Annotated in this window: 55 protein-coding genes and 1 riboswitch (1 of these 56 only partly in view); of the genes, 18 read left to right on the top strand and 37 right to left on the bottom strand. The window is 54.9% G+C overall.

The annotated features are described in order from the left end of the window. Positions 1-114 precede the first annotated feature (114 nt). Entirely contained in the window at positions 115-984 is an 870-nt protein-coding gene (locus QMZ30_RS02410) for an ATP-grasp fold amidoligase family protein (protein WP_283226236.1), read from the bottom strand. Positions 985-989: 5 nt separating this feature from the next. Next, complete coding sequence (locus tag QMZ30_RS02405) at positions 990-2,324, bottom strand: oligosaccharide flippase family protein (protein WP_283226235.1); 1,335 nt, start codon at positions 2,322-2,324, stop codon at positions 990-992. 440 nt (positions 2,325-2,764) lie between these two features. On the opposite strand from QMZ30_RS02405, the gene QMZ30_RS02400 reads away from it, so the two are divergent. Next, positions 2,765-3,379 carry a class I SAM-dependent DNA methyltransferase gene (locus QMZ30_RS02400; RefSeq protein WP_283226234.1) on the top strand — a complete coding sequence of 205 codons (615 nt, stop codon included), beginning with the start codon at positions 2,765-2,767 and terminating at the stop codon, positions 3,377-3,379. Between the two features lie 53 nt (positions 3,380-3,432). Here the strand turns inward: QMZ30_RS02400 and QMZ30_RS02395 are convergent, their stop codons facing one another. From QMZ30_RS02395 to QMZ30_RS02385, 3 genes are all read right to left on the bottom strand, one after another. Next, positions 3,433-3,732 (bottom strand): XRE family transcriptional regulator, encoded by a 300-nt coding sequence (locus QMZ30_RS02395; protein ID WP_283226233.1) that lies wholly within the window; start codon positions 3,730-3,732, stop codon positions 3,433-3,435. After that, entirely contained in the window at positions 3,716-4,087 is a 372-nt protein-coding gene (locus QMZ30_RS02390) for a type II toxin-antitoxin system RelE/ParE family toxin (protein ID WP_283226232.1), read from the bottom strand. The genes QMZ30_RS02395 and QMZ30_RS02390 overlap by 17 nt, the downstream gene beginning before the upstream one ends. Positions 4,088-4,280: 193 nt before the next feature. Next, positions 4,281-5,183: a lipid kinase gene (locus tag QMZ30_RS02385; RefSeq protein ID WP_283226231.1), complete on the bottom strand. Its 903-nt coding sequence runs from the start codon at positions 5,181-5,183 to the stop codon at positions 4,281-4,283. Positions 5,184-5,404: 221 nt separating this feature from the next. On the opposite strand from QMZ30_RS02385, the gene QMZ30_RS02380 reads away from it, so the two are divergent. Both QMZ30_RS02380 and QMZ30_RS02375 read left to right on the top strand, forming a co-directional pair. Further along, positions 5,405-6,154: a YoaK family protein gene (locus QMZ30_RS02380; protein ID WP_283226230.1), complete on the top strand. Its 750-nt coding sequence runs from the start codon at positions 5,405-5,407 to the stop codon at positions 6,152-6,154. A 78-nt stretch (positions 6,155-6,232) separates the two neighbouring features. After that, a complete protein-coding gene (locus tag QMZ30_RS02375) occupies positions 6,233-6,862 on the top strand; it encodes a LysE family translocator (protein WP_283226229.1) in 630 nt (209 codons plus the stop codon). A gap of 39 nt (positions 6,863-6,901) precedes the next feature. On the opposite strand, the gene QMZ30_RS02370 is transcribed toward QMZ30_RS02375, so the two are convergent. Further along, a complete protein-coding gene (locus tag QMZ30_RS02370) occupies positions 6,902-7,360 on the bottom strand; it encodes a hypothetical protein (protein WP_283226228.1) in 459 nt (152 codons plus the stop codon). A gap of 194 nt (positions 7,361-7,554) precedes the next feature. Next, entirely contained in the window at positions 7,555-9,744 is a 2,190-nt protein-coding gene (locus QMZ30_RS02365; RefSeq protein WP_502921462.1) for a TonB-dependent siderophore receptor, read from the bottom strand. Between the two features lie 277 nt (positions 9,745-10,021). Between QMZ30_RS02365 and fes the strand changes: the two genes are divergently transcribed. From fes to entS, 4 genes are all read left to right on the top strand, one after another. Next, positions 10,022-11,380: an enterochelin esterase gene (gene fes / locus QMZ30_RS02360; RefSeq protein WP_283226226.1), complete on the top strand. Its 1,359-nt coding sequence runs from the start codon at positions 10,022-10,024 to the stop codon at positions 11,378-11,380. Continuing rightward, on the top strand, positions 11,373-11,594 hold the full coding sequence (locus tag QMZ30_RS02355; RefSeq protein ID WP_283226225.1) for an MbtH family protein: 222 nt from the start codon (positions 11,373-11,375) through the stop codon (positions 11,592-11,594). Before fes ends, QMZ30_RS02355 begins: the two co-directional genes overlap by 8 nt. A 47-nt stretch (positions 11,595-11,641) precedes the next feature. After that, positions 11,642-20,023: a non-ribosomal peptide synthetase gene (locus tag QMZ30_RS02350; RefSeq protein ID WP_283226224.1), complete on the top strand. Its 8,382-nt coding sequence runs from the start codon at positions 11,642-11,644 to the stop codon at positions 20,021-20,023. A 119-nt stretch (positions 20,024-20,142) separates the two neighbouring features. Next, entirely contained in the window at positions 20,143-21,399 is a 1,257-nt protein-coding gene (entS, locus tag QMZ30_RS02345; RefSeq protein WP_283226223.1) for an enterobactin transporter EntS, read from the top strand. Here the strand turns inward: entS and fepB are convergent. The 8 genes from fepB to QMZ30_RS02305 all read right to left on the bottom strand — a co-directional run bounded on the left by fepB (position 21,396) and on the right by QMZ30_RS02305 (position 28,059). Continuing rightward, the gene (gene fepB / locus QMZ30_RS02340; protein ID WP_283226222.1) at positions 21,396-22,352 is read right to left on the bottom strand and encodes a Fe2+-enterobactin ABC transporter substrate-binding protein; all 957 of its coding nucleotides are present in this window, start codon (positions 22,350-22,352) and stop codon (positions 21,396-21,398) included. The genes entS and fepB overlap by 4 nt on opposite strands. Positions 22,353-22,826: 474 nt before the next feature. Further along, positions 22,827-23,759 carry an ABC transporter substrate-binding protein gene (locus QMZ30_RS02335; protein WP_283226221.1) on the bottom strand — a complete coding sequence of 311 codons (933 nt, stop codon included), beginning with the start codon at positions 23,757-23,759 and terminating at the stop codon, positions 22,827-22,829. A gap of 9 nt (positions 23,760-23,768) precedes the next feature. Further along, positions 23,769-24,503, bottom strand: coding sequence for an ABC transporter permease (locus tag QMZ30_RS02330; RefSeq protein WP_283226220.1), 735 nt, complete (start codon positions 24,501-24,503; stop codon positions 23,769-23,771). Next, positions 24,487-25,200 (bottom strand): ABC transporter ATP-binding protein, encoded by a 714-nt coding sequence (locus QMZ30_RS02325; protein ID WP_283226219.1) that lies wholly within the window; start codon positions 25,198-25,200, stop codon positions 24,487-24,489. The genes QMZ30_RS02330 and QMZ30_RS02325 overlap by 17 nt, the downstream gene beginning before the upstream one ends. Continuing rightward, positions 25,197-26,162 carry a HesA/MoeB/ThiF family protein gene (locus tag QMZ30_RS02320; protein WP_283226218.1) on the bottom strand — a complete coding sequence of 322 codons (966 nt, stop codon included), beginning with the start codon at positions 26,160-26,162 and terminating at the stop codon, positions 25,197-25,199. The genes QMZ30_RS02325 and QMZ30_RS02320 overlap by 4 nt, the downstream gene beginning before the upstream one ends. A 9-nt stretch (positions 26,163-26,171) precedes the next feature. Beyond that, complete coding sequence (locus QMZ30_RS02315) at positions 26,172-26,930, bottom strand: thiazole synthase (protein ID WP_283226217.1); 759 nt, start codon at positions 26,928-26,930, stop codon at positions 26,172-26,174. 3 nt (positions 26,931-26,933) lie between these two features. Beyond that, entirely contained in the window at positions 26,934-27,131 is a 198-nt protein-coding gene (gene thiS / locus QMZ30_RS02310; protein WP_283226216.1) for a sulfur carrier protein ThiS, read from the bottom strand. Beyond that, positions 27,115-28,059, bottom strand: a complete 945-nt coding sequence (locus tag QMZ30_RS02305; protein WP_283226215.1) for an FAD-dependent oxidoreductase — start codon at positions 28,057-28,059, stop codon at positions 27,115-27,117. Before QMZ30_RS02305 ends, thiS begins: the two co-directional genes overlap by 17 nt. A gap of 115 nt (positions 28,060-28,174) precedes the next feature. Beyond that, positions 28,175-28,294: riboswitch (TPP riboswitch) on the bottom strand. A gap of 163 nt (positions 28,295-28,457) precedes the next feature. On the opposite strand from QMZ30_RS02305, the gene QMZ30_RS02300 reads away from it, so the two are divergent. The 6 genes from QMZ30_RS02300 to QMZ30_RS02275 all read left to right on the top strand — a co-directional run bounded on the left by QMZ30_RS02300 (position 28,458) and on the right by QMZ30_RS02275 (position 33,695). Continuing rightward, complete coding sequence (locus QMZ30_RS02300; RefSeq protein ID WP_283226214.1) at positions 28,458-28,895, top strand: 6,7-dimethyl-8-ribityllumazine synthase; 438 nt, start codon at positions 28,458-28,460, stop codon at positions 28,893-28,895. A 363-nt stretch (positions 28,896-29,258) separates the two neighbouring features. Further along, entirely contained in the window at positions 29,259-30,158 is a 900-nt protein-coding gene (locus QMZ30_RS02295; protein WP_283226213.1) for a metal ABC transporter substrate-binding protein, read from the top strand. After that, the gene (locus tag QMZ30_RS02290) at positions 30,155-30,928 is read left to right on the top strand and encodes a manganese/iron ABC transporter ATP-binding protein (protein WP_283226212.1); all 774 of its coding nucleotides are present in this window, start codon (positions 30,155-30,157) and stop codon (positions 30,926-30,928) included. The genes QMZ30_RS02295 and QMZ30_RS02290 overlap by 4 nt, the downstream gene beginning before the upstream one ends. Beyond that, positions 30,912-31,775 carry an iron/manganese ABC transporter permease subunit SitC gene (gene sitC, locus QMZ30_RS02285; protein WP_283226211.1) on the top strand — a complete coding sequence of 288 codons (864 nt, stop codon included), beginning with the start codon at positions 30,912-30,914 and terminating at the stop codon, positions 31,773-31,775. The genes QMZ30_RS02290 and sitC overlap by 17 nt, the downstream gene beginning before the upstream one ends. Continuing rightward, the gene (locus QMZ30_RS02280) at positions 31,768-32,604 is read left to right on the top strand and encodes a metal ABC transporter permease (RefSeq protein WP_283226210.1); all 837 of its coding nucleotides are present in this window, start codon (positions 31,768-31,770) and stop codon (positions 32,602-32,604) included. The genes sitC and QMZ30_RS02280 overlap by 8 nt, the downstream gene beginning before the upstream one ends. Before the next feature lie 137 nt (positions 32,605-32,741). Next, entirely contained in the window at positions 32,742-33,695 is a 954-nt protein-coding gene (locus QMZ30_RS02275) for a LysR family transcriptional regulator (protein WP_283226209.1), read from the top strand. Here QMZ30_RS02275 and mdcH read toward each other — a convergent pair. The 8 genes from mdcH to mdcA all read right to left on the bottom strand — a co-directional run bounded on the left by mdcH (position 33,671) and on the right by mdcA (position 40,730). Next, positions 33,671-34,576, bottom strand: a complete 906-nt coding sequence (gene mdcH / locus QMZ30_RS02270) for a malonate decarboxylase subunit epsilon (RefSeq protein WP_283226208.1) — start codon at positions 34,574-34,576, stop codon at positions 33,671-33,673. The genes QMZ30_RS02275 and mdcH overlap by 25 nt on opposite strands. After that, positions 34,573-35,181: a malonate decarboxylase holo-ACP synthase gene (locus QMZ30_RS02265; RefSeq protein WP_283226207.1), complete on the bottom strand. Its 609-nt coding sequence runs from the start codon at positions 35,179-35,181 to the stop codon at positions 34,573-34,575. The genes mdcH and QMZ30_RS02265 overlap by 4 nt, the downstream gene beginning before the upstream one ends. Before the next feature lie 2 nt (positions 35,182-35,183). Further along, complete coding sequence (locus QMZ30_RS02260) at positions 35,184-36,143, bottom strand: AEC family transporter (protein WP_283226206.1); 960 nt, start codon at positions 36,141-36,143, stop codon at positions 35,184-35,186. A gap of 139 nt (positions 36,144-36,282) precedes the next feature. Next, complete coding sequence (gene mdcE / locus QMZ30_RS02255; RefSeq protein WP_283226205.1) at positions 36,283-37,083, bottom strand: biotin-independent malonate decarboxylase subunit gamma; 801 nt, start codon at positions 37,081-37,083, stop codon at positions 36,283-36,285. Further along, positions 37,080-37,916, bottom strand: coding sequence for a biotin-independent malonate decarboxylase subunit beta (locus QMZ30_RS02250; protein WP_283226204.1), 837 nt, complete (start codon positions 37,914-37,916; stop codon positions 37,080-37,082). The genes mdcE and QMZ30_RS02250 overlap by 4 nt, the downstream gene beginning before the upstream one ends. After that, positions 37,909-38,208 carry a malonate decarboxylase acyl carrier protein gene (gene mdcC, locus QMZ30_RS02245; RefSeq protein WP_058972598.1) on the bottom strand — a complete coding sequence of 100 codons (300 nt, stop codon included), beginning with the start codon at positions 38,206-38,208 and terminating at the stop codon, positions 37,909-37,911. Before mdcC ends, QMZ30_RS02250 begins: the two co-directional genes overlap by 8 nt. Positions 38,209-38,217: 9 nt before the next feature. Then, complete coding sequence (locus QMZ30_RS02240; RefSeq protein WP_283226203.1) at positions 38,218-39,075, bottom strand: triphosphoribosyl-dephospho-CoA synthase; 858 nt, start codon at positions 39,073-39,075, stop codon at positions 38,218-38,220. Further along, a complete protein-coding gene (gene mdcA / locus QMZ30_RS02235; protein ID WP_283226202.1) occupies positions 39,075-40,730 on the bottom strand; it encodes a malonate decarboxylase subunit alpha in 1,656 nt (551 codons plus the stop codon). Before mdcA ends, QMZ30_RS02240 begins: the two co-directional genes overlap by 1 nt. A 289-nt stretch (positions 40,731-41,019) precedes the next feature. Here mdcA and QMZ30_RS02230 point away from each other — a divergent pair, with 289 nt between their 5' ends. Further along, entirely contained in the window at positions 41,020-41,637 is a 618-nt protein-coding gene (locus tag QMZ30_RS02230; RefSeq protein WP_283226201.1) for a Fic/DOC family protein, read from the top strand. Here the strand turns inward: QMZ30_RS02230 and QMZ30_RS02225 are convergent. The 5 genes from QMZ30_RS02225 to QMZ30_RS02205 all read right to left on the bottom strand — a co-directional run bounded on the left by QMZ30_RS02225 (position 41,634) and on the right by QMZ30_RS02205 (position 45,957). Beyond that, entirely contained in the window at positions 41,634-41,801 is a 168-nt protein-coding gene (locus QMZ30_RS02225; protein ID WP_283226200.1) for a hypothetical protein, read from the bottom strand. The genes QMZ30_RS02230 and QMZ30_RS02225 overlap by 4 nt on opposite strands. Before the next feature lie 179 nt (positions 41,802-41,980). Beyond that, positions 41,981-43,294 (bottom strand): MFS transporter, encoded by a 1,314-nt coding sequence (locus QMZ30_RS02220; protein WP_283226199.1) that lies wholly within the window; start codon positions 43,292-43,294, stop codon positions 41,981-41,983. Then, positions 43,287-43,919 (bottom strand): DUF4286 family protein, encoded by a 633-nt coding sequence (locus tag QMZ30_RS02215; protein ID WP_039332560.1) that lies wholly within the window; start codon positions 43,917-43,919, stop codon positions 43,287-43,289. The genes QMZ30_RS02220 and QMZ30_RS02215 overlap by 8 nt, the downstream gene beginning before the upstream one ends. A gap of 2 nt (positions 43,920-43,921) precedes the next feature. Then, a complete protein-coding gene (locus QMZ30_RS02210; protein WP_283226198.1) occupies positions 43,922-45,265 on the bottom strand; it encodes an amidase in 1,344 nt (447 codons plus the stop codon). Positions 45,266-45,276: 11 nt separating this feature from the next. Beyond that, positions 45,277-45,957, bottom strand: coding sequence for a DUF2848 domain-containing protein (locus QMZ30_RS02205; RefSeq protein WP_283226197.1), 681 nt, complete (start codon positions 45,955-45,957; stop codon positions 45,277-45,279). A 114-nt stretch (positions 45,958-46,071) separates the two neighbouring features. Between QMZ30_RS02205 and QMZ30_RS02200 the strand changes: the two genes are divergently transcribed. The 3 genes from QMZ30_RS02200 (at position 46,072) to QMZ30_RS02190 (ending at position 47,913) form a co-directional block, all read left to right on the top strand. Beyond that, complete coding sequence (locus QMZ30_RS02200) at positions 46,072-46,746, top strand: GntR family transcriptional regulator (RefSeq protein ID WP_283226196.1); 675 nt, start codon at positions 46,072-46,074, stop codon at positions 46,744-46,746. 247 nt (positions 46,747-46,993) lie between these two features. Next, a complete protein-coding gene (locus QMZ30_RS02195) occupies positions 46,994-47,470 on the top strand; it encodes a cucumopine synthase-related protein (protein WP_283226195.1) in 477 nt (158 codons plus the stop codon). Positions 47,471-47,487: 17 nt separating this feature from the next. After that, complete coding sequence (locus QMZ30_RS02190) at positions 47,488-47,913, top strand: DUF3830 family protein (RefSeq protein ID WP_283226194.1); 426 nt, start codon at positions 47,488-47,490, stop codon at positions 47,911-47,913. On the opposite strand, the gene QMZ30_RS02185 is transcribed toward QMZ30_RS02190, so the two are convergent. Then, on the bottom strand, positions 47,910-48,911 hold the full coding sequence (locus tag QMZ30_RS02185) for an alpha/beta fold hydrolase (protein WP_283226193.1): 1,002 nt from the start codon (positions 48,909-48,911) through the stop codon (positions 47,910-47,912). The genes QMZ30_RS02190 and QMZ30_RS02185 overlap by 4 nt on opposite strands. 75 nt (positions 48,912-48,986) lie before the next feature. Here QMZ30_RS02185 and QMZ30_RS02180 point away from each other — a divergent pair, with 75 nt between their 5' ends. Then, positions 48,987-49,628, top strand: coding sequence for a TetR/AcrR family transcriptional regulator (locus tag QMZ30_RS02180; protein ID WP_283226192.1), 642 nt, complete (start codon positions 48,987-48,989; stop codon positions 49,626-49,628). A gap of 32 nt (positions 49,629-49,660) precedes the next feature. On the opposite strand, the gene glnT is transcribed toward QMZ30_RS02180, so the two are convergent. From glnT to QMZ30_RS02140, 8 genes are all read right to left on the bottom strand, one after another. Further along, positions 49,661-51,028, bottom strand: coding sequence for a type III glutamate--ammonia ligase (gene glnT, locus QMZ30_RS02175; RefSeq protein WP_283226191.1), 1,368 nt, complete (start codon positions 51,026-51,028; stop codon positions 49,661-49,663). A gap of 12 nt (positions 51,029-51,040) precedes the next feature. Further along, positions 51,041-52,027 (bottom strand): aldo/keto reductase, encoded by a 987-nt coding sequence (locus QMZ30_RS02170; RefSeq protein WP_283226190.1) that lies wholly within the window; start codon positions 52,025-52,027, stop codon positions 51,041-51,043. Positions 52,028-52,037: 10 nt separating this feature from the next. Continuing rightward, positions 52,038-53,201 (bottom strand): aromatic ring-hydroxylating oxygenase subunit alpha, encoded by a 1,164-nt coding sequence (locus QMZ30_RS02165; RefSeq protein WP_283226189.1) that lies wholly within the window; start codon positions 53,199-53,201, stop codon positions 52,038-52,040. A 36-nt stretch (positions 53,202-53,237) separates the two neighbouring features. Next, positions 53,238-54,101, bottom strand: a complete 864-nt coding sequence (locus QMZ30_RS02160) for an amino acid ABC transporter permease (protein WP_283226188.1) — start codon at positions 54,099-54,101, stop codon at positions 53,238-53,240. A gap of 81 nt (positions 54,102-54,182) precedes the next feature. Beyond that, positions 54,183-54,965: an amino acid ABC transporter ATP-binding protein gene (locus tag QMZ30_RS02155; RefSeq protein ID WP_283226187.1), complete on the bottom strand. Its 783-nt coding sequence runs from the start codon at positions 54,963-54,965 to the stop codon at positions 54,183-54,185. Further along, the gene (locus tag QMZ30_RS02150) at positions 54,962-55,729 is read right to left on the bottom strand and encodes an SDR family NAD(P)-dependent oxidoreductase (RefSeq protein ID WP_283226186.1); all 768 of its coding nucleotides are present in this window, start codon (positions 55,727-55,729) and stop codon (positions 54,962-54,964) included. Before QMZ30_RS02150 ends, QMZ30_RS02155 begins: the two co-directional genes overlap by 4 nt. Next, positions 55,717-57,351 (bottom strand): FAD-dependent oxidoreductase, encoded by a 1,635-nt coding sequence (locus QMZ30_RS02145; protein ID WP_283226185.1) that lies wholly within the window; start codon positions 57,349-57,351, stop codon positions 55,717-55,719. Before QMZ30_RS02145 ends, QMZ30_RS02150 begins: the two co-directional genes overlap by 13 nt. A 5-nt stretch (positions 57,352-57,356) precedes the next feature. After that, positions 57,357-57,671, bottom strand: the final stretch of a protein-coding gene (locus QMZ30_RS02140; protein WP_283226184.1) for an ABC transporter substrate-binding protein. The gene runs 573 nt beyond the window's last position; the window shows 315 of its 888 coding nt (coding positions 574-888); its start codon lies beyond the right edge, outside the window; it ends in the stop codon at positions 57,357-57,359.

The raw sequence follows: 57,671 nt of genomic DNA, 5'->3' as shown, positions 1-57,671 counted from the left end.
CGAAATGCTCGTCTTGGTCGTCAATGAATACTGCATTGTGCCAGTAGTCAGCACTTGATACTTATTATATTTAAGACCCCTGTTCCTAGATTGTTCTGGCAGTGATATTTTACATTATAATTTTAATTGACCACCCAAAATCACGTCAGCCTCTTGTAAAGTGACATCCAGACCTGCTGACGGAGTAAACGTCAACTCACCAAAAATAACTTCACCATTTAACAGGTAGAAGTCAGCCCTGACAAATTTGAAGTCGGTAGCCAACTTGAATGCATACTCTTTCATTTTATGAAAACCCTCAGGCATCTCAGGCAGTTGATTGTCATTGATTAATTCAATCGTGTCCTCGAAAGGCAGTGGGTTCCAGTCCATGTCAAAATAATAAAACTTGGGTGTTCCCTTCTCACGGCCGATGCAGACCATCACCGCGTAGGGCTTGCCATTGAAGCAGTAAAATTTATAGTCATCCGGAAAACCACCGGACTCATTCTCGATAAACTTTTCACATAAAATCTTCCTTTCTATCTTCTTGTACTGCGGCTCAACAAAATGTGAGGAGAAATCTTGCTTCAACCATTCATTCAGCTTCTTATTCGTTTTTTCAATATCCAGCGACGACTTGTTATCACAGATGATGTTATAGCCTGCACCATGATTGCATTTCAGGGCAAACTTTTCTGGCAATGCATCATAGTCGATCGCTTGCGGGTTATCGTACACACCGTACAGTTCATTAAGAATTTCACCACAACCTTTAGAGATAATGTACTCTCTGACCTTATACTTATCCGCACACAGGGTGTAGATATCCCCCTTATACTCATTGAACTTAAGCCACTGTATCTTTTCATTGAAATTGGTCGGATTCCTAAGGTTTAACTTCTTCTTAAACTTTATATAATAGTGCGCCTTTGCAGAAAACTCAGGGGAGATATTTGCGCTAAATTTCAGCGCGGACTTTACTGTGTGTTTTATCATTTTCATATAAATTATCTCAGTTTGAAAACATTAAGATGCATGTTGATGATGGTTCTGTTTTTGAAAAAATAATTAAGCAGCGTGCAAGACATTATTTCGACGATCAAAAAGCAATACGCAGCACCATTGATGCCGAATGACTGAATCATCATCCAGGACAAGGGGATGGTTAACACACAACACAAACACATTTTCTTCGCGAGGTAGCTGTAACCCGACTCTTTGATCATGTAGCGATAGCAAATTGTTCCTAAAGAGGAGAACATTGTCCCGACAATGATGATCGGAATAATATCAACGGCCTTCATGAAACGATCGCCATAGAGGAAATGGATAAAATACCCGCCAAACAGATAAAATCCTCCCAGCGCAACCAGCGAGCACAGGATGACAATTCTGTTTATCTTAACCAGCAGTTCCCGCACGGTGATGGGGTTTTTCTCACTGTAAATTTTCGAAAAAAAGCTGGTGATGAGCGCTAATACTATAAATGACCAGGCACCACCTATGGTTAACGCAACGCTATAAACGCCCAAATTAGAATACGAAATTATTTTCGCTAAAAAGATGCTGGATATTTGGGTGTATATGTCTGCAGATATACTCGATAAAATTAATGCTCCTCCTGTATAGAGCATGTGACGATTATACATCCCGGCCCCTCTCGTGCTTTCTTTTATGGGCGTTGTATACTTAAAGTAAACCTGCCGCATGATATAAGGCATTAAAGGGATGATAATGATAGGTATCGTGAAGTAGTAAACGGGCAACTCAAAGTGAGCAATACAGAATCTCACCAGTAACGCAACCGACAGGCCGATAACATTTGTTATGGTGTTTATTTTTGATTTGAGCTGTGTGTTGTTATAGATAGAAAAAAAATCCATCACAATATAGTAAGTGGCAATACAGTTCGCCACACCAAACAAAAATACAATGGGGTCAGTAAAAAAATAGAGATAAATGAGCACTGCACTTGATGACAGCAGAAAGAAAATACGTCGTTGGTTCTGAGTATGCATCGCTAATGCGATGCCAGATTTGGTATTTTCGCTCATGCGTTTGAACAGAATGTTCTGACCGCCAAACCATGACAGTGTTTGTACAAAGATAAAGAGTGAAGTCGAGATGGCGATCTTACCGAAGTTGTCAGGCCCAATATATTTAGCCATGACTGAGTTGATATAAATCAGCCCGATAATGTTCACTGACTTTTCCAGCATGATCCATATTGCGTTTGAGTACATTTCATATCTCGCAGATGCATATACTATGTTAATGTGATGTGCCTTTTTACTTTCCTCATCGCCCCCTTCTCTAAAGAAATGTAAAGTTAACCTATCCATGTTCAAATCACGCGCTTGCTTACACTTCGTTTATAATTTCTTAGCATGCTTATTTTATTTGGTTGACAGTGTGGCGGCATATAAAAAAATAGTGAAGGCTTTTTTTGACTTATCAGAATTATGACGGCGACCATCTTAAATTGAGACCATCTATAACTTTACAATTATCATCACGCCAGCCAATTGAGACTTATTAACAACCTGGATAACGCTAATAAATAAAAGGTTTGAAGTCATACCCTTGGTGAAATTGATAGCTACGCTTTATCCATGGGTGGCACTTCTGCTATCGCGAAGTTTTTATTGCAGAAATATCACTAAACTAATACAACTCCGTGAAAAAATGCGTATATTTCGTGACAAGGATCATATTTCATAATTTTATTCTCGCGCTGTATTTTGTTCTAAGATATTGCCAACTGGAATACGAGAGATTAAGCATGAACCACGAAAAAGAAGCCGACCACATTATCGATCTCTACCGTGCAGGTGCGGACATCTGGGATAACCTGCGCCAGACGCGTTTTATTGAGCAACACTGGCTGGATCGTTTTCTGGCGCTGATTCCGGCCCAGGGTGAGATTCTCGATATCGGCTGCGGCGCAGGCATACCGATTGCGCAGTATTTTCTAAGCCATCAATTTCATGTAACCGGAGTGGATGCAGCAGAACCGATGATTGCCCATTGCCATAAACGATTTCCTCATTCTGCCTGGCATGTAGCCGATATGCGGAGTCTGGCTTTATCGCGCTCATTTAACGGTCTTATCGCCTGGGACAGTTTTTTCCATTTAACGCGCGATCATCAACGCGCGATGTTTCCGCGTTTCGCCCAGCATGCAAAACCGGGCGCGGCGTTGATGTTTACCAGTGGGCACGGCGATGGTGAAGCGATGGGGACCTTCCTGGACCGGCCCCTCTATCATGCCAGTCTCGATCATGCCGAGTTTCGCCAGTTGCTGACGGATAACGGCTTTAGGGTCGTTCAACAGGTGACAGAAGATGCCAGTTGCGGTGGACGGACGGTGTGGCTGGCGCAGTATAGGAGTGGCTGAATTTCGGGCGGCCTGACGGCCGCACCCTACGAACACACTCAGGCTAAGTCATCTTACAGGGTAAATTCTACATGATCGCCGCCGGGCATATTGACCCCAATGGTAAGCTGGCCCCCTAACGCTTCGACGTAACGTTTGAGTGTCGCTATTTTCAGATCTTCACCCCGCCCTTCAATCGCGGCGACTGAAGGCTGGGCAATACCCATTGCTTCTGCCTGCTGTTTTTGCGTTTTATCCAGCGCTTCACGAAGTTTGTACAACTGAGAATCGAGTCGCATAGCGGTAACTTTAGCATTTACCTGTACGAGCTCTTCAGGCGTCAAATCAGCCATCAGATCATCTAACGTTTTCATTTTTAGCCCTTACCAGTTGTGACAAGTGTTTTTGATATTCCTTTTCAGCGGTGCTTATCATGGTCTTATAGAATCTTTTTTCATCTTTACCCTCTTTGTTGCCCGCACAAAGCACAATTGCTCTTCGCCGTGGGTCAAAGATGAAGAATCCTCTAATGGGTCTGCCATTGCTTTGTATCCTAAGCTCTTTCATGTTGGAAATATTTGAGCCATAAACCGTATCAACATGAGGACGACCCAGATGAGGCCCATCCTGCTTCAATAAATTTAGCGCAGCAAGAATATCAAGTTGCATTGCTCTGTCTTGATCTTCAAACCATATAGAAAAGTAATCCGTTGCCTTAACAGTCCACACAATACATCCTTATAGATTATAGTCTATAAATAAAGGATATACATTACAGTCTATATCGAAGATTTCATCTATTCAGGCCCATACCTTATCGTTACTGGAATCCAGTTCAAATCAGGAAGGTTGAAATGATGCAAAGCTTTGGTGGAATGTGACTCGAATTGCATATTTATCGGTGATTTTGAATTCTCCGCCTCTAAACCTTACCCGGCGCAAACACCTCCAGTGCCCGTGCTATCAAGCGGTAGTGTGCAGGCGTGCGGCCAATGATCTCACCATCGGCATTGATATCATGCGGACGGCGGGTGTTGAGGATAAATTCGGTGCCGCTTAAGGTACGCACATTGCCCCACCGGCCATGGGTGCCGCGTCTTAACGAAGGGAACAGTGCCAGCATCTGCCACCAGTGGCGCACTTCAAGGCTGTAGGCATCCAGCCGACCATCATCCGGTGCCGCATCCTTCTCAATCGTCATACCACCGCCGTAGAAGCGACCATTGCCCACCGAAAACTGCACGGTTTTGATCGCCTGTTGCTGGCCGTCAAACTGCAGCGTGGCACTGAACGGGCGACTCTGACGCAGTAAGCGTAAGGCGGCCAGTGCATAGCCGACGGTGCCCCACTTCTTCTTGGCTGCGGATGTCAGATTACGTGCCAGGCTGGCGGAAAAGCCCACGCTGGAGACGTTTAAAAACAGGTGGCCGTTGACTTCACCAAGATCGATGCGACGCGTCTGCGCCGCCACGATAATATCAATCGCGGCGTCCAACTGTGGGGGAATCCCCAGCGTGCGGGCAAAGTCATTGGCGGTGCCCAAGGGAAGGATGCCAAGCGGCAAATCACACTGCAACAAACCCTGCGCAGCGGCATTCAGGGTGCCATCACCGCCGCCGACGATGACCATATCCACCTCATGCTGATGCGCGATGATCAACTCACTGTAACTGCGTTGATCATCGTCATGCGGCGTAATTAAACTGAAATCCGCCGATTGCAATTTTAACTGCGCGTGTTGCGCCCACTGTTCACCACGACGCGCACGGCGATTGACCAGCAGCAGCGCACGCCGTTGCCCAGGTTGAGCACCCTGCATTGTCATTTTCTTCGCTTCCTTATTTATCCAGTCATATCCAGCGAAAGTAAACACAGCGCGCCAGACTGACAATCTTCCTTAGATATCTTTACATCCAAATTCAGATTCATCTATATCACTAAGTTATTAAGAACGTCTTAAGATATTTGTGCTTCACTTATTAATTGGCGAACACCAGATTTGACGCATTGCGTTATCACAATACTCTCGATGAGGAAGGGTGAATTATGCTGATAAAACTGAAGCGAACCAGAACCCATATTGAAGATCGGAACCTTGCGCTCTGCCTGGCGACCTCAGCAGGCTTGCTGAACGCAATGGCCCTGGCGGCATTTGGTTTCTTTCCTTCACATATGTCTGGGAATATCTCGCAAATATCCAGTGATTTGAACGATATGGATATCCGAAACCTGAAAATATTTATCGCGATGATTGGGGCATTTGTTAGCGGTGCGGTGGTCGCACGCATCTCGGTGGTACTGGGTGTGATTAATGGCCTGCGCACCATATTCAGCTGTATTCTGCTGGCCGAAGGATTGCTGTTAATCCTGACGTCGTTATTTGAGATCTATTATTTCTCATCGAATAATAACGTTGAAATATTGTTGTTGCTCGCCTTCTTAATGGGTGTCCACAACTCCACCTCGACACAGCTCTCCAATGGACGTGTGCGCTCCACGCATATTACCGGCACCCTCACCGATGCCGGTATCTCAATGGGTTCGGTGTTTATTGCGTTATTACGCCGCGATCCATCAAAAAATGTTCGAGCCTTTAAGCAGCAACTCAATACCCATCTGGTGACGATTTTCTCCTTCCTCACCGGCGGGATTGTCGGGCTGTTGATCTTCAACGCATTGGGTTTCGGCTCGCTGATGGGCCCTGGGCTGATTTTGGTGGTGATCGCCTCACTGTCGATTATTTTTACCCTGTTTAAAGTTAAAAACCGTCGACACGTGAAAGCCGTTGCCAGCTAGATGAAAAATGTTCCATAGCCAATCTCATTCTCAAGCGATATAACGGGGAAAAGGACAACCCCCATCGCAGAGGACAATATGGCGCTTTCACACGAACTGATATTGATTTACACCACTTATTTTGTGGCCACGGCCAGCCCAGGCCCAAGCAATATGGCGATTATGGGTACGGCAATGAAAAAAGGGCGCGGTGCCGCTCTGGCGCTGGCCAGCGGGGTGATTGGCGGTTCGATGATGTGGGCGCTGTTAGCTGCCTGTGGCGTATTAACGGTGCTGGCGACCTTTGCACAGCTGTTGATCGTACTGAAAATCGGTGGGGGGTTGTATCTGTTATGGCTGGCGTTTAAAGCCGGCAAATCTGCCCTGCGCCGTCCTGATGCCACGGAGATTATGGCCAGCGGCGAAAAAACCGCGTTTGGTAAATTATTCCGCCAGGGCATCCTGATGCATGTGGGCAATCCTAAAGCCATTCTCACCTGGGTGGCGATCATGTCTGTGGCATTAAAACCCGATGCCGCGGCATCAACCTTGCCGATGATCATCGCGGGATGTGCAGGCATTTGCGTGCTGGTGTTCTGCGGCTATGCCGTATTGTTTTCAACCAGCGTGATGGCGGCATTTTATCGCCGTATTCGTCGCGGCCTGGATGCTTTGCTGGCGTGCTGCTTTGCGGTGGCGGGTTTAAAGCTGGTGTTGAGTCGCAGTTAACGCGAAAGGGTGTGAGCACCGCCCACACCCTTTACAGCATCACGAATTGTTAGGCGTGGAGGCCGGAGCTTCACTGAAGGCCGGTTTCTGGCGCGTCACAGAATACACCACGTTCTTCGGTCCCTTGTCGTCAGTAGTGATGTCCACTGACGCAATGGTCACTTTGCCAAAACCAAACAGCGTCTGCACGTAGCCACCCACCTGGTGTTTACCTGCAGCGACGTGAATTTCTTTATTTTCGCCCTTCTGCAACAAACCTGCATCCTGGCCATCTACCGTGACATACACAGAAGAGCCGTCGTCAGTGCGTGTCACCAGATGCGATACGTTGATCACGGTAGGTCCGCTATCAAACTGGGAAGGAATGTTGTCATTCTCGATAGGTGCGGCAGCGGGCGCTTCAGCCTGTGCCGTAGCGCTGCTGTCTGAGGTGTGACGAGCACAACCGGTAAGCAGTATTGCAGCCGCCAATGCGGCTAATGTGAAACGAGAAACCATCGCGACAAAAAATCCTCTACTGAATGAGAAGCGTTTATTTTAGCGTGCCTCATGCAGTGATGACAGTCACATAAATCCAGTATTTTCCGAAATCCTGTTAGTAACAGGGGTAACCGGCATCAACCCGCACGGAAAGCGAAAGCGTGGACGCGCTTGAATAACATGGGGCGCACCAACATGCGCCCCAACTTTCTTTACCAGCTGTAGCTGACAGAAGCCACTATCGAACGACCACTGCCATAGAAACAGGCACTAGTGTTGCTGCACGATGCCACGTAATGCTTATCCGCCACATTATTGACGTTGAGCTGCAGGGTGGTGCCTCGCAGTGAATTCGCCGCTTCACCCAACTCATACTTCGCCATCACGTCATACAAAGTGTAATGAGGCACTTTGTCCTGACCCACTGAATCAGCCCATGCGGTGCCGGTGTAACGTACACCGCTGCCCAGCGTCAGGCCGTTAAGCGCGCCGTCGAGGAAGCTATAGCTTCCCCACGCCGAAGCGGCATGGCGGGGAATACTGGCTGGCGTTTTACCCACCTGCGCAGCGGTATTGCTCTCTTTGGTTTCGGCATCCGTAAAGGTATAGGCGGCCATCACCTTGATTTCTGGCGTGATCTGCGCGTGCGCCTCGGTTTCGATACCCTGCGACTTCACCTTACCGATCTGCTCGTTATAGCCCAACTCGCTGTTGTAAGAGGTGATGTTTTTCTGGGTGATATCGAACGCAGAGACGGTAAACACCGCATCCCAGCCCACAGGCTGATACTTAACACCAATCTCCGTCTGTTCACCGGTGGTCGGTGCAAAAGGATCGCTGCCCGGCGCACCAGTGCTCAGGTTGGGTTCGAACGAAGTGCTGTAGCTGATGTACGGCGACAGGCCATTATCGAAGGCGTAGAGCAAGCCCGCGCGGCCGGTAAACTTGCTGTCGTTCTGTTGCGTGTTGGTGTTCTCAATACGGTCCTGAGTTCGCACTTCCGCCCAGTCCTGGCGCCCTGACAGCAGCAGGTTCCAGTTATCCCATTCCAACTGATCCTGTAAATAAACGCCGACTTGATCGAGCTTCTTGCGCGTGCTGGTATTCAACGCCAGATCGCTCTCGTTAATCGTCACGCTGGTGGGATTGGCCCAGTCGAGGATGTATTGATCGCCGCTGTCACGCCACAGTTTGTTATCCACATCGCTCCATTTGTAATCCAGCCCGCCTAACACCGTGTGCGCAATGCTGCCGGTATCAAAGGTGGCTTTGACCTGGTTATCGATGCCCAATTCCTTGGACTTGATCTTGTCATGCTGCGGACGACGGTTGATCTGGTGATCGCTGCCATCCACGTCCCAGGTGTAGACCAGATATTTGTACGACTCGTCCATGTTGCTGTAACGCAGGTTCTGCGTGAAGCTGATGTTATCGTTGAAGTTATGTTCGAAAATATAGCCGACTGACGTCTGCTCACGCTTCGCTTCATTAAAGCTCGGATCGCTCACGTTAAAGTCGTAAGGGATGTATCCCGCGCTGGTGTTGAACAGCGTACCGTTGGCTGGCAGGAAGTTACGATAGCCCGCTTTTGGCTCATTCTGGTACATGGTTAACAACGTGAAGCTGGTGTCAGCGTTCGGCAACCACGTCAACGCTGGCGCAATCGCCATACGCTGCTGCTTGTTGTCTTTCACGAATTCATGTTTGGTGCTGGCGATACCATTGAGTCGATAAAACAGCGTGTTGTCATCATTCAGCTTGCCACCAAAATCAAACGCCGCCTCACCCAAATGCTGATTCCCGGTGCTGAGTTGCACTTTGTGGATGCTCTGCGCGGTAGGACGTTTGCTGGTCATGGCGATTACACCGCCGGGGTTGACCTGGCCATACAGCACGGAAGCCGGGCCATGGATCATCTCCACACGTTCCAGTAACCAGGGATCGATCTGCCCTGCGGCACCCTGTTGCCCAGACAGCCCGTAGCTTAAGCCATCGAGGAATTTGGGTGCATAGCGGAAACCGCGCGCGATGATCTCATCGTTACGGTTGGAATTACCGCGATAGTTGGTCAGCACACCGCTGGTGTAGCTCAATGCATCCGCCACTGAAGCAGCGGCCTGGTCGTCCATTTGCTCACGGGTAATCACCGAGATCGATTGCGGCGTTTTACGCAGTGGCGTGGAGGTTTTCGTCCCTGCACTGCTCTCCTTCGCCACATAACCCTGCATGGGAGAGGTGACGCTCTCACGTGCTTCTGCATTAACGGTCATCGTCTCTTCTGCCGCCAGACTGTTAAAAGCAGGCGCCACTAACAGAATTGAGGCCAGTGATAAGTGAAGCCGCGAAAGTCTAAACGGAAGTGCCACAGGAGGTATTGCTGATTTTCTTGCTTTTACGGACATAGTTGCCATCTCTATTTCAAACTACCTTGTCGATGAAATAATTCGTCCAGCCAGGCTTGTGCACGCGAACATGCTGTAACGAATTGAAATATTACTGTCATAAGAAAATATCGGCCCTAAATCCCCCCGTGACGCACTTCACAAAATAACTTACTGAAATCCAGGAGGTTTATTGACCGCGAAAAATCATATTGCAAATGTAAATCGTTATCAATAGCATTTGCATTACGTTTGTTAATGTAAAGTCTTTGAAGAAAATGTGGAGATAGATTTCAGGATGTTTCGATCTGACGCGGAATTAAGGGCGGAAAAGTGGTTCCCGACGGGGACAGTTGCCACCTGGTTAGAGCAGCCCCATTTGGGCCACGAAAGCTGGTGGGACAGGGTGCGGACGGCGGGAACACCGGTTATCGAGCGTGATGGAACCGGCACAACCACCATGCACTTTTTCTGGCGCGACCCGCAGGGGCATTCCGCATTATCGTCTACCCGGCGTGTTTATATCGATATAAATGGCGTCACCGATCACCACAGCCAGATGCCCGAATCCCTGGCGCGCATCGGCGATAGCAATGTCTGGCACTGGTCTACCGCCATCGAATCCGACTGGCGCGGCAGCTACAGTTTGATCCCCGCGGGTGATGGCCATCTGCCACCGCTGTTTTGCGGCGATGATGAAACCTGTCGCGTGTTGCAGCGTAAGTGGTGGATTTCGCTGATGCCGCTGGCGATCCCTGACATCCTTAATGCTTCACCGCCCTTTCTCAGCAGCCGCCGTTTTGCCCTCAGCAACGCGCAGATGCCAGATGCGCCAGACCAGTCCGCCTGGCAGTTACTGGATGCCGGCTTAGCCGACACCTGGCCGGATTCTCTGCAAACGCTGCAGTGGCACAGTGCCCTGCTCAACGTCACGCGCAATGTCTGGCTTTACACCACTGGGCACACTGACGAGGCAGAGCAACGCCCGTTGGTGATCCTGCTGGATGGTCAAAACTGGGTCTATGGCCAACCTATTTTCAGTGCCCTCGACCAGGTCACGGCGGCGGGTGAACTGCCGCCTGCCTGCTGGTTATTCATTGATGTGATTGATAGCCAGCACCGCGAAGTGGAACTGCCGTGCAATGAAACCTTCTGGCAAGCCATGCAACAGGAATTACTGCCACTGGCGCGCCAGCATGCCACCTTCAGCAATGAGGGCAACCGCACCGTTGTCGCGGGGCAGAGTTATGGCGGTTTAGCGGCGCTGTACGCTGGCCTGCACTGGCCACAGCGTTTTGGTCGCGTGCTGACGCAATCAGGATCGTTTTGGTGGCCGCATCTGCAATACATCCGCGATTACGCCAACCGGGAGCAGCACGCGCCTGGACTCCTGCTGCAACGCCTGCAAAACAACCAACTTCCCGGCGGTAAGCTGACAATTTTTCAGGAAGTGGGTGACCGTGAGGCAGACATGCTTTACGTCAATCAACAAATTCGTCCGGCGCTGGAAGCGGCTGGACATACCCTCTCTTTCCGCCGCTATGCCGGTGGACACGATGCGCTGTGCTGGCGCGGTGGCCTGATCGATGGCTGCCGTTGGTTACTGGCCGATTTTCTTTCCTCTGATGCAACCTCTGAAGGTGAACACCATGTCTGAACAACAAAATCCGTTTGATAACGATGCCCTGGATTTCCTCGTGCTGTTGAATGACCGCCAGCAATACAGCCTGTGGCCCGCCTTTGCGCCCGTTCCAGCAGGCTGGCGCTGTGTCACCGGGCCATTGGCACGAACCGCCGCCATCGAATACGTAGAAACACACTGGCTGGATATGCGGCCCACGACGCAGCAGACGTCATCCACCGCGCACTAATTTTTCTTATTTTCTTTTTTTTGATTTTTTAAGACAGGAACTGTCCTTTGGCATCGTTAATCACGCATTCAACAGCGTACCCATTGGTGGCGGCGCAGCCCGGCATCTGGATCGCTGACACTATTGCGCAGCAGCGCAATCAATTCACCGTGGCGCACTACAGTGTGTTGCACGGCGCCATCAACCGCGCGGCCCTCGATAGCGCGATCCGCCAAACCATGATGGAAGCCGATACCGTGCAGGCCCGCTTTGGTCTGGATGAAAATGGCGACCCGGCACAGTGGTTTGCCGCTTCAACTGAGATCATCCCCGAATGGCACGACTTCAGCCAACGTGCGGATGCCAGCAGCCAGGCACATAAACTGATGCAGGCCGATATGAATGCGGATTTACCCGCCGACGGCGACAAACCGCTCTACCGTCATGTCTTGATGCGTATCGGTGATGGCAGTTGGTGGTGGTATCAGCGCTACCACCATCTACAGGTTGACGGCTTCAGTTTTGAAGCCCTGGCACAGCGTGTCGCGGCAATCTATGCCGCCCTGTGTCGTGGAGAATCGCCTGCACCCTCACCCTTTACGCCCTTCACCGGCGTGATTGAGGAGTACCAGCAGTGGCAGGACTCAGCGGCGTTTCAACGTTCAGCCAGCCACTGGCAGAGCTATACCGCCGATCTGCCCGCCAGCATCACACTCTCAAATGAGAGCAGCGACAATCCTGGCGAGCGTCCCATTAGTTGCCAGGTGACGCTGCCGCATTTAGCCACGTTACGCCAACAGCCCGCCCTGCACGAATGCAGTGAAGGCGATGTGGTGAGCGCCGTGTTAGTGGCTTATCTGGCCCGGATCAGTGACAGCCCACGCCTGTCTATTGGTTTCCCGTTTATGCGCCGCATGGGGTCAGCAGCGATCACCGCGCTTGGCCCGGTAGTGAACGTGCTGCCGCTGATCTTTGACCTGTCCGCCAGCACCGACCTCACCGCACTGGTGCAGCAGGTACAGGGCGAAATCCGCAAAGCGCGTCGCCATCAGCGCTATGAAGCGGAGCAACTGCGCCGTGATTTGGGGTTAGTGGGCAGCGGTCAGCACCTGTACGGACCGGTGATTAACGTCAAGGTCTATCATGATGACCTGCAGTTTGATGGTATTACGGCGGCAACTCACACGCTGGCAATGGGACCAGTGGATGATATCGAATTTGAGGTGGGTTTCCGCGATAGCGCGCTGCAACTGACGCTGGTAGCCAATCCATCACGCTATGACGCGATTGCGTTACAGCGTCACGCCGATCGTATCCGTCATCTGATTGCGCAATTCGCTGCGCAGCCTGGCATCACGCTGGCCGAACTTTCCCTGATTGCGCCAGATGAACAGGCCGATTTACAACGCTGGTCCACCGGTCCCGTGATAGCACCGCCCGACGGCGTCACCACAATTGTCGATATACTGCTGGCGCGTGCCGCGCAAAGTGGCGACCTGAGTGCTGTGGTGTGTGGTGAGCACAGCCTGAGCTATCGCCAGTTGCGCGATCGGGCCATGCAACTGGCACACCTGCTGATTGCGCGTGGCTTGGGTGCCGATGACGTGGTGGCGATCGGCATCCCTCGCTCGGTCGATTCGCTGGTCGCCATCTTCGGGGTGCTGGCAAGCGGTGCGGCTTATATGCCGCTGGATCTCGACTATCCGCGTGAACGCCTGGCACTGATGTGTGACGATGCCCAACCCGCGCTGCTGCTCACGCACTCCGTGACATTGTCACAGATACCAACGCTGCCACATCTCTGTATTGATGCGCTAGATGCGGAACTCGCCAACCAATCGGTTGAGCGCCCTGCAACGCAACTGTGTGGCGAGGACCTCGCCTACATGATCTACACCTCAGGCTCCACCGGCCGTCCAAAAGGGGTGATGAGCACCCATCAGGGTCTGCTCAATCTGTTCTTATCCCATCGCGAGCATCTGTTTGGCCCGGCGATTGATCGCTTCCATGCCAACAGCCCGCGCCGCATGCGGGCAGGCCACACCGCGTCGTTCTCCTTTGACTCCTCCTGGGAGCCGCTGTTCTGCATGTTGATGGGGTGCGAACTGAATATCTTTGACGAGGAGCTACGCCGCGATGCCTGGGGACTGATTCAACAGATGAACGTCGTGCCGGTCGATCTGTTGGATATCACCCCATCGTTCTTCTCACAGATGATCGACAGCGGCCTGATGGATGTTGAAAACCATCGTCCCTCATTTGTGATGATTGGGGGTGAAGCGGCAACGCCAACGCTGTGGAAGCTGATGCAGAACCAGCAACAGATGGAGATTCACAACTATTACGGCCCCTCTGAGTACACCATTGATACCTTGGGTGCCAGCGTACTGGCCGCACCACAACCGGTGATTGGCCGTCCGGTGGGCAACACCCAGGTCTATCTGCTCGACAGCCAACTGCGCCAGGTGCCGGTGGGCTGCGTGGGTGAGCTCTACATTGCCGGAACCGGTATCGCACGCGGCTATTTGCGTCGTCCCGATCTCACCAGCGGACGCTTTGTGGCTAACCCCTTCCTCAACGGCGCAGTGATGTATCGCAGCGGTGATCTGATGCGCTGGCGCCAGGACGGACAGCTGGCGTTTATTGGCCGTGTCGACCACCAAATCAAAGTGCGCGGTTTCCGCGTGGAGTTGGGTGAAGTTGAAAACGCTCTGGTCGCTTTGCCTGAAGTCAGCACAGCGGTGGTGATCGCCGAGAGCATCGGCGCTACACATCGCCTGATCGGCTACTGCTCGGTGCAGGATGAGGCACTGCGAGCTGACGCTCAACTGAGCGCCCGCTTGCTGGCACAACTCGCCTCGCAACTGCCCGATTACATGGTGCCAGCCGTGCTGATGGTACTGGAAGATCTGCCACTTAACGTCAATGGTAAGATCGATCGTCAGGCGCTGCCTAAACCGCAACAGGCACAAACCGCCATCAGCCGCGCCGCCAGCACGCCGCAGGAAACTCTGATTTGTCAGGCGATTGCCGGGTTATTAGGGCTGGAGAGCGTCGGCGCAGAGGATGACTTCTTTGCACTCGGTGGTGACAGTATCTCCGCGATGGGATTGAGCACAGCCGCGCGCCGCGCCGGTTTCTTGCTGCGTCCACGAGAAATCTTCGCAGAACGCACGGCCGCGCGCATGGCAGCAGGATTACAGCCACTGGCGCAGCACCATCAGCAGGCGCGCGTTGCGCAGCAAGGTGCGGTGGGTGGTCTGCCCATCCTGCACTGGTTCAATGCGCAGTCTGGCATCAACGCGCGCTTTGCCCATGGTGTGCTGCTGTCCGTGCCCGCCCAACTGCAACTCTCCCAGCTAGATCAGCTGATCGAACAGCTGGCGACAGCGCATCCGGCGCTTAACGCCTTTACCCGCGATGAGCAGTTAGTGGTGGGGGAATGGCTGCCGACGCGCCCTGCTCGCTGCCGCGCTATTGAAGTCGAAGAGCGCGACACGGCCGCTGAAGGGACCTTTAACGATGATGCTGCGCGGCTCGATCCCGCCGCAGGAGTCGTGTTGCAGGCCACCTTGCTGCAGCAGGGCGGTGCCAGTTGTGGTCTGGTATTGACGTTGCACCATCTGGTGGTGGATGGCGTCTCCTGGCGCGTGCTGCTGGATGAACTACAGCAGGCCGGTGAGGCGCTGTTAAGCGGTGCGCCCATCACACTGCCGCCGGAAGAGACATCGCTGCACGACTGGTCAGCCACCCTGCTTGCCAATCTTTCCGCGCGCGCCAGCGAGCTACCCTTCTGGCAAAATATGCTGACCCCGCCGCTGCCTGTTTTGGGTGAGCGCGCCTTAGCCCCCACCGATCGTGCGTTGTATCAGCGCACGCTGCTGGATACGGAAACCACCCACGCCCTGCTCAACACGCTGCCGCAGCAGTACCGTGCCACCAGCGAAGAGCTGCTGCTGACGCTGCTGTCACTGGCGTTACGTCAGATGACTGGCAGCGCAGCGCAACGACTGACGCTGGAGTCGCACGGTCGCGCTGAGCTGCACGATCATCAGGATCTGGCTCGCACTGTGGGTTGGTTAACCGCAGAGTTCCCACTGCTGATTGCACTGCCCGCCGCCGCGACCTTAAACGAAAGCGTGCGCGCGGTGAAAGCCGTTCTGCGGTCGGTGCCCGATCGGGGAATTGGTTATGGTCAGCTTCGCTGGCTTGATGCACATCGTGGGGTCACTCTGGCGAAACTGGCCGCTAACCATGCGCCGCAGGTGTTATTTAACTACTTAGGCCGGTTCACGCAAGGTAGCGGAAACTGGCAACCACAACGCACCGCACAGCAGTTCCGCGATAGCTTTGCCGTCATTCAGGATGCCTCACTGCCATTGCAACATGCGCTGGAACTCAATGTATTTGTCGATGAGCAGCAGGTGGCGCTCAACTGGAGCTGGGCCGACGGCGTGTTGCATGCCGATCAGATTCAGCAACTGCATCAGGCCATGGCTAAGGGTGCTCTGCAGTTGAGTCACTTCGCCGTGCAGCAGCCGCAACAGGCTGCTAATACGCAGGTGGCTGCCGACATCAATCTGGTGGGCGTGGATGACCAGGCATTGCTACAACTGCACGCGCAGCACGGTGCCTTTAGCCACGCACTGCCGCTGCTACCATTGCAAAAAGGCTTGCTGTTCCATGCACAAACCACTGCATCAGCTGGCAGTTACAACTCATTGATACGTTTGACACTGAGCGGCGATCTCTCTGCTGAAAGCGTGCAGCGGGCGCTGAACCAGGTCCTGCTGCGCCACCCGCAGTTGGCTGCCCGCTTTGACAGCGAAATCTGCCTGCAACCGCTGCAGTTGTTGCCAGAGGGTGAACTCACCTGGCCGCTTACGGTACTCGATACCGACGATATCGAGCAGGCTGAACGGCAGATGCTGGCACAGGATCTGTTCCATCAGCCGGTGATGCTACAAGCGACGCTTATTGCCCATCGCCATGAAGAGCGCTGGACGCTGCTGCTCAATGCCCATCACTTGGTGGTTGATGGCTGGTCAACTCCGGTGATCCTCAACGATCTGCTGTGCGCACTGTGTCAACAGCCCCTGCCAGCGCATCGCACCCACTACGCGGATATCGTGCGCCAACTCAGCCAGCGTAATGAGCAAGAGGCGCGCAAGCAGTGGCAGGATTGCCTGCGCGATGTGCGCCCGACCTTGATCTATCCCAACGCCTCAGACAGTCCGGTGCAGGAAAAACGCCTGCTGCTGGATAGCGCGCTGGAACGTGAACTGCATGCCCTGTGCCGCACTCGTGGGCTAACGCTCAATACACTGATGCAAGGCGTGTGGGGCATGATGCTATCGATTGCCAGCGGTCAACAGGATGTGGTGTTTGGTGCGCCGGTTTCCGGTCGTTTCGGGCAAATCGACGGCATTGACGAACATGTGGGACTGTTCAGCAATACGCTGCCGGTGCGGGTGCGTTTCGATCATCAGCGACCACTGCTGGAACAGCTGGCAGAGCACCAATCGCAGCAAATCCAGTTGATTGAGCAAGACTGCCTCGGTCTGGCGGAAATCCAACAGCTGGCGGGACAAGGCACGCTGTTTGACACCCTGCTAGTGGTGGAAAACTACCCCGACAACCCTGGTTTGTTCGATGCCAATGCCCGCGTGCGCTGCGAAAGCATTCACAACCGAGGATACACGCACTACCCCCTGACGCTGCTGGTGTTGCCCGGCGAACAGCTTACGCTGCTGCTGGAGTATCGTGACTGCGTCTCCGATGCCGATCGCCTGGCGGAACGCTTACTGCTGCTGTTGCAACAGTTGGTCACCACACCCGATCTCCCGCTGGCGCAGTGGAAACTGCAAACTCTCGCTGAACAGTCCCTGTTGCAATGGGTCAACAACACCGGGGTCCAGCTGGAAAATGAAACCCTGCAACAGGCGATTGCGCAGCAGGCCGCCCGCACACCGGATGCGCTGGCGCTGTGTGATGTCGAACATCAGCTGAGCTATCGTGAAATGCAGCGCCAGGCCAGCCTGTTGGCCGATCGTTTAATTGAAGCGGGTGTGATGCCAGGTGATATCGTTGCCGTGGCGCTGCCGCGTTCTGTGCGCCTCAGCATTGCCCTCACCGCTATCTTGCAGGCGGGTGCCGCGTGGCTGCCACTCGACATTGGCTATCCCGATGAGCGACTGGCTTACATGGTTGAAGATGCGCGTCCGTGGGTGGTGATCACTGAATCAGCGCTGGAAAGCCGTTTCGCCACGTTTGGTACGCTAATGATGTTCGATGGCCTGGCGAGTGAGCAGATTGTCGCACGCCATGCCCTACCGAAACCGGATGCCCATCGTCCGGCCTACGTGCTTTACACCTCCGGTTCCACCGGCAGGCCGAAAGGCGTGGTGGTCAACCAACGCGCCATCATCAATCGCCTGCGCTGGATGCAAGCCAGCTATCCACTGCGCAGTGACGACGTGGTGTTGCAGAAAACCCCATGCAGTTTTGATGTCTCGGTGTGGGAGTTCTTCTGGCCGCTAATGACCGGTGCGCAGCTGATGATGGCCCCGCCGGAAGCGCACCGCGATCCGCAGGCGTTGTGGCAGTTGATCGACGATTATCAGGTCACCACGCTGCACTTTGTCCCTTCCATGCTGGCGGCTTTTGTCAGCCACATTGCCAGCCAGAGTGACCAAGCCTGCGCCACCCTGCGCCGCGTATTTTGTAGCGGTGAAGCGCTCGCCTGCGATCTGGCGCGCAGCTATCAGCAATTGATTGCCGCCCCTCTGCACAACCTCTACGGACCGACCGAGGCCGCGGTCGACGTGACCTGGCAGCCCGCCAGCGGCAGTGCGTTAGAGGGATTGAGCGCACCTGGCGTGCCGATTGGGCGTCCGGTATGGAATACCCAGTTGCACATCCTCGATAACCTGCTGCGTCCGGTTCCGGTGGGCGTGCCCGGCGATCTCTATCTCAGCGGCGTGCAACTGGCCGATGGTTATTTGCATCGCGCGGATCTCACCGCCCAGCGCTTTATTGCCGCGCCGTTTGCCGAGGGCGAACGCATGTATCGCACCGGTGATATTGCCTGCTGGCGTGATGACGGCGCGGTGGAGTATCTGGGACGCAGTGACGATCAACTCAAAATGCGCGGCCAGCGTATCGAACCCGGCGAGATTGAACAGGCGCTGGTGGCACTCCCTGGTGTGGCGCAAGCGGTGGTTGCCGCACGCGCCCTGACGCAACAGACAGCAGCAGGCGTCGATAACCGGCAACTGCTCGCCTGGCTGGTGGCGGATGCGGGTATCACTCTGGATATTGCGCAGGTTACACAGCAACTCGCTGCGCGATTACCCGCACATATGCAACCGGTGAATTATCAGGTCATCGACGAGATGCCACTCAGCGCCAACGGCAAGTTAGACCGTAAAGCGCTACCGATGCCGCAACTCAGTGCGCGTTCCGGGCGTTTACCGCAAAACGAGAATGAGCGTTTGTTGGCTGAACTGTTCCAGCAGTTGTTGGGTTGCGGACAGGTGTTTGCCGAAGATGACTTCTTCGCGCTGGGCGGCCACTCACTGCTGGCGATGCGACTGGTCGCTGAATTGCGTCGCTGTTTGCCACAGCCGATCAGTGTCGGACAAGTTATCGCCGCACGCAGCGTGGAAAAACTGGCCGCGTTGCTGGCAGGTAAAGTCAGCGATACCGGCGGCAATGGTGAACTGCTGCCGCTGCGCGCGGGGCAAGGGCCAACGCTGTTCTGCATCCATCCGGCTTCGGGCTTCGCCTGGCAGTACAGCGCGTTGCTGCACTATCTCGCCGGTGATTTCCCGGTTGTGGGGCTGCAATCGCCACGACCTGATGGGGTGATTACCGCCTGCGACAGCGTGAATGCAATGTGCGAACAACACCTTACGACTATCCGACAGCAACAGCCGCACGGACCTTATTACCTGTTGGGCTACTCGCTGGGCGGCACGCTGGCGCAAGGGATCGCGGCACGTTTGCAAGCGCATGGCGAAAGCGTCGCGTTCTTGGGTCTGCTGGATACCTATCCCGCTGAAGGCCAGGACTGGCGCACGCCAGAAGCGGATGAAGCGGAGCAGGAAGTGGCTCGCGAGCAGGCCGAGTTTATGGCGGCCACGGAAGATGAACGCGATGCGCTGTTACGCGAGGAGAAAGCCGCGATGTTCAACATCATCGTCGCCAACTACAAGGATGCCGTTGCCCGTCTGGCTGAGGCGCGCACGCCGCACTATGCCGGTAAAGCCACGCTGTTTATGGCGGAGAGAACGGTGCCTGCTGGCATGGACGTTGCGGCAAGCTGGGCGCCATTTGTTTCCGAGCTGGAGATCTGGCCGCTGGACTGCGAGCACGCGGACATCTTGTCTGCCGCATCGCTGAAAGCACTGGGCCCGCTGATCAATCGGCTGCTGGCGCTGCCGTCGTAGGGGCGGCCTTCAGGCCGCCCGCGGGCGCACCAGGGTGCGCCCCTACATACAGATCGTACCCGGTGGAGGCCTTTAAGCCGCCCGCAAATGCATCAACAATAATCAGACTTTGGATTTTTATGGCTAAACCTTCGATTTTTCTCGATTTCAGCTTGCTGAAAAAAAACGCCGCGTTCCGCGCCATCTTCTGCGCCCGCATGTTATCGGTGTTCGCACTCGGCATGCTGGCAGTGGGCGTACCGGTGCAGATTCAGGCCATGACCGGTTCGACCTTGCAGGTCGGCGTGGCGGTGATGCTGGATGGCATCGGCATGTTTATCGGCCTGTTGCTGGGCGGCGTACTGGCGGACCGCTATGACCGCCGCAAATTAATCCTGTTTGCACGTGGCACCTGCGGGATGGGTTTTGTGCTGCTCAGCCTGAACGCGTTCAGCCCCACCCCTTCACTTTGGGCGCTTTACTTCCTCGCCTTATGGGATGGCTTCTTTGGTGCGCTGGGCATGACCGCGTTAATGGCGGTTATTCCGCTGATTGTCGGTCGGGAGCATCTGGCGGAGGCCGGTGCACTCAGCATGTTGACGGTGCGTCTCGGTGCCATCCTGTCTCCGGCGCTGGGTGGCATGATCATTGTCGCTGCGGGTGTCGGCTGGGCGTTTGCCGTTGCCGCGATAGGTACTCTGGCGACGCTCATCCCCTTGGTTCGCCTGCCCGCCCTGCAACCTGAACAACAAGAACCCGAACACCCGCTGCGCGCGCTTACGAGCGGTATCCAGTTCGTCTGTCGTCATCCTGTCGTCGGCGCGGTGGTACTGGTGGGCTTGCTCCTCAGCATGATCGGTGCCGTTCGTGTACTGTTCCCGGCACTGGCCCTGACGTGGCAACTGGATGCCTCGGCGTTAGGATTGATGTATTCGGCCGTCCCGCTTGGCGCGATGATTGGCGCCTTTACCAGCGGTTGGGTGCGGCAATTATCGCGTCCAGGTGTGGTGCTCGTCGCCAGTGCCCTACTGGCATTTGGCTCCATCGCCGCGCTCGGACTGATACACAATCTCGTTGCCGCGTTAGTGATGTTGGTGTGTTACGGCTACAGCAACGCCATCGCATCACTGTTGCAGTTCATCCTGATCCAGCATCACACACCGGATGCCTTGTTGGGACGGGTCAACAGTTTAGGTACCGCTCAGGACGTGACGGGAGATTCCGTCGGCGCGCTGGGTTTAGGGGCGTTGGCGCGCAGTCTGGAACCGCTCAGCAGCGTGTTGTGGTTTGGCGGTGTGGCAGCCGGTTTGTTGATGGTGGTGGCCTTGGCCGCACGCGGTTTGCGCACGGCCAGACTAGACAATGGGGAGCAAAGTCACACGCAAGCTGCCGCTTAGTGCACGAACTGCCGTTCGATACTGCTGAGCATATTGCTGGCGCTGTAGTAATCGAGACGGAAAGTATCGTTGCCCATGGCAAAAATAGCGTGCTGCTTAACCGCAGGTAAATGAGCGAGGAACGGATTCTTCGCCACCTGCGGCACGGTCTGATCATCCGCCGCAAACAGCAGCAGCGTCTTGCCGGTGATGCCATCGGCCATGGTTTCGCCGTTAAGCTGGATGATATCGTTGCGTTTACCCATGCTGGTGCTGCCCTGCAAACTGGCGGGAGGCGCAGCCAGCGTAAAGCCTAACTCTTTCAGCAACATGCCCTGCGCCGACGCAGGCGTCCACAGATTCATGCCACGTCCATCTTCATAATAGACAATCGCGGATGTCGGCTGCGGGGGCAATGTTATTGCACTGCGAACTGCGGCAACGCGTTGATCGAACTGAGCGATAACCTTTTCCGCATCCGCTTCGTGACCGGTAATGCTGCCCAACTGTAACGCCAACGCCTGCCAGCTCTTATCACCGTAATCGACCACCAACACCGGTGCGATAGTGCGTAGCTGATCGTAGAGTTTCAGCGCCGAATCACCGCCGGTGGCCGCAATCACAATCAGATCGGGCGCTTCAGCGGCAATCGCTTCGGCATTGGGCTGCGAGACATACAGCGGCTTCACATGTCGCGCGCGCGCCACCTCACTCCATTGGCTAAAAAAGCCCTGCGCATCGGACACGCTGCTGTTACGGCTGGTCGCACCCGAGCCGATGAGCGGCGCATTGATCGCCAGCAACGTTCCGCTCAGCGTGACGCTGGTAGAGACAATTCGCTGTGGAGGCTGTTGCAAGGTAAGCGGGCCTTGAGGTGTTTCAAGCGTGCGCGGCCAACCTGTACGGGTTTCGGCGGCCATGGTTTGAGTCATCAGGGTAGAGAGAAACAGGAGTGCCAGAGCAGGCAGACGCATCAGGTTATCCATCACTTGACAATTGAGAATGGATATCATTATCAAAAATAGGGGTGGGAGCAAGTGTTTTGGTTGAGGATTGATAACGGTGTGTGGGATTGCCCTCACCCCAGCCCTCTCCCGCAAGCGGGCGAGGGAGGCGATCCTGCATATTTGAGGCAGCATATATAACCGAATAACCGTACCCTACGGTCCCCTCTCCCTTTGGGAGAGGGAGGCGAACCAGCATACTTGAGGCAGCATACATAACCGAATAACCGTACCCTACGGTCCCCTCTCCTTTTGGGAGAGGGAGGCGAACCAGCAAACTTGAGGCAGCATATATAACCGAATAACCGTACCCTACGGTCCCCTCTCCTTTTGGGAGAGGGAGGCGAACCAGCAAACTTGAGGCAGCATACATAACCGAATAACCGTACCCTACGGTCCCCTCTCCTTTTGGGAGAGGGTTAGGGTGAGGGGAAACAAACCGCACTACTGCTCCAGCGAATAGCGCGTCATCGGTGCCACGGCTTTGATCAACCCGTTAGCCTTCATATACTCGCCAAACGCGGCATAACGCGCTTGATCAAAGCTCGCGCTGTGCGCGGCAAACAGCGGCAGCGTCGCTTCCCAAGCCTGATGATTAAGCCTGGTATTCAATTCCGGATACTGTTTGATAAAGGCTTTCCACGCCTCTTCCGGATGCGCTCGCAGCCACACCACACCCGCATCTAACCCGCGTAAAAACGCCGGTATGCGTTTATCCTGCGCGGCACTGTTGTTGTTTGCCAGGATGATCAGCTCATCATAAGCCGGCACGCCGTAATCTTCCGGCTTGAACACCACCGGATTCGCGCCTTTATCTTTCAGGTCGATCAGCTCGTAGTTACGGAAAATGGTCATCGCGCCGTCGATTTTATGCGTCAACAGCGCTGAGGTGGAATCCATGTTAAGACTAATCAGCTTAACGGAATCGACATCCACACCCTGAGACTTCAGCATATTACGGATGGCAACATCTTCAGAACCGGGCACGGCATAGCCGAGGGTTTTACCGGCGAGATCCTTAAGTGAGTGAATATCGCTGGAGACGGTGGTCAAGGTATTCAGCGGCTGGCCAATCAGCGTACCCACGCGGATAACCGGCACGTCCTTCTCCACCAGCGTGTAAAGCTGTGGCTGATAGCTAATCGCCAGATCGGCTTTGCCCGCCGCCAGCAGCAGCGGCACAGAGGCCGAATCTGCGGGCGCGATCATCTCCACATCCAGCCCTTCTTTCTTGAAAGCGCCGCTGTATTGCGCGGCAAAAATCGCGGCATGATTGGGGTTCACAAACCAATCGAGCAACAGGCGAACTTTCTCTTCGGCGTGTACGCTGGTGGCCAGCAACAGCAGTGCGGTGATTGCAGTACGTAGGGTATTCAAGGTGCATCCTTATATTGAGTGCCAGAGGTATTTTTTACGCATCAATGCCACGCTGCCGGAGAGCAGCAGCGCCAGCATCAGTAACAGCAGCAGAGCAGCAAAGCTGGTGGCGGTTTCCAGTCGCGCATTGGATTGCATCATCAGGTAGCCCAACCCTTCGCTGGCACCGACCCACTCGCCAATCACCACGCCTATCGGCGCTAAAACCACCGCCATCTGCAACCCAGAAAAAAATTGCGGCAGTGCAGCGGGCCAGCGCACATGCCAGAACACCTTCACGCGGGAGTTGTTCATAGTGTTTGCCAGTTCCAGCCAGCCAGATGGCGTACGGCACAGCCCATCAAACAGGGATAAGCAGAGCGGAAAAAACACGATCAGCGCCGCTACCACTACTTTGGAAGCAATGCCAAATCCCAGCCACAGCACCAGCAAGGGCGCTAAGGCAAACACCGGGATCGCCTGGCTGGCGGTGACCAGCGGAAACAGCAGGCGGCGGAGCGTCTCACTCCCCGCCATCAACACCGCGAGGATCACTCCGCTCCCTACACCGAGCAGCAGCGCCAGCACCATCTCCGCCAGCGTGTATAAAGCGTGATGCCACAGCAGTTGGCGATGCAGCCACAACGCTTCCAGCACCGCCATCGGTGAAGGCAGCAGAAACTCCGGTACGCCGCTGCGCCGCGCTAACAGCCAGGCGCACAGCAGCACCGCGATCAGATAGATCGCGCTATACAGTTTTTTCATCTTGGTTCAGTCGTGAGAAGAGTTCGCCCTGCGCCTGCAGCAGACCAGGGTCATCCTGGGCACGCGGCGCTTCACCGCCCGGCACCGGCCAGGCTTCAGTCATTAGCGGTTGCCCATTTAGCAGCACAATGTCATCCGCCATACGGCAGGCTTCGAGCGGATCGTGCGTCACCAGCAACACCGTTTTGCCTTTTAGCAAGGTGGCGGTGAGGGTTTGCAGGCTGAGTTTGGTCATGACATCCAGGGTGGCGAAGGGTTCATCCATCAACACCACCTCACGTTGTGCATACAAGGTGCGCGCCAGTGCCACGCGCTGCCGCATCCCGCCGGAGAGTTGGCTGGGTGGCGCGTTGGCTACCTCACTGAGTTTCACCTGATCCAGTAACGCTAACGCGCGATCGCGATCCGGCTTTTCACCGTTGAGACGAGCTGAGAGCATCACGTTTTCCAGCACCGTTAACCACGGATAGAGCAGATCCTGCTGTCCCATCCAGGCGACCTTGCCCGATACTCCCTCAACAGTGCCGTGCTCAGGTTGCAGCAAGCCCGCCACCAGTCGCAGCAAGGTACTTTTACCAATACCGCTGCGCCCGAGAAACACCGTGGTTTTTCCGCCGCGCAGTGACAGGTTTAGCCGTTCACACAGCGGGTTTTCGCCCCAGCCAAAGGTGACCTGGTTGAAACTGAGCGCGTTCATGGACGGCGCGCCGCTAAAATGGCGAGCTGGGTAAATCCACGCTGCATCAGGTCTGACGCCGCCTTCGCCGCGCGGATGCCGCTGGCGCACACCAGCACGATGCGCTGATCCTGTGGCGGCTGCCAGTCTGCGATCCCCTGCGGCAAAATCCGTTCAGCATGGGGTGCCACGCTTTCTGGCGCTTCTTCCAGGCCGCGCAACTCGACAATACAGTCATCGGCGCGGAGTTGCTGTTGATCGATAAAGGGCACCGCCTGTTCCGGCTCCTCTGCTCCGTCAAAACGGAACTGCCGAAAATGCCAGTTAACGAAATCACAATTCACTACGCACCCGAGCGGTGAAGGATGTAAGTCCAGTAATACGCTCAATGCCATCTGCGCCTGCATCGCACCCAACGTGGCCACCGCCGGTCCCATCACGCCTGCGTTATTACAGTTAGCCGCCAAGGCAGGAAGTTGCGGAAACAGCGCACGATAACTCGGCGCACTGCCGCAGAAACCACCGACATAGCCCTGACGACCGAGCACCGAGGCGCTGATCAGTGGGATGTTGCTCAGTAGACAAGCATCCGAAAGCGGGTAGGTCACCGCGAAGTTGTCCGCGGCATCGATCACCAAATCGATATCCGTGAGGGTTTGCGGCAGATGGCTGGCCGTGACCGCAGACTGAAATGCATCGATTTGCACCTCGGGATTACGCTGCTGCAACGCCTGCTGCGCACGCTCCGCTTTACTGAATCCAATATCCTGCTGGGTAAACAGCGTCTGGCGATGCAAATTGTGCAGCGCCACTTCATCGTCATCGCACAGGCGAAGATATCCAAGCCCCGCCCCCACCAACTGTGGCAGCAGCGTGGCTGCTAATCCGCCCGCGCCCACCACCAGCACGCGCGCAGCCGCCAGTTTCTGCTGCCCCGTGATGCCGATTTCGGGCAGCATCATCTGCCGTTGATAGCGTTCCATGGTGGCTCCTCAGCTCAGATTCGCCAGGCCGAAGATCGGCGTAGAGGCCGCTGCCATATCGCGCTTCTCCATTAAACCGGCACTGCGCGCTGCCTGCCCCGCTTCAATCGCCAGACGGAAGCCGTTCGCCATGCCCACCGGATCGCCCGCTTTCGCCACTGCGGTATTCAGCAGAATGCCATCGAAGCCCATTTCCATCGCCAGCGCCGCTTGTGAAGGGGCGCCAATACCCGCATCAATAATCAGTGGGATATCGCTGAACCACGCGCGCATGGCACGCAGACCGTCGATATTGCGCAGCCCCTGCCCGGAACCAATGGGGGCGCCCCACGGCATCAACAGCTCACAGCCCGCTTCCAGTAATTTTTCACCGACAATCAAATCTTCCGTGGTGTACGGGAACACCTTAAAGCCGTCTGCGCAGAGGATGCGCGCGGCCTCCACCAGCGCGAACGGATCGGGCTGCAGCGTATCTGCATGACCGATCACTTCCAGCTTGATCCACGGCGTATTAAATAGTTCACGCGCCATCTGCGCGGTGGTCACCGCCTCTTTCACCGTGTGGCAGCCCGCCGTGTTTGGCAGCACCCGCACATCCAGATCGGTGAGCAGCTCGCGAAATGCCGCGCCTGCCGCGCCTTCACGTCTCAAGCTCACGGTGATGATTTCAGTGCCTGAAGCCGTAATCGCCTGCTGCAAAATAGCGGGAGAGGGATAGCCAGCCGTCCCCAACAGGAAACGTGACTGCGGTGCAAAATCGTAAAACATACTTTAACCTCCCTGCATCGGTGACAACACTTCCAACTGGCAGCCCTCTTCCAGCGTTTGGCTGCTGTACTGGCTCTTCGGCACAAACATGCCGTTGAAGGCACTGGCCACGCAGGCGGCGTCAATTTGCTGTTCGATCAACAATTCGCTAAGCGTGCTGGCTTCGGTACGAATGGCTCGGCCATTAAGCAGAATGTTCATGGTGCTGCTCCCCAAAAATGCGCTGCATCAGCTGTTCAGCCAGCATCGGTGCCAGCAGAAAACCATGGCGATACAGGCCATTAAGATAATAAGTGTGATTTTGATAACGGATTTCCGGCAGGTTGGCCGGATAAGCAGGACGCAGCCCGCTGGCACTCTCCACCACGCGCGCTTCGGCTAATGCAGGATGGATGGTATAGGCGGCGCTGAGCAGTTCCATCATGGCGCGCGCACTTATCGCACTGGCATCGTCGCTTTCCACCATGGTCGCGCCCAGCATGAAATGGCCATCACGACGCGGCACCAGATAGCAGGGAAAACGCGGATGCAGCAGACGAATCGGGCGCGAGAATTGCACCTCATCACTGTGCAGGATCACCATCTCACCCCGCACGCCGCGCAGGCGGCTTAGCTCACTCTTCGCATGAATCCCACGGCAATCAATCACCTGCCCATGAGGCTGCTGCGCATCAAAACGCACGCCGCGCTGCAACAGCTTTTCGCGCATTTCGGTGAGGGCAAGACGGGGATCGAGATGCGCCTCACGGGCAAAAAACAGCCCACGGGCAAAACGCCCTTCCAGCATCGGTTCAATCTCAGCGGGAACGACCCACTGATGTTGTTCCGTCATACGTGCAAAGCGGTTAAGTTCCTGGCTATCACGCGGCGGAGCCACCACCAGCGTGCCCTGTTCTACCACGCTGCTGACGCGCTGCTGCCACCAGCCAGCGGAATATTGCCCGAGGGTGACCACCTCCTGCGGCGCACTTTCAGATTCGCACCAGGGAGCCAGCATGCCGCCAGCAAACCACGAGGCGGGTTGGCGCGTTTCATCGCCGATCACCTCGACGTCTTCGCCACGCTCAGCCAGCAATGTCGCCACGCACAGGCCCGCCACGCCGCAGCCTAAGACTGTCCAGCGGCTCACAGCCGTCGATCCGGGATACAAGGGGAATTCACATCGGCCTCTCAGTTTTCGCTGAGACCCGCAGATACAGGAGGAGGGAAAGGGCGCGAGCGATCCTCTGCGCCAGACAACGCAACCTTTGCGCTGTCAGTCTTCCTACGCCAGTATCAACTGGGTCAGGTTCAAAGGGTCGCTAAGCCGCGCAGTGCGCTTTTAGCCTCTCAGTCTCTTTGGCGAGACTCCCCCGACGCGTCTATTTGTATTGCAGGTGCCGGTCGGCGTCAAGCGCGGATTGCGTCAGACCAGAAACGCATTTATCGCTACGCGCGCAATGTGGATTACAAACGTAACATATGGTATACAAACGCATTATTGCTACTTTCATGCGCAAAGAAATTACAGGTGATGTTGGGTTTATTATGAAAAATATTAGAGTTGCCTTTATTAAAGCCGGTTGGCACAAAGAGATTGTGCACAATGCGCTGGTGGGTTTTGAGCAGGAATTAGAAGCACAGAACGTTGATGCTGAATTAAAAGTACTGGAAGTGCCGGGCGCGTTTGAAATGCCGTTGCTGGCAAAACGCCTGGCTGAAACCGGCAAATATGATGCGATCGTCGCCGCTGCACTGGTGGTTGATGGCGGCATCTATCGTCACGATTTCGTCGCGGCAGCGGTGGTTGATGGCCTGATGAACGTGCAATTGAGCACCAACGTCCCGGTCTTCTCTGTGTCACTGACGCCACATAATTTCCAGCCAGTTGATGTGCTGGAAAACTTCTATACCGAACACTTTATTAAGAAAGGCAAAGAAGCCGCGCGCGCTGCGCTGGCGATTCATAATTTGTCGATTGATTAATGTCCTAAATAAGAACACTTCATTATTCAGCATGGAGTGTTCTTTTTAATCTTAATACCCTTCCCCTTTATCGCTTTAATTCAAAAGCTTTCCCGCTATACCCTACATATTTCAAGCTGCAGGTGCGTTGGCTACGTGCATTCACCTCAGTCACTTACTTCAGTAAGCTCCTGAGGATTCATGCACTTGCCGCCTTACTGAATCTCGAATTATTTTGGGTATATACCCATAAACCGTTTACCTGCAATTATTTCAACTTGCGTAAATTTTTGTCGTGAACAGAAAAATGTGAACAAAAACGCTTCACATTCATAGCATTCACTATAATGTATAGCACAGGCTATATTTCATTGAGGGATGACGATGTTCAAGACAAAGGTCGTATCGGTTGCCATGCTCGTGCTCGCACTGAGTGCCCCCGCTTTCGCTGCAGAAAAACTCAAAGTGGTCACCACCTTTACGGTGATTGCCGATATGGCCCGCAACGTGGCGGGAGATGCGGCTGAAGTGACGTCCATCACCAAGCCAGGGGCAGAAATCCATGAGTACCAACCCACGCCGGGCGATATTCGTCGTGCTCAGGGCGCGAACCTCATTCTGGTCAACGGGTTTAACCTCGAACTGTGGTTCAACCGCTTCTATCAGCGTCTGAAAGGTGTGCCGGAAGTGACCGTCACGGCGGGCATTGAACCGCTTGGCATCACTGAGGGACCCTACAACGGTAAACCCAATCCGCATGCGTGGATGTCACCAGATAATGCACTGATCTACGTCGATAACATCCGCAATGCCTTACAAAAATACGATCCCGCGAATGCCGCCGTTTATCAGGCCAATGCCGAGCGCTATAAAGCACAAATCCAACAAACGCTGGCTCCGATGCGCTCAGCGATCGATCAGCTGCCAGAAAACCAGCGCTGGCTAGTCACTAGTGAAGGGGCGTTTTCTTACCTGGCGCGCGACCTGGGACTAAAAGAACTCTACCTATGGCCGATCAATGCCGATCAGCAAGGCACACCGCAGCAGGTGCGTAAGGTGATCGATGCAGTGAAAGCCAACGCTATCCCCACCATCTTTAGCGAAAGCACCATCTCCGCCAAACCTGCCCAGCAGGTGGCACGTGAAGCGGGGATTCACTACGGCGGCGTGCTGTACGTCGATTCTCTTAGCAACAGCGACGGCCCGGTGCCGACCTACCTCGATTTGCTGCGTGTCACCACGGACACCGTCGCGAAAGGCATTGCTGCCGGGAGCCAAAAATGACCCTCAACGTGCAAGATGTCAGCGTCACTTACCGCAACGGCCACACGGCGTTACGCCAGGCGTCATTCTCCGTGCCTGCGGGGAGCATCGCAGCGCTGGTTGGCGTTAATGGCTCCGGAAAATCCACGCTGTTCAAAGCCATCATGGGTTTTGTGCCGCTCTCAACGGGCCATGTGACGCTGGCGGAGATGCCCGCTAAAACCGCGTTGAAGCGCAACATCGTCTCCTACGTGCCTCAAGCCGAAGAGGTGGACTGGAGTTTCCCGGTGCTGGTGGAAGATGTGGTGATGATGGGCCGCTATGGATACATGAACATGCTGCGTATCCCACGCGCAGAGGACAAACGTAGCGTGGATGAGGCGCTGGCGCGTGTGGGCATGAGTGACTATCGCCATCGGCAGATCGGTGAGTTGTCCGGTGGTCAGAAGAAACGCATCTTTCTCGCCCGCGCACTGGCGCAGAGTGGGCAGATCATCCTGCTGGACGAGCCGTTTACCGGCGTGGATGTGAAAACTGAAGCGGCAATCATCACGCTATTGCAGGAACTGCGCGATGAAGGCCGTACCATGCTGGTCTCCACGCACGATCTCAACGCTATCCCGGATTTCTGCGACCGCTGCGTGCTGGTGAAGAACACCGTGCTGGCCAGCGGTCTGCTCGCTGACACCTTCACGGCGGCCAATCTGGCGCGCACCTTTGATGGTGAATTGCAGCAGAGGAACGCCGCACTTCTGCAAAAAATCGGGGCCAGCCATGTCGTGGATTATTGAACCCTTCGGCTACCAATACATGCTCAATGCCATGTGGATTGCGGCATTGGTCGGGGCGATTTGCGCCTTTCTCTCCTGTTTTTTGATGTTGAAAGGCTGGTCGCTGATTGGCGATGCGCTGTCGCACTCGATTGTGCCCGGCGTGGCGGGGGCTTATATGTTGGGGCTGCCCTTCTCGCTCGGTGCTTTTCTCTCCGGCGGTCTGGCAGCAGGCAGCATGCTGTTTCTTAATCAGCGCACGCGGTTGAAAGAGGATGCGATTATCGGGCTGATTTTCTCCTCCTTTTTTGGCATCGGCCTGTTTCTGGTCTCGCTTAACCCAACTTCGGTCAACATACAAACCATTGTGCTGGGCAACATTCTGGCGGTCGCGCCCGCCGATATCTGGCAACTCGGCGCGATTGGCGTGATTACCCTGACGATATTGTTGCTGAAGTGGAAAGACCTGATGGTCACCTTTTTTGATGAGAGCCACGCGCGCTCCCTGGGCTTAAACACCACGGCGCTCAAGATTCTGTTTTTTACCCTGCTCGCTGCCTCAACGGTTGCCGCGTTGCAGACGGTGGGTGCCTTTATGGTGATTTGTCTGGTGGTCACGCCTGGTGCCACTGCCTACCTGCTCACGGATCGTTTTCCACGCCTGTTAATGATCGCGGTAGCGATTGGCAGTATCACCAGTTTCCTCGGTGCCTGGAGCAGCTATTTTCTCGACGGCGCCACCGGTGGCGTGATTGTGGTAGCGCAAACGCTGGTGTTTCTGGTGGCGTTTACCTTCGCACCTAAACACGGCGTAATGGCTGCACGGCGTCGTGCGCGTCAGGCTCAGGAGATGAACAGCCATGAGTGAAATACTGCTGAGCCCGTTCCAGTTTGAATTTATGAACATGGCGTTAATCATTACCCTGCTGTTGTCGCTGCCGTGCGCCATGTTATCGGCTTTTCTGGTGCTAAAAGGCTGGTCCCTGCTGGGCGATGCCATGAGTCACGCAGTGTTTCCCGGCGTGGTGCTGGCGTGGTGGATCGGCTTGCCCTATGCGATCGGCGCGTTTATTGCCGGAATGCTGTGCGCTCTGGCCACGGGATTTATCAGCCAAAACAGTCGTATCAAGCCCGATACCGTGATGGGCATTGTGTTTTCGGGAATGTTTGGCGCGGGGCTGGTGCTCTATCTGAAGCTGAAACCCGAAGTGCATCTCGATCATATTCTGTTCGGCGATATGCTCGGCATTGCCTGGTCTGATATAGCGCAGACAGCAGCCATCGCGCTGCTGGTGGTGTTGCTGTTAAGCGTGAAGTGGCGCGACCTGCTGCTGCATGCGTTTGACCCGCAACAAGCGCGAGCCTGCGGTATTAACGGCAATTTGATGCATTACGGGTTGCTGTGTTTGATCGCTCTGACCATTGTGGCTGCGCTGAAATCGGTGGGGGTGATTTTGTCGATTGCCATGTTGATTGCGCCTGGTGCGATTGCGTTATTGCTGGCGCGACGATTTTTGCAGGTGATGCTGCTGGCGGTGCTGATCGCTGTTGTGACTGGCGTGTGCGGGGTTTATGCCTCGTTCTTCCTCGATAGTGCGCCCGGACCAACGATAGTGGTGTTGTATAGCCTGTTGTTTGTGGTGACCTTTATTGGGGTGAGCTGGCGCGAACGCACGCGTGCATTGAGCCATTCGTAGCGGTGCAAATTTTTGCGCATTGTCAAAACATGGCACTGCTGTTGGCATGCGCGATAAATCGCACCGCTACGATATGTCACTGTTTTACATCGAACCTTGGGTATAATGTCGCCCCTGATTCACGACGTGAAACCGGCATGAAACTGACCCTCGATAACGATCTCACCGTGCGCAAGCTGCTGATTTTTAGCTGCTATATGGAAAGTGAAAACCTCGCCAGAGCCGCAGAAACCCTTGGGCTGAGCACGGTCAGCGTGCACCGCGCGCTGCATACGCTGGAAGAGAGCCTGCGTTGCCCGCTGTTTGAACACAAAGGCCGTCACTTAGTGGCACTGCCCGCCGCTTGGACGCTGCTTGAATACAGCCGAGAGGCGCTGGCGACACTAAGCCAGGGCATTGATGAGACCCAACGTACCGCGGGAATGGGGCTGGGTAATCTACGCGTGGGAACGCTTTATTCGCTGTCGCTGGAAACCGTGCCGCGCCTGATCATGAAAATGAAACTGCGCCGCCCGGAACTTGAGCTCAATCTCACCATGGGTTCCAACGAGTTGCTGCTGCGCGCACTGAAGGCCAATCAGCTGGATGCCATCATCATTTCAGTCAGTGAAGCAGAGATCGATGACAAGATCTATGAACAGGTCGCGCTGTTTCAGGATGATATTTTTCTCGCCGTCCCTCAGAACGATGACAGCGAAAACAGCGATGACATCGATCTGCGCGCCTACAGCGACAAGGCGTTTGTCTCTCTGGCGGAAGGATTTGCCACCTTTACCGGTTTTCAGGAAGCCTGCCATGTCGCCGGTTTTGAACCCAACATTATCACGCGCGTTAACGATATCTTCTCGATGCTGAGCCTGGTGCAGGCCGGCATGGGTTACTCATTGGTGCCGGGCAGAATGCGCAAACAGTATGAGAACGATCTCCGCTTTTTGCGGCTGGCGGAGCCGTATCAGATGCGCCAACACATCGCCATTGTGTTCCCGCGCAACCGCGAACACGATCCTAACCTGCTAGCGTTAGTTGCCGAAGGACGCATGTTCGCATTGAGCTTGCAGGAAAAAACTCAGCGCGTCCCGGTCAGCCGCTGAAACAGGCGCAGCGCCAGATCCTCACCGTTGCGCTCCAGGGCGAGACACTCTCCCTGACACTGAACACTTCGGGTTAATCCCGTCAGCACTTCACCGGGTGGCATCTCAATCACCAATCTGACGTCCCGTTCTCTGGCTGCCACCATCGCTTCATGCCAGCGAACGCTGTGCGCCATGTTCATCGCCAGATCCTCAGCGATCCGCTCTGGCTGCCACAGCACGCGCGCACTGTTGCCACTTAAATACGCCAGATGTGGACGTTGCACGTTGATGCTGTCCATTGCCGCTTTCAATTGCTGTGCCGGTTGCGCAAGCAAAGCGCAATGCGATGGCACGCTGATCGCCAGTCGCTGCGCGCGCTGTGCACCCTGCGCCAGAGCCTGCTGCGCCACGGCGGCCATTGCAGCATCGCTGCCGGCAATCACAATCTGAGTTTCCGCATTGATGTTGGCAATAAAGCTCTGGCGGTTATCCACCAGCGCTTCAACCTGTGCCAGAGTCATGCCGCTGATGGCGGTTAAACCATAGCCTTGCGGATAGGCTTGCTCCATCAGTTCACCACGCAGCGCCACCAGCCTCAGGGCATCAGCAAACTGCAACGCTCCGGCGATGACGGCCGCAGGATAAGCGCCGATAGACAAACCGCACACCATGTCCGGCTCTACGCCTTTGGCGATCAGCTGTCTCGCAGCTGACACCGCCGTAATCAGCAACGTCAATTGCACCGCACGGGTGTGTTGCAACGCATCGGCGGAGTCCAGTTGCCGGAGTTCATCACCCAGCACCGCATAGGCGGTGTTCCAAGTTTCATCCCGTGGCAAGGCATGCAACATACCAGCACGCTGGGGACCTTGCCCGGGAAAGGTGAAGAGCGTTTTCATGGGTTTTCCTCCGTCCAGGGAAGATCGGTCAGGCGCGGGCCTTGCGCGGTTTTCAATAATACGCGCCCGGCACGCAGCCACTCATTAAGGGCAAAAGCCCCGACCGGGGTCTCAACCTGAGTGTCCACGCGACAGGGCAAACACGCAAGTTGCCGCTGCCATACCGCCAGTTCGTCTGGGTCAAGCGGCAGCGGCGCGCGGATCAGCAGATCAAGGTCGCTGTCCGCGTGCAGCACAGGTAATGACGTTGCCAGGGCAAAACCGGTGCTGCCGGTCACGCCCCAACACCAGGCCCAACGCTGTTGTTGCAGTTGTATCAGTGCCTGCACCGTGGGTAAGGCACGAAACACATGCGATGCAGCGCGATCGACCAGCGTTTCAGGTGCGTCAATACGCACCACATTTTGCGCCTGCACCCAACCTGCCGCGCGCTGATGGCGTGCTGCGCCACGCACGCCAATCGGGATATTGCCTTGCTGCATCCGATCACGCCGCACCACCACCGGCTGCTGTACGCTCCACTGCTGCGCCACCCACGGCTCTTGAATATCGAGCAAGGTGGCATGAGCCTGTAGCCATAGCAGATCGTGAGGGCGGACGTTCATGATTAAATTCCTGCAGTTAAACTAATAAACAGCGGCAGTGACAAAATCGACAGCAGCGAACTGAGCAGCAGTACCGCTTCTGCATCAGGTGACTGCACGCCAAAGCGATTGCCAAACACCACACCAAAGAAGCCAGCCGACAGCGCAATCATCAGAATCGCAGTGATGGCTACGGTACCGTGCAGACCAAACAGCAGCACAATCCCCCATGCTATCGCTGGTTGAATCAGCAGTTTGGTTACAGTCGAGCTGATTACCATACTGTTGATTTTCAACTGACGTGCCGAGAGGATCACCCCAGTGAGGAACAGGGCCGCAGCGGTTGCCGCCAGACCCAGCGGTTTAATCGCCGTCAGTATCAGGTCCGGCATTTTTATGCCGATCGCAGACAACACCACGCCGAGCAGCGGTCCCCAGACAATCGGTTTTTTCACCGAACGCCACATCAAAACGGGTAACATCGCCAGCGTCGAACGCTGTGTTTCTCCAGCGAGGCGCGCCTTTTCACGCTCCAGAATCAGCAGGCAGAACGGCGTCATCAACACTGAACCGCAAGCAATCGAAACCGCCACAGAGAGCGATGTCGCTGAACCTTCTCCCACCACGCTGCCAAGAATGGGTAAGCCCAGGGCGGCATAGTTTGGCAACGCCACGGTTAACGTCAGCACCGCGGCGTCCTGAGGCGATTTTTTGAAGATTTTGGTGGCGACAAAATAGAGCACCGCATAGGCGATCCACATCGCCAGGGTGAGCACCACAATCAATGGCGTCTGCGCCACAATACCATTCCACGGCGTCTGCACCGTGGCACTAAACAGTGCTGCCGGTAAGGCAAAATCCATCACAAAGATATTGAGTAATGAGACGTTTTTGTTATCAACCATTTTGGCTTTGCCGGCCCAAAACCCCAACAGCATGATGATGAAGATCGGGGCGAGCGCATGGAATATCACGTAAGTCATATATCACCTGTTTGTTATTAAAAGAGTGAGTACTGACGCGATGGTGTTGAATTTATCAGTTGCCGCAGAGGCCGGACGCCGCGTGCGTCCGGCATACTGACAGCCGGCAGGTTGATTTAAAGATTTTTATTATTAGGTACTACCAACTGGCACGCAGACGTTCGCGGACCCGTGCCGAACTTTGGCGATTGGCTGCAGCAAGGCGTGATCCTCTGCCCGGCATGCGTCGCGTATCGTCAATCGCTTGTGCCAGGGTGGTTTTAACACGCGCCACATCATCGGCTGCGGGCGCATCAGGATTCGCGATGTCCAACAGCGACGACAGCAAGCCCAGGGTCGCGTAATTGCCGATGTCATAGGCCATTGGCGGCACGCTGGCAGCCAGTTTTTCGAGCGCTTCCACGGTGCGTAACGTGATACGCGCCGCCGAGGCTTTGCCCATCGCATGCACCTGTACCGCCGGGTCGTTAAAGGCAATCAGTCGGTTAGCCTGATAGCCGTGCGCCAAAAACGCACCGGACATCGCTTTGCCCACGATCAGCCCAATCACCGGATGCCCGGCGAGACGAGCCTGTGCATAGGCGCCCGCCGCACCCGCCAGTGCCTGGTGAATACCAAAGCCCTCTTCACGACGACCATATGCCTGACTTGGGACATCAATGACCGCGATAATTGGCCGCTTCACCGTATTGTTGGCGTCTTCAGCGATCGTCTCCTGAACCACTTTTGCCAGCGTCCAGCCCTCCAGCAGGCCCACTTCACCCTGTGCGGCACGCGGATAGCGGTTGTTGGCATCCGGCACGACGGCAATAAAACGCGCGCTCTCACCGTTGAGTTCGGCATCCGCCACCTGTACTGACGGGCAGAGTCCGTTGCGGCGTGCGGCATTGTCGGTGAGTTGGCTGAGCCACAGATCACCACGGCTGTTGTGTGCACTCATGATTTCACCTCCGGTGCAAAGACCTGATGAATGGTGGCCGTACTGGCCTGCTGTGCGGTATCGAAACGGCTTAAACGGTCGAGATAAAAGGCATAATTTTCGCTGCGATGCTGAGCGGGCACGCCTTGTGCTAATGCCTCGTCAACCGCATGTTTGACGGCCTGCACACCATCTTTGACCAGTGCGTCAACCAGCCCACTTTGATAGCGAATCTCGCCGCCGGTCATGCTCCAGATAAATGGACGGTTACGCGAGTCATACTCATCAATTCCCGCCTCCTGTTCGATCACCTGCGGCCCGTTCAGCCCCAGACGCGCTTCTCGGGTGACAATCAAATGGCTGCACAGCGCGGCGGCAATCGACATGCCACCAAAGCAGCCCACGGTGCCGGCGATAATGCCAATCACCGGCGTGTATTGACGCAGATCGACGATCGCGGCGTGAATATCCGCAATAGCGGCCAGACCGAGATTGGCTTCCTGCAAACGCACGCCCCCGGTTTCCAGGCACAGAATCGCTTGTGTTGGCACACCGTTACGGTTGTCTTCCGCCGCCAGCTCCAGCGCACCGGCCATTTTCGCACCTGAGACTTCGCCCATGCTGCCGCCCTGGAAGGTGCCTTCGATGGCAATCACCACGGTGGACTGGCCGTTTAACGTGCCTTTCATCACTACCATGCCGTCATCGGCCTGTGGCACAATGCCCTGTTTCTCCAGCCACGGCGACATCACGCCTTCAAAGGGATCGAGCAGTTCACGTGCGCTGCCGCTGTCCAGCAATGCCAACGCACGCTGACGGGCACGCAGTTCGATAAAGCTGCTGTCATCACGCATGATTCACCTCCTCAAAGACCTGTTCGATGCGAATACGGGCAACGCCCGGCGTGGCACCAAAGTCGTGGATCACCAATTGCCCTGCCGGCAGTTCAGTTAATTCCGCCAGGCGGCTAAACAGCGCATCCCAGCGCGCCTTGCTGTTGTCCACTGAGGTGGTGATGGTGATATTGAGTGACGCACTGCTGTCTGCGCGGTACAGCACTTCCATATCTCCCGATCCCACCACGCCTGCCAGCGCTTGTCCGCTGAGCGTGCGACGTGCCGGGTAAGCTAACGTTATCTTTTCCATAACAACCTCTTAATCAATGAGTGGCGATGCAGACAAACGGTCGATAAACAGCGTGGCGGCCAGTAAATCAGCCGTGCCGCCTGGCGACGCATTCAGCGCCAGCATCGCGCTATCCAGTTGTTCTAATGCCGCACGGCCTGCTGTGGTGGCATACCCACCGGCTTGCAGCACCGCTTGGGCACCACGCTGCATGGTTTGCATACCTTCCAGACCGGCGCGGTTGAGGACGCAGGTGTCGCTGAGCGACGTCATGATGGCCATCAGTGCATCCAGGCGTGCGGCGTTTTCCGCAGCCCCCGCACGGCGGCTGCGCCACAGCTGCGGTAACGCCAGTTGCCTGATGTGGGGAAAGCCCTGCTGTGCCTCTTCACGTGCGCCTGGCACCTGAAAACGATGCACGGCACGCAGCCCCTTGCTGAAGGTTTTGGGAGCCGCACGGTCCGGCAACTGCGCCAGATCTGCGGCGGTCGCGCACAGCAATTCGCTGCTGGCATAACCGCCCTGCATCGCCGCCGCACTGACCAACAGACCCAGCGCCCAAATCGCACCGCGATGAGTATTCACCCCGGCGGTGGCAACCATCATCTGGCGTTCACCTTCACGGCCTAGGCGGCCAATGGTTTCACGCAGCGCCACATCCGCCGGGCGCAGCCAGCTCTGCTGAGCCAGTGCCATAAACGTCGGGGTCAGGCTTCGCGCCGAACGCTCCATCAGTGCCAGCGTCAGATCCTGATGCGCCCCGCTGCCGCGACGGTCCACCAGCCCCGGTTTCGGTGTCAGATTCACCTCTTCAATCAGGCAATCAGTGGCGTGCTGCGCCAGCTGGTGCAGACGACTTTCAACCGATTGCGGCGCAAGTCGTTTCATTACCAGCTCCGGAATTTTGCCGGTGGGTTGTAGAGCCCGTCAGACCATTCAACGAGGTCAGCCACGCTGCCGGCAGCCAGTAACGAACGTGTGGCATCGGCACGGCGAATACCGAGATCTTCCGGGAACACCACTTTGCCGCTGCGGCGAAGTTCAGCCACGCGTTTAGCATCAACGCCCAACCCGATATCGGTAATCCCCGCCACTGCCGCCACCATCGCGCGGCGCTCTTCGAGATCCTGTGCGCGATAGAGATAAGCAATGCCCTCTTCGGTCAGCACATGGGTGACGTCATCGCCGTAAATCATCACTGGCGCCAACGGCATACCGGCATTTTTCGCCACCTCGATGGCGTCGAGTTTTTCCACGAAGGTGGGTTTGACCCCCGCCTGGAAAGTTTCGACCATCTGCACCACCAACTTGCGGCCACGCTCCATGGCATTTTCGCCATTTTTCATCGCCAGCCAGGCGGCGGTGGCATGGCGGCGTCCGTGCGGATCGTGCCCCATATTCGGTGCGCCACCGAAGCCAGATAGACGTCCACGAGTCACGGTGGAAGAGTTGGCCAGGCCATCAATTTGCAGCGTCGAGCCGATAAACATATCCACGGCGTACTGGCCTGCGAGCTGACACATGGCGCGGTTAGAGCGCATTGAGCCGTCAGCGCCGGTAAAGAAGATGTCCGGACGGGCGCGGATATACTCTTCCATACCCAATTCACCACCAAAGCAGTGCACGCTCTCCACCCAGCCGCTCTCAATCGCCGGGATCAACGTCGGATGCGGGTTCAGCGTCCAGTGCTTACAGATTTTGCCTTTCAGACCGAGCTGTTCGCCGTAGGTCGGCAGCAGCAGTTCGATGGCGGCCGTATTGAAACCAATACCGTGATTAAGCGATTGCACATGATGCTCGGCGTAGATGCCTTTGATCGCCATCATCGCCATCAGGATGTGTTCTTGCTTAATCAGACGCGGATCGCGGGTAAACAGCGGTTCGATAAAGAAGGGTTTGTCGGCGACCACCACGTAATCAATCCATGAACCTGGGATATCGACGCGCGGCAAATCACACTCGTCATCCACCAGTTCATTCACTTGGGCAATCACGATGCCGTCGTGGAAAGCGGCCGCTTCGACCAGTGCGGGCGTGTCTTCGGTACTCGGCCCGGTATAGAGGTTGCCTTTGCGGTCGGCTTTATACCCAGCGATCAGCGCGACATTCGGCGCTAAATCGACGTACAAACGGGAGTAGAGCTCGATGTAAGTGTGAATGGCACCGATTTCCAGCTGATCATCTTCCAGCAATTGCGAAATGCGCAGGCTTTGCGTGCCGGAGAAAGAGAAATCAAGTTTGCGGGCGATGCCCTTCTCAAAGATATCGAGGTGTTCACTGCGCCCGACGCTGGGCATGATCATGTGCAGGTTATGCACTTTTTGCTGGTTGACCTCAGCCAGCATGCGAGAAAGGAAATCGGCCTGTTTCTGGTTGTTCCCTTCCAGCACCACCCGGTCGCCAGGCGAAATCAACTTTTCCAGCATCTCAACCATTTGGTCGGTGGGTAACACTTTGCCCTGCACCGGCAAGGACGCCTGCCGCCGCTGTTTTTCCATGCGGCGCGTGTTCCACACCCGCGCCCCTTGTTGTCCTGATGACATGACTAACCTCCTGAATGAGCGAATCTCATGATGACGTCAACTCAGCAAAGTGTGGTCTTCAACGGCATAGGCATCAATCAACCTGACGGGTTGATCGTTAGCCTGAGAGTAATGATTAGAGGTGTGGAAGTTTGCGGTTGATCAACGATTTTTACACATGTTTGTGAGCCGTGTTTAATATCTACGACTCAACTTAGATTTGCATAACCAGTTGATCTTATTTGTATTGTTGCAAGGTTTTCTGAGGATTATACTTTCATCTTCCCTGTCACCACTCTTGAGCGATCTAATGAACCGATACCATGTTTCCAGTAGTGAGGGGAAGTTTGAGAAGGGTTCTGGCGAGCAGGTTTTGTCAAACAGGTTAGGCATTACTGATGTGGAAGAAATAGACGGCGCCGAGTTAGTGCTGCTTGAGCAACTTTATCGCAATATTTTTGAAGAACAATTTCCATTAGGGCCAATCTCCGTTGAGATGATTAAAAGATGGCATCATCGCTGGTTGGGCAACATATACGAATGGGCCGGACAGGAGAGGACGGTCAATATCAGTAAAGGCGGCTTTATGTTTGCTCCTTCAGCACAAGTTCCTAAACTGCTGAATGATTTCGACGCCAAATACCTCGCTCTTTTCACACCCTGTTCGAAGATGAAAAAAGAACAGCTGATCGAAGCCATCGCCATCATCCATGTAGAACTGATACTCATCCATCCCTTTAGAGAAGGTAACGGGCGATTATCAAGATTATTGGCCGACGTCATGTCGGTTCAGTGTGGATACAAACCGCTGGATTATCAGAGTTGGGAGCAGAATAAATCTCAATACATCGCAGCTATTCATGCTGGTATATCAATGAACTACGAGCCCATGAAATATTGGGTGCATGAAGCACTCAGAAAGGATTAAGCAAGGCGAAGGTGTGCAAATTTTTTACGAACAGCCTCTAAAGAAGCTTCAATCTTGGCAGAGGGCTGTCCCGTTTCAACAGCCGTTGAGGTTGCGACAGAACGCGCGATATCGCTGCGGGAAGGTTTGGCGTAAGTGACCGATTCTTTGGTGTTTTTGCTCATTACGTCCTCTCAACAGGTATTTACGGTAGTGTAATGCGTGCGGAAGAAAGTATATCAAGCTTCCCAATCAACATCACATATTTCCATTAAACCAAAGGGGCTAAGCCCCTCTATATGATTCTCACTCACACGAACGTCAGTTTTGAGCACGCGCCAGGACCCTGACGCGTGCATTAATGCTACAACGGTTTATGTGCCGTCTCTTTCGCTTTCCACAACGCAAACAGCGTAATCAGCAGCGCAAGGCTGACATACAGCGATACCCACACTGTGCTGCCCATCTCTTTAAACAGCGATGTGATGATGAGCGGCGCAAAACCGCCGCCCACAATACCAGCCAGGGTATATGCCAGTGACGAACCAGCGTAGCGCACATGGCTCGGGAACTGCTCGGTGACAAAAGCCGCCTGTGGGCCATACATCATGGCGTGGATCAACAAGCCGCCGATCACCGCCAGCACAATCAGCACCGGTTGTGTGCTGTCGAGCAGTACGAAGAACACAAATGACCAGACGATAGCCAGCAGCGCTCCGATGATATACACCGGACGGCGGCCCCACTTATCCGACAACGCGCCAAACATCGGAACGGTGATGGCATTGCCTATCGCGCCTAACATGGTAGCCATCAGCGCCAGTGGACGCGGCAGTTGCAGCACCGTGGTAACATACGTCAGCGTGAACACCACCACCAGCGCGTAGAGCACATCAGAACCGATGCGCGAACCACCCGCAATCAGCAGCTGTTTCGGGTACTTCACGAAAACTTCTTTTAAGGGTGTATGCGTGGTTTTCTCCGCCGCTTGCATCGCGACAAAGGTCGGCGTCTCTTCGACACCACGACGTAACCACAGACCAAACATCACTAATAGCAAGCTCAGCAGGAACGGGATGCGCCAGCCCCACGCCTGAAACTGCTCGGCGCTCATCAACACCGTGACTAACGTGATAAATCCGGTGCCAATCAGCGTTCCGCAGGAAGGCCCAACCTGGGCAAAAGAGGCGTTACGGCCACGCTTATCGGCATCACCGTGCTCCATCGAGAGTAAAACCGCCCCCGCCCACTCACCACCCAGCGCAATCCCCTGCACAAAACGCAGTGCCACCAGCAAGATGGGACTCCAGACGCCCCACGCCGCGTAGCCAGGCAGCACGCCCATTAACGCGGTGGTCACGCCCATGATCACCAGCGTGATGATCAACACCGCTTTACGGCCCGCCACATCCCCTAAGTGGCCGAAGACAAAGCCACCCAGCGGTCGGGAAATATAGCCGACTGCGTAAGTTGAGAAGGCCAGAATGGTGCCGACCAAAGGATCGAAGCTCGGGAAAAACACATGGTTAAACACCAGCGCCGCCATGATGTTGTAAACGGTAAAGTCATACCATTCCAGCGCAGTGCCGATAGAGCTGGCAGCCGCAAGGCGACCGGTTTTCGAGGTGCTGCGCTTATCGCGCACCGTCTGCTGCAACGAAGAATCTGTATTAGCCATGTGCCAACTCCTGTTTGGTTAACTGCCAGCCAAGGGCATAACGTTGAACATCACCCGCCAGCGCGGCGGCAGCGGTTGCCGCCAGTTGGTCGCAACTTTGTGCGTCACGGCAGTGAATCAGCAGCATCGGCAACATCGAACGTGCCTCTTTCGGCTCCATCGGCAATGGCGAACTCAGTTCGGTATCCGGAGTGAGCAAACTGGAGGAGATATAGCCCGGCGTTTGGTTGATCTGCTGCTGCCATGCCGTTAACGCTGCACTATCGAAACCCTTGAGCGTTACGACAGCCAGGTTGTTGCCCGTGCCTTTGCCATGACAGTGGGTGACGGCACTGACCCGGCGCATAGGGTTAATCATCTTTTGCAGATTTTTCACCGACCACGCGGTTTGGCGTGTGAATGCCGCGTGATAATCCGCACTGGTGAAGGCCTCCAGCGATTCGGTCTCGTACAAACCTAAATACTTACGGTCGGCGTTGACTGCCTGGTAACGTGTGCCGCTCAAGAAGCCGCTGATCGCCACGCGCTCCTCTACGTGTTCAATGTCATACCACTGGTTAAAGTCCGCTTCATCTTCCGCGCCGATGTTGGTGGCGACAAACAGCATGCCGTGGGGTTGAGTCATTATCAGGATCTCCAGTTAAGGGCAGTTTCCACAGCAAGTGACCAGCTGATTAAGCGGGCATCATCACCATGAACAGAAGCAAGGCTTAGGCCAACCGGCGCACAACCGGTTTGATGGCAAGGTAGGGAGACGGCACAGCCGTCCAACATATTGATCACGCTGGTGTTGCGTAACATCAGCGCGTTGACCTCCATGTACCGTTGCGCGTCATCGAGGGATGCGATGGTGGGTGCAATGCAGGGTACGGTCGGCATCAGTACGGCATCAAATCCCGCCAATGCGGCGTTGATACGCTGCTGCCAGTCTGCACGTTGCTGATAGAGTTCTGCGGCATCCTGTTCCGTCAGGTGGCTGCCGCGCTGCACGCGGGCCAGCACTTGCGGGTCATAAGCGTCTGGCTGCGCCTGCGCCGTTTGTTGATGCCACTGCCACGCCTCATACGCCGTAATACCGCCACGGGCGTTCATGGTGTTCAGCTCATTCAGTTCAATCAGCGGGATGTCCACCAGCGTGGCACCGGCTTGCCTGAGCGTATGGATTGCCTTTTCCCAGGCTTGCGCCACTTCGCTGTCCAACCCATCCAGCACGCGGGTTTGCGGTATCGCAAAGCGTGCATTCCGTAAATCCACCTGCTGTAACGCCAGCGGCTCATCAGCAATCACACCGTCGAGCAACCAGCAGCTGTGCACGTCATGTGCGATGACCCCGATGCTGTCGAGAGAAGCAGAAAGCGGTAAGGTGCCCGCCTGATTGATACGGTGAGCTGTGGGTTTGAAACCGGTCAGCCCGCAAAGCGCGGCAGGGATACGCACCGAACCGCCCGTATCCGTTCCAATTGCGCCCAGGCACATGCCATCAACCACCGCTACCGCTGCACCGGATGACGAACCGCCGGGGATACGCTGTTCCGCACGCTGCCAAGGGTTTGCAGGGGTGCTGTAATGCGGGTTGATGCCCAGCCCCGAGAAAGCAAACTCGGTCATATTGGTTTTGCCAACAATCGCGGCACCGGCCAGATGGAGACGTTCAACCACGCTCGCGTTCACCGCTGCTGAGGGAGCGTCCTGTAACAGCCTGGAGCCCGCCGTGGTGGCCTCGCCCTGTACATCGAACAGATCTTTGATGCTGATGGGCAATCCATCAATGGCGCTGCGTGCCTGTTGTGCTTTCCAGCGTTGGCCTGCAGCTGAAGCTTGCTGTGCCGCTTGTTCTGCATAGTGTCGGGTGAAAACGCGTGCACCCTCTTTTTCAGGATCCTGTGCCGCCAGTAACGCCGATTCAGTGAAGGTTTCTGGGCCGGTATCACCCGCCAGCAGTTGTTGGCTGGCCTGCCAAAGTGTGGTCATCTGCGAACTCCTTATGCCACCACCGGCAGTGCGCCGGTGCAGTAAGCGTGTTCCAGCGTGCGGTTCAGCACCGGATCGTGCAGCGCCATACGGAATTCACTGGCTGGGCGAATACCTCCAATGGCGCCCAGGGTGCCACACGACATCGCCACGCCCTCTTTTGCCTCTTCACCCTCCAGATATCGCGTCATCAGATCTTGCGGCGTCAGCAGCGAGGCCAAAGAACCTTGCTGATATACCACCCATTCGCCCTGCTCTTGAATCCATGAGGTCAGTTCCAGCGAATCCCAGTGTTCTACGACATCACTCATGCGCCAGGCATGACGAGCAACCGGTTTAATACACGCCTGCTTGGAGAGCGCCACGCTGAAGGTTTCCAGATAGCGGTCGGTATGATCGGAGGTTAATGAAACCCACCATTCGCCCTGATGGAAAAACACGAAAGGCTCGGCTTCGCCGGAGGTTTCTTCACCCACCACTTCCAGCGAGGATTGCTGGCTGAGCTGATTGGTGGCCACGCGATAAAACAGCGGCACTGCACCAGGAGCGGGCACGCCAAGCGCCTCAAGCTCCCTGATATGGTGCATGACGGCATCCATGTCGCGCCCTGCCCAGCCTGCGACAATGAAACGATTGACCTCAACATCTAGCGTGGTAGCGGCGTTATCGCCTGTTGTGAACTGCAGGTGCATGAGAAGATCTCCGTTTGAAAAATTACTGTGAAATTTCACTGTGATTTCAAACTAGCGATTTTCATGCCACTTTTTTGTGTAATATGTCTCAAAGGTAAAAAAAGGAATGTTGTGATGAGTGAGTCAGTGACCGAAAATGTGAACCCAGCCAGTCCGGAAAAGAGCCTTTCGTTAAATGAACAGGCCTATCTGGCGTTCAGACACAAGCTCATCACGCTACGCTACAAACCCGGTGAATATTTAAATACCGCTCAGGTCATGGATGATCTGGATATGGGGCGCACGCCCATCAACCAAGCCATTCATCGTCTGGCAACCGAGGGTTTGCTGCAGATCATTCCCCGCAAAGGCGTGATGGTCGCCCCGCTGTCGATTGACGACGCGCTGGAGCTCATTGAAGTGCGATTGGTCAACGAAACGCTGTGTGTTGAACTCGCCAGCCAAAAGGCGCTGGCGTCACAGATTGATCAGTTACGTGACCTGAATCAGCAAATTGCCCGGGCGAGCGAATCCCGTAGTAAAGAGAAGATGATGCTACTGGACCGTGAGTTTCATCAGGTGCTGGCGGATATTGCCGGAAACAGCCGACTCGCCGATATTCTCAGTGTGATCCATGCGCAGGCACAGCGATTCTGGGCAACAACGTTATCGAATGTTGTGCATATGGATGAGGTGATCGCAGAACATAACGAGATTATTGATGCGCTGGCATCCGGTGATACGCAACGTGCTGCCGATGCGGCACGCGCGCATATTTTTTCGTTTAAACGCGCCCTGCTTTCCACCTGATAACGCATCATTTATTCCTCTGCCCAACGACTGTCCTCTCCTGTTGCTCATGTGGTGCAAAATGCACCACAACACAGCAATGTCACCTCGCCATTCAAACTGTAAAATCATCGTGTTGCGCTAACTCGTTATTAATTAACTGATTAATTCACACCCTTCCGAATGGCACATTTTTTGCTCAATTTAATTATCTGATTAATTAAATCCGTGGCAGTCGCCACATTCACGCCAACACCAGGAGAACGTTATGACGGTCGATGAAGCGATAGCGCTGTTTGACGCGCAACGCGAAAAGATCTGGTTTGATCAGCCGGCAGAAATTGCCGCACTCGGCAGAGGTGAAGTCCCACGTGGCACCGGCGCACGGGGGCAATACCTCAGTACCATCATCTTTGCCGAAGGGGAAACCCGTACGCTGGCCGATGAGATGCTGTGGGGTTTGATTCGTGTCGGTGAGGACAATCCCGATGCAGATTTACGCACGCTGCAACTGCTGATCAAAGAAATTATGGGCTACAAAGCTAACTTCTTTGATTTTGTCAGCCTGCCTGAAGCGGCAGAGATGCTGCACCTCTACGTAAGAGTGGCTGGAGAATGTGAAACCCTCGCCGATCTGGTGCGCCTTTCGCACAGCGCCCTCTCCTGGGCCAACCGCCTGCATATGTGGGTTGATTTCATTCTTCCCTGGGGTCTCGGGGACGGTTTTCGTCGCGTTAAAGCCTAATTGGGGGAGAAAGAATAATGAAACTGGCTATGCATGTTGCCGATCAAAAGATCTGCGTGATCGAAGTCTGGGAAGACAAAGTGCCGAACCTGGCTCAGGTCCTGCGAGACAAACTGCCGCTTAAAAGCGTGTTGCAGCACGGTAAGCTGATTGGCGACATGGTGTTTTTCACCCTGCCGATCGTCGCGCCTTGGGAAAACAAATATCTGACACAGGATGTGGGGAAAGAGCGCCGTGAGAAATATGGCGAGGTGACAGGCGCCGTTTGCTATTACAGCCCGCGTCAACAAATGTGCGTGGTGTATGGCGATGACACTGCCGATGAACCATTACCCATCTCATACATCGGCGAAGTGATCGAGGGCAAGCTGGAACTGCGCGTCACCGGTTTGGAAACCTGGTTTGACCAAGGCCGCATTGTTGAACTGAGTATCATCGATTAATCATTTAGCAGCGCCTTCAGGGCGCTGTCTATCTGTGCGGATTCAGACACGAATCTTGCGGGCGCACCGGCACAGTGACCATAAGGCGAATCGATCACCCTTAATTCGCCTTTTTTTAACATCGCCACTTCTAATCTCGCCTCTTCAAGCGTGAAATAACGATCGCTGGCACAAGGCATCACAATGCAACGGGCGTGAATTCGGTTGAGTGCAGCACGCCAGTCACCTTGTGCTAACTGTCCAACATCCGCGTGATACCAACAGTCGAGTGCGCACAGTAAATCATTGGCATCCAGGGCCTGGTGATCCTGTTCCCAATCCACCAGCAAATCTTCAAGCGATTCAAATCCCAAATCTTGCCAACGCGCCTCACGAAAAAAAGCGGCTGAATAGGCCCAACCTGCGTAAACGCGCCCAAATGCCGCCAGTCCTCGCAAAGGAGGCTGCTGATAATATCCATCAGCAAATTGCGCATCACAGCGAAGTGCTGCACGAACACCTTCCAGAAAGACCTGATTATTGGGCCAGCAACGTGCCGAGCCGCACACCGCCAGCAGCGTTTTCACCTGCTCCGGACGCGCCACCGCCAGATGCCACGCTTGCATCGCGCCCATCGACCAACCATAAACGAGCGCGATCCGGCGAATCCCCAAGTACCCGAACAACAACTTTTCCTGCGCCTGTAAATTGTCAACCAGCGTCACTGTGGGAAAAGCCGGCCCAGCCTGCACAGAGGATGTTGAAGGCGATGAAGAAACACCGTTGCCCAATTTATTGATCAGAACAATAAACCACCGTGAGGGATCGAGTGTTTTCCCCTCGCCGATCAGCGATACGTAGCTTGCATGTGTCCCGCTGTAGTAACTGAAAATCACCACTGCATTGTCACGTGCGTCATTGAGCTGGCCGAAAGTTTGATAGCCAATTTGCGTATTGAGCAGTGTTTTTCCACTCGCCAGCGCTAAATCACCCGCGGCATAAAAAGCGCATAAACCCATGCTTATCTCCTGGTGCTCTATGGTAGAGTTAATTAATCAATTAACTTAATTATCGCCATCCACAGGACGTCGCCGATGAAGGAAGCGCCAGCCCCCAAAGCAGAAACCGGCAGTAAAAAAACCCGCAAAACCCAGCGTGATGTGGCCGAGTTGCTGCAATCCTCCGCTTTCGACCTGTTTGCTACGCAGAACTACTCTTCTGTCCGCATTAAAGATATCGCTACCGCTACGGGTCTCAATTCGGCGCTGATTTATTACTACTTTGGATCCAAGGAAGATCTGTTTATCAAGGTGATTGAATCTGCGGTTGAGCGCGCCTTCATTCAGTTTGACGACATCAAGAGCACCGCAAACGGCCCGCGCGATCTGATTTTCCTGTGGATTGAAATTCATATCCTCCAGTTTCATCTGCTGCAAAAGCTGGCAAAAATCAGCCTTGACTACTCCAGCACCAATGGCCGCATTGCCACTATTGATAAAGCGATCAAAACGTTTTACGAAAAGGAGTCGTTGATCCTGAAAAACACCATCAAGGAAGGAATCGCCAGTGGCATATTTAATGAGGTCAATCCTGCGGATATGGCGATGTTAATCTCGACCTATCTGGATGGCGTGCTGTTCCGCAACGTGATGTTCCCGAACTTCAAATACAAACAGGCGATTAAAGTCATGCGCGATTTTGTGTTTGAGAAACTCGACAAACAGCCGCAGCCATAATCCACGGGCGGCATCACCGCCCGCTGTCGTTATCAGAATATCGTGCTGTAACGATCAATCTCCCATTGGCTAACGTGCAGGTGATAACTGTTCCACTCCTGCAATTTGTAATGGATAAATTCTTTCTTCAGTTCTTCGCCAAGCGTTGCGGCAACAAAGGGATCGGCATCAAAGGCTTCAATCGATTCCAGCAAGTTCTGCGGCAAGAACTCGATCCCCCGTTCACGACGTTCTGCCTCGCTGATGGCATAAAGATTGTCTTCATTTGGTTGGCGCGGATCGATCTTTTCACGAATCCCTTCCAGTCCCGCGGCCAGCGCCAGGGTTGCCGCCAGATAAGGGTTAACCGCACCGTCAGCATTGCGCGACTCACAGCGCCCACCACCTGCGGGCACGCGCACCGCATTGGTACGGTTGTTCGATCCCCAAGAGTTAAATACTGGCGCCCATGAGAAGTAGCTCATCGCCCCTTGACGCACCAGCCGCTTATAACTGTTTACCGTGGGTGCGAATGCCGCACAGAGCGCACGACCATGCTTCAACAGCCCGCCAATAAAGTAGTAGCCGGTATCACTTAATCCCAGTCCCCAAGGGTCGTCCGCGCTGGTGGCATCACGCTTAAACAGATTGTCTCCGCTGTGGATGTCATAGAGCGACATATTGAAATGTGCACCGGTGCCAGTTTTGTCGGCAAAGGGTTTTGGCATAGTGGTGGCGATTAACCCACGCTGTTTCGCGTAATGCTTGGCCATAAAGCGGAAGAAGATAAAGCGATCACAGCTGGTGAGCGCGTCAGCATAGTTAAAATCGAACTCATACTGAGAATTTCCATCTTCGTGATCCAGCGAATAGAGATCCCAACCCAGTGCATTAATGGTGCTGGAAACTTCATCGAGCCAGCCAAATTGATCCACAAAGCCTTGCAGGTCATAGCAGGGTTTATTCAATTTGTTGTCGGGCTCTGGCACTGATAGCGATCCATCCGCTTCACGCTTGAGCAAATAGATTTCACATTCAATGCCCAGGTTAAAACCAAATCCCATCGCGTTGGCTTGCTTAATCACATTTTGCAGGGCAACCCGCGTACTGAGCGCATAAGGTTCGCCCTTGAAGTAGTTGTCTGCTGGCATCCAGGCGATCTTAGGTTCCCAGGGTAACTGTATGATGTGATCAAGGTCGGGCATTGAGGTCAACTCATCTTCATGCGGCGACTGACCAAGGCCGTCCAGCGCATAACCGGTGTAACGTTCAGAACCTTGTGCCATCTGGTCAAGATGCCCAATCGGTACCACCTTGCCTTTCGGCACACCGTGGATATCAACGTAAGCACCCATGCAATACTCCACCCCTTTATCCATCAAGGTTTGCTTGATTTCAGCGATCTGTTGTGCGGTTTTCATCACTGCCCTGCCTTAGTCGTGTTCAACAATGTTATGGGGAATATAGGGCGCATCCAGTGCGGCAATCTCATGCGGTGTTAACGTGACCTCAAGTGCACCGAACGCATCGCTAAGATGCTGGCTGCGGGTTGCCCCCATCACGACTGAACTCACAGCCGGACGAGTAAACAGCCATGCCAGCGCAACTTGCGCCATCGGAACACCGCGAGCCTCTGCTACCTGCTGCACAACGCTGATCACCGCGTTGTCTGCCTGTTCTGTCGCGGCGTAGAGAAATTCACTGTAGCTATCATCCGCACCGCGAATACTGGCCTTCGCAGAGGCAACGGGACGCGCCAGACGTCCACGCGCCAGCGGACTCCACGGCGTGACGGCAACGCCTTCTTCCGCGCATAAGCCGAGCATTTCCCTTTCCTCTTCGCGATAGATCAGGTTGAGGTGGTTTTGCATAACGATAAAGCGGCTCCATCGTTCATACTTCTGCATCTGCAGGGCCTTAATGAACTGCCACGCGTACATTGACGACGCACCGAGATACCGCACCTTTCCCATTTTCACCAGGTCATGCAGTGCCTCCAGCGTCTCTTCAATCGGCGTTTCACTGTCCCAGCGATGGATTTCATAAAGATCGATATAATCGGTTCCCAGCCGCTTCAGGCTGTGATCGCACTCCTGCATAATCGCCTTGCGCGACAGACCTTTACTGTTCGCGCCGCTACGCATCGGGTTGAATACCTTGCTGGTGATGACGACTTCGTCACGATGGGCAAAATCTCGCAGCGCACGCCCGAGAATCTCCTCACAGGCACCTTGCGCATAGATGTTGGCGCAGTCGAAAAAGTTGATCCCCATTTCCAACGCCTCGCGAATTAACACGCGGCTTTCTGCTTCATCCAGCGTCCAACTCCGGCCACTGCGTGCCGGAGGCGCGTAGGTCACCGTCCCCAGACAAAGTGCGGAGACATCCAACCCGGAATGCCCTAACTTCACATAACGCATTACGCTTTCCTCACTCTGCCATGCGGATTTTCAGGTAGTTGGCAAGATGCCAGACGGTGGTTTCAAGGTGACTGAGCCGACCAGGTCGCGCGAGGCGAGAACGGCTGCCGCGCTGTTGCTCGGCGTTGATCCACTGATCTTCATCAATGATGGCCACGCTGCCCTGCTTCATGCCCTCGGCCGTTTGGCTGAAATTGCTCTGCTGGGCGGAATCACGTGACACCAGGACCACGCGATGCCACTGCGTTGTTGTGGTCGAGAGCGGCAAAATCGCGCTGATAGTGATGCGGTCAGGATTGAGTGAGAGCAGACAGTTGGGGTAAAGCAGCACCAATTCGCTGTAGCGCATCTGCTCATCACTCAGCCCGGCAAACGGGATGAGGCCTTCAGTCAGAATTTCACTGAGCTCACCGTTTTTGCGCAATGGCTGATGGCAAATCGTCCAGCCGGGACCGTCATCAATAATCGAGCTCAGCCGTCCTGGAAAGCTGTCCTCCAGCGTCGTGCGATGCACAGCCGCGTGGTGATAGCACTCCATAAAGGTCTCTATGGCCATCTTCCAGTTATAGGGACAGTGATAATCCAGCGTGTAAGCCGTCACCAAATCAGCGAAGTGATAGCGCTGGAAGCGATCTGTGAGCGGAGCGAGACGCTGAGCAATGGAGGGCGCGTTCACATTGAAGGTGACAAAAATCATGCCAAACACCACCTCATGCCGGATCTTTGGCAAGCTACACTGGTGGCGATCGAAATCCTGGGCCTGATTCATCGAAGGCGCGCCACTCAGCTTGCCTTGGGTGTTGTAAGTCCAGTTGTGAAAGGGACAAACGAACGATCGTCTATTGCCGCTACCCTGTGCGATCGGAGCCCAACGATGCAGACACACATTTGAGAACACCGCGATACCTTCCTCGTTTCGCAGTATGAGCAATGGCTCCCCGACGATATCCAAGGTGAAATAATCATTCACTGCCGCAATCTGAGATTCATGGCCGACAAACAGCCAGTCCTGACGGAAGACCTTGTCTTCTTCCAGTCGGAAAAAGCTGTCGCTGTTATAGGCTTCCGGCGGCAAGGTTTCGGCGCGGCTGGCATCACTTTGTTGCTGCTGAAGAATGCGCGCCAGAATACTGTCGCCGTCATCAAACACCACATCAATCTTCTCGTGAAACATCTCACTCTCCTCTGGTGCTACCAAGATAAAGTTGGGTTAACGATAATGATGCTCAACGCGGGCCTGAATCAGACTAAGCACGCTGGTGGCGGCTAAGTACCAGATGCAAGCGACGATCAATAACGGAATGTTTTCATAGGTGCGCGAATAGATGGCCTGCGCCGAATACAGCAAATCAGAAAGGGAAATCACACTCACCAGCGAGGTGGTTTTTAGCATCCCGATCACCTGATTCCCGGTGGGCGGGATGATGAAAGGGATCGCCTGAGGTAAAATCACCCGTTTGAGATACTGGCCGCGTCGCATACCTAATGCACGAGCCGCTTCCTGCTGACCATTATCAACCGATGAGATCCCAGCCCGAATGATCTCTGCCATATAAGCCGATTCATTGAGCCCCAGACCAAGAATCGCGGCGGCCAGCGGAGTAATCAGATCGTTCGTGCTGCCACTCCACAAGGTAAACAGGCCCGGAATGCCAATGCTGAACTGCGGATAAAGCGCAGCGAGGTTGTACCAAAATATCAATTGCACCAGCACCGGTGTGCCACGGAAAAACCAGATCCATCCCCGACTGAAATTCACCAGTAACGGATTAGAGGAGAGCCTCATGACGGCCAGTAGTACGCTCAACACTATCGCCAGTACCATGATCACCATCGTGAGCCAGAATGTCGTCCACAGCCCGAGCAAGATAGTGGGTGAGAACAGATATTTGCCCACCGTTGCCCACTCAAAATTCGGGTTGGTGATCATCGAATGCGCCACCATCGCGCATAAGGCCGCCAGCACCAACGCTGAAACCCAGCGACCAGGATAACGCTGTGCCACCACTTCTCGTGATGTCGCCAAGCCCGTTCTTGCCGGGTGCGGCGACGTAGTCAGTGTTTTATCTGTCATCAGCCTTCTCTTCATTGTGTTGACCGCAAGAATTAATTAACTGATTAATTAAGATCTACTGTGTTCACTCGCCGCTGTCAATTACTGTGCAGAAGCAGCATGCACTCGCGCCAGGAAATCACGCGTGCGCGGGTGGCGAGGTGACGTGAAAAAGTGTTTTGCTTCAGCGACTTCGATAATGGCACCGTTATCCATGAAAGCGACGCGATTAGCCACGTCGCGGGCAAATCCCATTTCATGCGTGACGATCACCATGGTCATGCCATCCGCCGCAAGATCGCGCATTACCGCCAGCACTTCTCCCACTAATTCGGGATCAAGCGCACTGGTGGGTTCATCAAACAGCATGAGCGTGGGTTTCATTGCCATCGCACGGGCAATGGCAACACGCTGCTGCTGACCACCCGACAGTGCAGCTGGTCGCGAATCGTAGCGATGACTCAAGCCAACACGATCTAATAATATTTTGGCTTCAGCCATCGCCTGCGCACGCGGCACTTTTTTGACGGTGATGGGTGCTTCCATCACATTTTCCAGCGCCGTCATATGACCAAACAGGTTAAAACGTTGAAAAACCATACCGATACTGATGCGGTTCCTTGCCACTTCGGCTTCTTTAAGCTCATGTAACTTTTCGCCCTGCAGGCGATAGCCCACCATACCGCCATTCACCCATAGCTCACCGCCATCAATCTTTTCCAGATGATTAATACAACGCAGAAACGTGGATTTACCTGATCCTGAAGGACCAATCAGGCACACTACTTCCCCCTGCTCGACGCGAAGGTCGACACCTTTCAAAATCTCCACGCCGTTGAACGATTTGGTGACCTGCTGTGCATCCACCATAAATGTGTTGCTCATCTTGTCTCCTGTTGAGTCATATACCAGGTGCTCAGGCCACCGCTATCAAGAATCAGCATTTGTCCGGTAAATGCAGCAGCAGCGTCAGAAGCGAGAAAAACCACACTGCGTGCCACTTCCTCGCTGGACACCGGGCGTTGCAGCGGCAACCGCGTCACCTCCTCTGCCAAAAGCGGTTCATGCGCACGCCAGTCACTTTCCTCATCCCGAATAGGACCAGGACTGATGCCACAGACACGAATACCTAATGGTGCCCATTCGATTAACATCTGCGCGGTGAGATTAACCACTGCCGCCTTTGACGGACCAAAAGCTCCGGCGTTGGGATAGCAGCGATGCGCGGAGGCACCTGCAATGTTAATGATCACCCCGCCCGGCAACATGTGCCGCGCCGTTTCGACACTCATCACGAAAGTGCCGGTTAACTGGGTGTGTACGACTTGCTGCCATTGGCTATCACTTAACGACAGCAGCGGTGCCGCCGCGCTCGATCCGGCGTTATTCACCAGTAACTGCGGTTTTCCCAGGGTTTGCGTTATCGAGGCCAGCATCGCGATCACTTCCTCGCGTTGCGTGATATCCACCAGCCAGTAAGCCGCTTCCGCGCCTTGCGCTTTCAAGGCCGCAACCGCTTGCTGTGCAGCGGTCTGATTACGCCGCCCGACCAGCGCAATCGCATAACCCTGTTGTGCCAGCCTCTGTGCCATACGTAAGCCAACACCCTGGGTGCCACCCGTAATCACGGCTGTTTTCAGGCATCGCATAGGGCCTCCTGATGAATGCTGTGCTGCGCGCGCGCTAACAGCGAAGATCCGCAGATATAGCCCCAGGTTAGATTCGGCCCCAGTGTGGTGCCTGCGCTGACAGCCCGGGTACCGATCGGATTGGCCATCGCTGCGCCTGCGCAATATAACCCTGCAATCGGCTGGCCATCACGATGCTGGACATTGCCGCTGGCATCGGTGCGCGGCCCCCCTTTGGTGGCGAGGAAGGTGCGATTAAACGGGATGGCGATAAAAGGAGGACGTTCAATGGCCTGCATTCCGCCCTGAAAACGTCGATCTGCTTTGCTGTGCGCATGGGCAAGGTGGCGCGAGTAATCACTGTCGATGCCACGCTGGCACTGAGCGTTAAAGCGCATCACGCTGTCTTCCAGGCTTCCGTTGGGTAATCCCAATTGTTGCGCTAGTTCGGCCAGTGTCTTCCCCTGACGCATCCAGCCCGGCGTCCGTCGACGGTAAAAGCGCAGCAGTGGCGCGTGCTGGAGTAATCTGGCGTCGCTGATTAGCCACGCGGGAAGATGTTGGGGGTCGCCCTTTTCATCACGTTCATCCAGCGCTTCCCCCAGATTGAATGCAAATTCATTGGTGAAACGCTTCCCAGCTTGATTAACTAAGATCGCGTTGGGCTCGTAATGAAAATAGATCGACAGACCACTCCATGGCATACCGACCGCTGCAGGAATGCCGCCACCCATATTCGCCTGATCCATATGGGCAAGTTGTGCCCCAACGGCCTCAGCGATGCGCTGCCCATCACCGCTGTTATCGCTCGGGCTGGCGATAAAGTCGTACCGTTCACCAAAGTGCCGGGTACGTCTCGCGTTATCCCATTCAAATCCACCGCTGGCGATCACCACGCCGTGCTGCGCCTGCACCGCTATTTCACGCCCCAGGTGTCGATAGCACACCCCTTTGACTTGGTGGTCGTTGTGCATCAGCAAACTTTCCACAGGCGCTTCAGTGACAAATTCGCAGCCAGCGCGCTCGCAGGCATCCAGCAGGCCTGCAATCAGCGCGGCGCCTTTGGTCAGTTCTCCTCGTATCTGGCGCAATAGCAGACGTGGCAGATAACGCAGCCCACTTCGCAGCGGCTGATGCCAGAGATCGCAATCCAGTAACTCATGATAAGTGAAGTGTTTTGGCAGAGGCGTGGCACGCAATGGCCAGCGTCGGCGTGGTGTTAAAGGGAGCGGAGCCAGCATTCTCCCCTGTTGTTTGGCTCCGGGTAAAGGCCACAAGGGGTCGCTTTCCGCTGTTAGCGCAAACCGCAAATCGCTGTGTTGTTCAAGAAAGCGCAGCATCAATGCGCCCTGCTGACTCATTTGCCGCCACAACGCCTCTTCGCTGGCTTGCCATCCATCAGGAGCAGCCGCACACAGATAGGCCAAGGCTTCTTCACAGGAGTCTTTAATACCCTGCCGGCGGGCATGATGGTTTGCGGGGACCCAAGTCGCGCCCCCAGACATCGCCGAGGTTCCACCAAGACAGGCACTTTTTTCTAATACCAGCACCCGCAATCCGCCCACGGCCGCGCGTAACGCCGCACTGAGTGCGGCGCTTCCGGACCCCATCACCACAACATCACACTGATGATGATTCATCATCGTGCTCACAGAGGCTGGGTGCTGGTCAGATTAATGCCTGGCTTATCCAGCTTCATTGCATCCAAATCCCACTTCTCCATGATTTTGTCGTAAGTGCCGGTTTCATGGAGCACATTGAGCGCTTTCAGCAACACAGCAGCCAGTTGCGTGTTCTCTTTCGCCACCACGACACCGAGGTAGTATTTCGGCATTAACGGCATCTGTACGGTGCGAATGGGATGCGGTGCCTTTTTCTTGATGTCATCAACAGAAGCGGCGTCATTAAGTACAAAATCTACACGGCCGGAATAGAGACCCAGCAATACGGCATCCGCAGAGGG

The organism is Pantoea sp. EA-12 (assembly GCF_030053355.1).
Classification (GTDB): Bacteria; Pseudomonadota; Gammaproteobacteria; order Enterobacterales; family Enterobacteriaceae; genus Pantoea; species Pantoea vagans_C.
This window is presented reverse-complemented; position numbering and strand designations above follow the sequence as displayed.

Coding starts and splice junctions, on each gene's coding strand:
- QMZ30_RS02230 (WP_283226201.1), top strand. CDS start 41,020: ATGAACCGATACCATGTTTCCAGTAGTGAGGGGAAGTTTGAGAAGGGT.
- QMZ30_RS02150 (WP_283226186.1), bottom strand. CDS start 55,729: ATGCGATGCCTGAAAACAGCCGTGATTACGGGTGGCACCCAGGGTGTT.
- mdcH (WP_283226208.1), bottom strand. CDS start 34,576: ATGAAAACGCTCTTCACCTTTCCCGGGCAAGGTCCCCAGCGTGCTGGT.
- QMZ30_RS02380 (WP_283226230.1), top strand. CDS start 5,405: ATGCTGATAAAACTGAAGCGAACCAGAACCCATATTGAAGATCGGAAC.
- QMZ30_RS02395 (WP_283226233.1), bottom strand. CDS start 3,732: ATGAAAACGTTAGATGATCTGATGGCTGATTTGACGCCTGAAGAGCTC.
- QMZ30_RS02220 (WP_283226199.1), bottom strand. CDS start 43,294: ATGGCTAATACAGATTCTTCGTTGCAGCAGACGGTGCGCGATAAGCGC.
- QMZ30_RS02200 (WP_283226196.1), top strand. CDS start 46,072: ATGAGTGAGTCAGTGACCGAAAATGTGAACCCAGCCAGTCCGGAAAAG.
- QMZ30_RS02330 (WP_283226220.1), bottom strand. CDS start 24,503: ATGAAAAAACTGTATAGCGCGATCTATCTGATCGCGGTGCTGCTGTGC.
- QMZ30_RS02400 (WP_283226234.1), top strand. CDS start 2,765: ATGAACCACGAAAAAGAAGCCGACCACATTATCGATCTCTACCGTGCA.
- QMZ30_RS02375 (WP_283226229.1), top strand. CDS start 6,233: ATGGCGCTTTCACACGAACTGATATTGATTTACACCACTTATTTTGTG.
- QMZ30_RS02265 (WP_283226207.1), bottom strand. CDS start 35,181: ATGAACGTCCGCCCTCACGATCTGCTATGGCTACAGGCTCATGCCACC.
- QMZ30_RS02225 (WP_283226200.1), bottom strand. CDS start 41,801: ATGAGCAAAAACACCAAAGAATCGGTCACTTACGCCAAACCTTCCCGC.
- QMZ30_RS02370 (WP_283226228.1), bottom strand. CDS start 7,360: ATGGTTTCTCGTTTCACATTAGCCGCATTGGCGGCTGCAATACTGCTT.
- sitC (WP_283226211.1), top strand. CDS start 30,912: ATGTCGTGGATTATTGAACCCTTCGGCTACCAATACATGCTCAATGCC.
- QMZ30_RS02250 (WP_283226204.1), bottom strand. CDS start 37,916: ATGCGTGATGACAGCAGCTTTATCGAACTGCGTGCCCGTCAGCGTGCG.
- QMZ30_RS02320 (WP_283226218.1), bottom strand. CDS start 26,162: ATGGAACGCTATCAACGGCAGATGATGCTGCCCGAAATCGGCATCACG.
- QMZ30_RS02275 (WP_283226209.1), top strand. CDS start 32,742: ATGAAACTGACCCTCGATAACGATCTCACCGTGCGCAAGCTGCTGATT.
- QMZ30_RS02180 (WP_283226192.1), top strand. CDS start 48,987: ATGAAGGAAGCGCCAGCCCCCAAAGCAGAAACCGGCAGTAAAAAAACC.
- QMZ30_RS02365 (WP_502921462.1), bottom strand. CDS start 9,744: ATGTCCGTAAAAGCAAGAAAATCAGCAATACCTCCTGTGGCACTTCCG.
- mdcE (WP_283226205.1), bottom strand. CDS start 37,083: ATGAGTGCACACAACAGCCGTGGTGATCTGTGGCTCAGCCAACTCACC.
- thiS (WP_283226216.1), bottom strand. CDS start 27,131: ATGAACATTCTGCTTAATGGCCGAGCCATTCGTACCGAAGCCAGCACG.
- QMZ30_RS02205 (WP_283226197.1), bottom strand. CDS start 45,957: ATGCACCTGCAGTTCACAACAGGCGATAACGCCGCTACCACGCTAGAT.
- QMZ30_RS02300 (WP_283226214.1), top strand. CDS start 28,458: ATGAAAAATATTAGAGTTGCCTTTATTAAAGCCGGTTGGCACAAAGAG.
- QMZ30_RS02260 (WP_283226206.1), bottom strand. CDS start 36,143: ATGACTTACGTGATATTCCATGCGCTCGCCCCGATCTTCATCATCATG.
- QMZ30_RS02190 (WP_283226194.1), top strand. CDS start 47,488: ATGAAACTGGCTATGCATGTTGCCGATCAAAAGATCTGCGTGATCGAA.
- QMZ30_RS02145 (WP_283226185.1), bottom strand. CDS start 57,351: ATGATGAATCATCATCAGTGTGATGTTGTGGTGATGGGGTCCGGAAGC.
- QMZ30_RS02405 (WP_283226235.1), bottom strand. CDS start 2,324: ATGGATAGGTTAACTTTACATTTCTTTAGAGAAGGGGGCGATGAGGAA.
- glnT (WP_283226191.1), bottom strand. CDS start 51,028: ATGAAAACCGCACAACAGATCGCTGAAATCAAGCAAACCTTGATGGAT.
- mdcA (WP_283226202.1), bottom strand. CDS start 40,730: ATGTCATCAGGACAACAAGGGGCGCGGGTGTGGAACACGCGCCGCATG.
- QMZ30_RS02325 (WP_283226219.1), bottom strand. CDS start 25,200: ATGAACGCGCTCAGTTTCAACCAGGTCACCTTTGGCTGGGGCGAAAAC.
- QMZ30_RS02295 (WP_283226213.1), top strand. CDS start 29,259: ATGTTCAAGACAAAGGTCGTATCGGTTGCCATGCTCGTGCTCGCACTG.
- QMZ30_RS02280 (WP_283226210.1), top strand. CDS start 31,768: ATGAGTGAAATACTGCTGAGCCCGTTCCAGTTTGAATTTATGAACATG.
- mdcC (WP_058972598.1), bottom strand. CDS start 38,208: ATGGAAAAGATAACGTTAGCTTACCCGGCACGTCGCACGCTCAGCGGA.
- fepB (WP_283226222.1), bottom strand. CDS start 22,352: ATGCGTCTGCCTGCTCTGGCACTCCTGTTTCTCTCTACCCTGATGACT.
- QMZ30_RS02315 (WP_283226217.1), bottom strand. CDS start 26,930: ATGTTTTACGATTTTGCACCGCAGTCACGTTTCCTGTTGGGGACGGCT.
- QMZ30_RS02410 (WP_283226236.1), bottom strand. CDS start 984: ATGAAAATGATAAAACACACAGTAAAGTCCGCGCTGAAATTTAGCGCA.
- QMZ30_RS02215 (WP_039332560.1), bottom strand. CDS start 43,919: ATGACTCAACCCCACGGCATGCTGTTTGTCGCCACCAACATCGGCGCG.
- QMZ30_RS02385 (WP_283226231.1), bottom strand. CDS start 5,183: ATGACAATGCAGGGTGCTCAACCTGGGCAACGGCGTGCGCTGCTGCTG.
- QMZ30_RS02355 (WP_283226225.1), top strand. CDS start 11,373: ATGTCTGAACAACAAAATCCGTTTGATAACGATGCCCTGGATTTCCTC.
- QMZ30_RS02195 (WP_283226195.1), top strand. CDS start 46,994: ATGACGGTCGATGAAGCGATAGCGCTGTTTGACGCGCAACGCGAAAAG.
- QMZ30_RS02155 (WP_283226187.1), bottom strand. CDS start 54,965: ATGAGCAACACATTTATGGTGGATGCACAGCAGGTCACCAAATCGTTC.
- QMZ30_RS02240 (WP_283226203.1), bottom strand. CDS start 39,075: ATGAAACGACTTGCGCCGCAATCGGTTGAAAGTCGTCTGCACCAGCTG.
- QMZ30_RS02170 (WP_283226190.1), bottom strand. CDS start 52,027: ATGCGTTATGTGAAGTTAGGGCATTCCGGGTTGGATGTCTCCGCACTT.
- entS (WP_283226223.1), top strand. CDS start 20,143: ATGGCTAAACCTTCGATTTTTCTCGATTTCAGCTTGCTGAAAAAAAAC.
- QMZ30_RS02290 (WP_283226212.1), top strand. CDS start 30,155: ATGACCCTCAACGTGCAAGATGTCAGCGTCACTTACCGCAACGGCCAC.
- QMZ30_RS02160 (WP_283226188.1), bottom strand. CDS start 54,101: ATGACAGATAAAACACTGACTACGTCGCCGCACCCGGCAAGAACGGGC.
- QMZ30_RS02210 (WP_283226198.1), bottom strand. CDS start 45,265: ATGACCACACTTTGGCAGGCCAGCCAACAACTGCTGGCGGGTGATACC.
- fes (WP_283226226.1), top strand. CDS start 10,022: ATGTTTCGATCTGACGCGGAATTAAGGGCGGAAAAGTGGTTCCCGACG.
- QMZ30_RS02185 (WP_283226193.1), bottom strand. CDS start 48,911: ATGGGTTTATGCGCTTTTTATGCCGCGGGTGATTTAGCGCTGGCGAGT.
- QMZ30_RS02165 (WP_283226189.1), bottom strand. CDS start 53,201: ATGTTTCACGAGAAGATTGATGTGGTGTTTGATGACGGCGACAGTATT.